Source organism: Micromonospora sp. DT15 (assembly GCF_049841475.1).
Classification (GTDB): domain Bacteria; phylum Actinomycetota; class Actinomycetes; order Mycobacteriales; family Micromonosporaceae; genus Micromonospora.
In genome coordinates this window covers 170,512-226,453 of sequence record NZ_JBNCKJ010000011.1, presented here as the reverse complement: position 1 = coordinate 226,453, position 55,942 = coordinate 170,512, and the positions used below count along the sequence as shown (strand labels likewise).

Annotated in this window: 53 protein-coding genes and 1 tRNA gene (2 of these 54 running past the window's edge); 20 read left to right on the top strand and 34 right to left on the bottom strand. The window is 70.7% G+C overall.

What is annotated here, in order from left to right; all coding sequences use genetic code 11:
• On the bottom strand, window positions 1–1,643 hold the 5' portion of the coding sequence (locus ACLQ3F_RS24240; RefSeq protein WP_425851568.1) for a potassium channel family protein. 328 nt of this gene lie to the left of the window's left edge; only the first 1,643 of its 1,971 coding nucleotides appear in the window; it begins with the start codon at window positions 1,641–1,643; its stop codon lies off the left edge, out of view.
• Between the two features lie 95 nt (window positions 1,644–1,738).
• Here ACLQ3F_RS24240 and ACLQ3F_RS24235 point away from each other — a divergent pair, with 95 nt between their 5' ends.
• The 4 genes from ACLQ3F_RS24235 (at window position 1,739) to ACLQ3F_RS24220 (ending at window position 5,737) form a co-directional block, all read left to right on the top strand.
• Window positions 1,739–2,227, top strand: a complete 489-nt coding sequence (locus ACLQ3F_RS24235; RefSeq protein ID WP_357257257.1) for an MSMEG_6728 family protein — start codon at window positions 1,739–1,741, stop codon at window positions 2,225–2,227.
• 24 nt (window positions 2,228–2,251) lie between these two features.
• Window positions 2,252–3,805, top strand: a complete 1,554-nt coding sequence (locus tag ACLQ3F_RS24230) for an FAD-dependent oxidoreductase (RefSeq protein WP_425851565.1) — start codon at window positions 2,252–2,254, stop codon at window positions 3,803–3,805.
• Between the two features lie 67 nt (window positions 3,806–3,872).
• Window positions 3,873–5,081 (top strand): hypothetical protein, encoded by a 1,209-nt coding sequence (locus ACLQ3F_RS24225; RefSeq protein ID WP_425851563.1) that lies wholly within the window; start codon window positions 3,873–3,875, stop codon window positions 5,079–5,081.
• A gap of 212 nt (window positions 5,082–5,293) precedes the next feature.
• A complete protein-coding gene (locus ACLQ3F_RS24220; RefSeq protein ID WP_238676588.1) occupies window positions 5,294–5,737 on the top strand; it encodes an HNH endonuclease in 444 nt (147 codons plus the stop codon).
• Between the two features lie 70 nt (window positions 5,738–5,807).
• Here the strand turns inward: ACLQ3F_RS24220 and ACLQ3F_RS24215 are convergent, their stop codons facing one another.
• The 4 genes from ACLQ3F_RS24215 to ACLQ3F_RS24200 form a co-directional block, all read right to left on the bottom strand.
• Window positions 5,808–7,433, bottom strand: a complete 1,626-nt coding sequence (locus ACLQ3F_RS24215) for a protein kinase domain-containing protein (protein WP_425851562.1) — start codon at window positions 7,431–7,433, stop codon at window positions 5,808–5,810.
• 78 nt (window positions 7,434–7,511) lie between these two features.
• Window positions 7,512–8,090, bottom strand: coding sequence for a hypothetical protein (locus ACLQ3F_RS24210; RefSeq protein WP_425851561.1), 579 nt, complete (start codon window positions 8,088–8,090; stop codon window positions 7,512–7,514).
• Between the two features lie 68 nt (window positions 8,091–8,158).
• Window positions 8,159–8,926, bottom strand: a complete 768-nt coding sequence (locus tag ACLQ3F_RS24205; protein ID WP_425851559.1) for an enoyl-CoA hydratase/isomerase family protein — start codon at window positions 8,924–8,926, stop codon at window positions 8,159–8,161.
• A gap of 140 nt (window positions 8,927–9,066) precedes the next feature.
• Window positions 9,067–11,454 carry a M4 family metallopeptidase gene (locus ACLQ3F_RS24200; RefSeq protein WP_425851558.1) on the bottom strand — a complete coding sequence of 796 codons (2,388 nt, stop codon included), beginning with the start codon at window positions 11,452–11,454 and terminating at the stop codon, window positions 9,067–9,069.
• Between the two features lie 179 nt (window positions 11,455–11,633).
• Here ACLQ3F_RS24200 and ACLQ3F_RS24195 point away from each other — a divergent pair, with 179 nt between their 5' ends.
• Window positions 11,634–12,161, top strand: coding sequence for a hypothetical protein (locus tag ACLQ3F_RS24195; protein ID WP_425851556.1), 528 nt, complete (start codon window positions 11,634–11,636; stop codon window positions 12,159–12,161).
• Here the strand turns inward: ACLQ3F_RS24195 and ACLQ3F_RS24190 are convergent.
• The 5 genes from ACLQ3F_RS24190 to ACLQ3F_RS24170 all read right to left on the bottom strand — a co-directional run bounded on the left by ACLQ3F_RS24190 (window position 12,158) and on the right by ACLQ3F_RS24170 (window position 15,143).
• Window positions 12,158–12,802: a histidine phosphatase family protein gene (locus tag ACLQ3F_RS24190; RefSeq protein ID WP_425851554.1), complete on the bottom strand. Its 645-nt coding sequence runs from the start codon at window positions 12,800–12,802 to the stop codon at window positions 12,158–12,160. The genes ACLQ3F_RS24195 and ACLQ3F_RS24190 overlap by 4 nt on opposite strands.
• A gap of 86 nt (window positions 12,803–12,888) precedes the next feature.
• On the bottom strand, window positions 12,889–13,308 hold the full coding sequence (locus ACLQ3F_RS24185) for a VOC family protein (protein ID WP_088952055.1): 420 nt from the start codon (window positions 13,306–13,308) through the stop codon (window positions 12,889–12,891).
• 35 nt (window positions 13,309–13,343) lie between these two features.
• Window positions 13,344–13,745, bottom strand: coding sequence for an AraC family transcriptional regulator (locus ACLQ3F_RS24180; protein ID WP_357194067.1), 402 nt, complete (start codon window positions 13,743–13,745; stop codon window positions 13,344–13,346).
• Window positions 13,746–13,858: 113 nt separating this feature from the next.
• Window positions 13,859–14,341, bottom strand: coding sequence for a hypothetical protein (locus tag ACLQ3F_RS24175; protein ID WP_425851552.1), 483 nt, complete (start codon window positions 14,339–14,341; stop codon window positions 13,859–13,861).
• A gap of 16 nt (window positions 14,342–14,357) precedes the next feature.
• Window positions 14,358–15,143: a hypothetical protein gene (locus tag ACLQ3F_RS24170; protein ID WP_425851550.1), complete on the bottom strand. Its 786-nt coding sequence runs from the start codon at window positions 15,141–15,143 to the stop codon at window positions 14,358–14,360.
• Window positions 15,144–15,671: 528 nt separating this feature from the next.
• On the opposite strand from ACLQ3F_RS24170, the gene ACLQ3F_RS24165 reads away from it, so the two are divergent.
• The 3 genes from ACLQ3F_RS24165 to ACLQ3F_RS24155 all read left to right on the top strand — a co-directional run bounded on the left by ACLQ3F_RS24165 (window position 15,672) and on the right by ACLQ3F_RS24155 (window position 18,469).
• Complete coding sequence (locus tag ACLQ3F_RS24165; protein WP_425851548.1) at window positions 15,672–15,899, top strand: type II toxin-antitoxin system Phd/YefM family antitoxin; 228 nt, start codon at window positions 15,672–15,674, stop codon at window positions 15,897–15,899.
• A gap of 238 nt (window positions 15,900–16,137) precedes the next feature.
• Window positions 16,138–17,649, top strand: a complete 1,512-nt coding sequence (locus ACLQ3F_RS24160) for a tetratricopeptide repeat protein (protein WP_425851546.1) — start codon at window positions 16,138–16,140, stop codon at window positions 17,647–17,649.
• A gap of 679 nt (window positions 17,650–18,328) precedes the next feature.
• Window positions 18,329–18,469 (top strand): hypothetical protein, encoded by a 141-nt coding sequence (locus ACLQ3F_RS24155; protein WP_425851544.1) that lies wholly within the window; start codon window positions 18,329–18,331, stop codon window positions 18,467–18,469.
• A 73-nt stretch (window positions 18,470–18,542) separates the two neighbouring features.
• Here ACLQ3F_RS24155 and ACLQ3F_RS24150 read toward each other — a convergent pair.
• A tRNA-Thr gene (locus ACLQ3F_RS24150) sits at window positions 18,543–18,619 on the bottom strand.
• A gap of 337 nt (window positions 18,620–18,956) precedes the next feature.
• On the opposite strand from ACLQ3F_RS24150, the gene ACLQ3F_RS24145 reads away from it, so the two are divergent.
• Entirely contained in the window at window positions 18,957–20,048 is a 1,092-nt protein-coding gene (locus tag ACLQ3F_RS24145; RefSeq protein ID WP_091403085.1) for an ABC transporter ATP-binding protein, read from the top strand.
• 143 nt (window positions 20,049–20,191) lie between these two features.
• Here the strand turns inward: ACLQ3F_RS24145 and rlmB are convergent, their stop codons facing one another.
• A complete protein-coding gene (gene rlmB, locus ACLQ3F_RS24140; RefSeq protein WP_357193874.1) occupies window positions 20,192–21,325 on the bottom strand; it encodes a 23S rRNA (guanosine(2251)-2'-O)-methyltransferase RlmB in 1,134 nt (377 codons plus the stop codon).
• Window positions 21,325–22,740 carry a cysteine--tRNA ligase gene (cysS, locus tag ACLQ3F_RS24135; RefSeq protein ID WP_357193871.1) on the bottom strand — a complete coding sequence of 472 codons (1,416 nt, stop codon included), beginning with the start codon at window positions 22,738–22,740 and terminating at the stop codon, window positions 21,325–21,327. Before cysS ends, rlmB begins: the two co-directional genes overlap by 1 nt.
• A gap of 306 nt (window positions 22,741–23,046) precedes the next feature.
• On the opposite strand from cysS, the gene ACLQ3F_RS24130 reads away from it, so the two are divergent.
• On the top strand, window positions 23,047–23,748 hold the full coding sequence (locus ACLQ3F_RS24130) for an IclR family transcriptional regulator (protein WP_425851670.1): 702 nt from the start codon (window positions 23,047–23,049) through the stop codon (window positions 23,746–23,748).
• Window positions 23,749–24,435: 687 nt separating this feature from the next.
• Here the strand turns inward: ACLQ3F_RS24130 and ACLQ3F_RS24125 are convergent.
• Window positions 24,436–24,648: a hypothetical protein gene (locus tag ACLQ3F_RS24125; protein ID WP_425851542.1), complete on the bottom strand. Its 213-nt coding sequence runs from the start codon at window positions 24,646–24,648 to the stop codon at window positions 24,436–24,438.
• 356 nt (window positions 24,649–25,004) lie between these two features.
• Between ACLQ3F_RS24125 and ACLQ3F_RS24120 the strand changes: the two genes are divergently transcribed.
• Complete coding sequence (locus ACLQ3F_RS24120; RefSeq protein WP_425851540.1) at window positions 25,005–25,367, top strand: endonuclease domain-containing protein; 363 nt, start codon at window positions 25,005–25,007, stop codon at window positions 25,365–25,367.
• 199 nt (window positions 25,368–25,566) lie between these two features.
• Here the strand turns inward: ACLQ3F_RS24120 and ACLQ3F_RS24115 are convergent, their stop codons facing one another.
• Window positions 25,567–27,261 (bottom strand): S8 family serine peptidase, encoded by a 1,695-nt coding sequence (locus ACLQ3F_RS24115; RefSeq protein WP_425851538.1) that lies wholly within the window; start codon window positions 27,259–27,261, stop codon window positions 25,567–25,569.
• Between the two features lie 428 nt (window positions 27,262–27,689).
• Window positions 27,690–28,646, bottom strand: coding sequence for an EamA family transporter (locus tag ACLQ3F_RS24110; RefSeq protein ID WP_425851536.1), 957 nt, complete (start codon window positions 28,644–28,646; stop codon window positions 27,690–27,692).
• Window positions 28,647–28,732: 86 nt separating this feature from the next.
• On the opposite strand from ACLQ3F_RS24110, the gene ACLQ3F_RS24105 reads away from it, so the two are divergent.
• On the top strand, window positions 28,733–29,278 hold the full coding sequence (locus tag ACLQ3F_RS24105) for a CGNR zinc finger domain-containing protein (protein ID WP_357193857.1): 546 nt from the start codon (window positions 28,733–28,735) through the stop codon (window positions 29,276–29,278).
• Here ACLQ3F_RS24105 and ACLQ3F_RS24100 read toward each other — a convergent pair.
• The 3 genes from ACLQ3F_RS24100 to ACLQ3F_RS24090 form a co-directional block, all read right to left on the bottom strand.
• A complete protein-coding gene (locus tag ACLQ3F_RS24100) occupies window positions 29,245–29,844 on the bottom strand; it encodes a GNAT family N-acetyltransferase (protein ID WP_425851534.1) in 600 nt (199 codons plus the stop codon). The two genes, ACLQ3F_RS24105 and ACLQ3F_RS24100, sit on opposite strands and share 34 nt — an antisense overlap.
• Before the next feature lie 97 nt (window positions 29,845–29,941).
• A complete protein-coding gene (locus ACLQ3F_RS24095; protein ID WP_425851532.1) occupies window positions 29,942–30,124 on the bottom strand; it encodes a DUF397 domain-containing protein in 183 nt (60 codons plus the stop codon).
• On the bottom strand, window positions 30,115–30,927 hold the full coding sequence (locus ACLQ3F_RS24090) for a helix-turn-helix domain-containing protein (protein ID WP_425851530.1): 813 nt from the start codon (window positions 30,925–30,927) through the stop codon (window positions 30,115–30,117). Before ACLQ3F_RS24090 ends, ACLQ3F_RS24095 begins: the two co-directional genes overlap by 10 nt.
• A 578-nt stretch (window positions 30,928–31,505) precedes the next feature.
• Here ACLQ3F_RS24090 and ACLQ3F_RS24085 point away from each other — a divergent pair.
• Window positions 31,506–31,796, top strand: a complete 291-nt coding sequence (locus ACLQ3F_RS24085; protein WP_355005909.1) for a hypothetical protein — start codon at window positions 31,506–31,508, stop codon at window positions 31,794–31,796.
• A gap of 15 nt (window positions 31,797–31,811) precedes the next feature.
• Here ACLQ3F_RS24085 and ACLQ3F_RS24080 read toward each other — a convergent pair whose 3' ends face one another.
• The 5 genes from ACLQ3F_RS24080 to ACLQ3F_RS24060 form a co-directional block, all read right to left on the bottom strand.
• Entirely contained in the window at window positions 31,812–33,221 is a 1,410-nt protein-coding gene (locus tag ACLQ3F_RS24080) for a class II fumarate hydratase (protein ID WP_357193844.1), read from the bottom strand.
• A 35-nt stretch (window positions 33,222–33,256) separates the two neighbouring features.
• A complete protein-coding gene (locus ACLQ3F_RS24075) occupies window positions 33,257–36,238 on the bottom strand; it encodes a BTAD domain-containing putative transcriptional regulator (RefSeq protein WP_425851528.1) in 2,982 nt (993 codons plus the stop codon).
• A gap of 259 nt (window positions 36,239–36,497) precedes the next feature.
• Complete coding sequence (locus ACLQ3F_RS24070) at window positions 36,498–38,165, bottom strand: fumarate hydratase (protein WP_387352035.1); 1,668 nt, start codon at window positions 38,163–38,165, stop codon at window positions 36,498–36,500.
• 125 nt (window positions 38,166–38,290) lie between these two features.
• Window positions 38,291–39,736, bottom strand: coding sequence for a PQQ-binding-like beta-propeller repeat protein (locus ACLQ3F_RS24065; protein WP_425851527.1), 1,446 nt, complete (start codon window positions 39,734–39,736; stop codon window positions 38,291–38,293).
• Between the two features lie 72 nt (window positions 39,737–39,808).
• Window positions 39,809–40,312 carry an Lrp/AsnC family transcriptional regulator gene (locus ACLQ3F_RS24060; protein WP_425851525.1) on the bottom strand — a complete coding sequence of 168 codons (504 nt, stop codon included), beginning with the start codon at window positions 40,310–40,312 and terminating at the stop codon, window positions 39,809–39,811.
• A gap of 139 nt (window positions 40,313–40,451) precedes the next feature.
• Between ACLQ3F_RS24060 and hppD the strand changes: the two genes are divergently transcribed.
• From hppD to ACLQ3F_RS24035, 5 genes are all read left to right on the top strand, one after another.
• Window positions 40,452–41,657 (top strand): 4-hydroxyphenylpyruvate dioxygenase, encoded by a 1,206-nt coding sequence (gene hppD / locus ACLQ3F_RS24055; RefSeq protein ID WP_425851523.1) that lies wholly within the window; start codon window positions 40,452–40,454, stop codon window positions 41,655–41,657.
• A 195-nt stretch (window positions 41,658–41,852) separates the two neighbouring features.
• On the top strand, window positions 41,853–42,845 hold the full coding sequence (locus ACLQ3F_RS24050; protein ID WP_425851521.1) for an RDD family protein: 993 nt from the start codon (window positions 41,853–41,855) through the stop codon (window positions 42,843–42,845).
• On the top strand, window positions 42,842–43,945 hold the full coding sequence (gene hisC / locus ACLQ3F_RS24045) for a histidinol-phosphate transaminase (protein WP_355005917.1): 1,104 nt from the start codon (window positions 42,842–42,844) through the stop codon (window positions 43,943–43,945). The genes ACLQ3F_RS24050 and hisC overlap by 4 nt, the downstream gene beginning before the upstream one ends.
• A gap of 302 nt (window positions 43,946–44,247) precedes the next feature.
• On the top strand, window positions 44,248–44,802 hold the full coding sequence (locus ACLQ3F_RS24040) for a hypothetical protein (RefSeq protein WP_425851519.1): 555 nt from the start codon (window positions 44,248–44,250) through the stop codon (window positions 44,800–44,802).
• 127 nt (window positions 44,803–44,929) lie between these two features.
• The gene (locus ACLQ3F_RS24035; RefSeq protein ID WP_425851518.1) at window positions 44,930–45,859 is read left to right on the top strand and encodes a hypothetical protein; all 930 of its coding nucleotides are present in this window, start codon (window positions 44,930–44,932) and stop codon (window positions 45,857–45,859) included.
• 41 nt (window positions 45,860–45,900) lie between these two features.
• On the opposite strand, the gene ACLQ3F_RS24030 is transcribed toward ACLQ3F_RS24035, so the two are convergent.
• The 6 genes from ACLQ3F_RS24030 to ACLQ3F_RS24005 form a co-directional block, all read right to left on the bottom strand.
• Window positions 45,901–46,263: an LPXTG cell wall anchor domain-containing protein gene (locus ACLQ3F_RS24030; protein ID WP_425851516.1), complete on the bottom strand. Its 363-nt coding sequence runs from the start codon at window positions 46,261–46,263 to the stop codon at window positions 45,901–45,903.
• 101 nt (window positions 46,264–46,364) lie between these two features.
• The gene (locus tag ACLQ3F_RS24025; RefSeq protein ID WP_425851515.1) at window positions 46,365–47,621 is read right to left on the bottom strand and encodes a PQQ-binding-like beta-propeller repeat protein; all 1,257 of its coding nucleotides are present in this window, start codon (window positions 47,619–47,621) and stop codon (window positions 46,365–46,367) included.
• 81 nt (window positions 47,622–47,702) lie between these two features.
• Entirely contained in the window at window positions 47,703–48,185 is a 483-nt protein-coding gene (locus ACLQ3F_RS24020; protein ID WP_355005922.1) for an SRPBCC family protein, read from the bottom strand.
• 144 nt (window positions 48,186–48,329) lie between these two features.
• Window positions 48,330–48,539 (bottom strand): DUF397 domain-containing protein, encoded by a 210-nt coding sequence (locus tag ACLQ3F_RS24015; RefSeq protein ID WP_130405275.1) that lies wholly within the window; start codon window positions 48,537–48,539, stop codon window positions 48,330–48,332.
• Between the two features lie 248 nt (window positions 48,540–48,787).
• Window positions 48,788–49,984, bottom strand: coding sequence for a fumarylacetoacetase (fahA, locus tag ACLQ3F_RS24010; protein ID WP_357257210.1), 1,197 nt, complete (start codon window positions 49,982–49,984; stop codon window positions 48,788–48,790).
• Entirely contained in the window at window positions 49,981–50,850 is an 870-nt protein-coding gene (locus ACLQ3F_RS24005) for a hypothetical protein (RefSeq protein ID WP_355005924.1), read from the bottom strand. The genes fahA and ACLQ3F_RS24005 overlap by 4 nt, the downstream gene beginning before the upstream one ends.
• Before the next feature lie 94 nt (window positions 50,851–50,944).
• Between ACLQ3F_RS24005 and ACLQ3F_RS24000 the strand changes: the two genes are divergently transcribed.
• Entirely contained in the window at window positions 50,945–52,111 is a 1,167-nt protein-coding gene (locus ACLQ3F_RS24000) for a homogentisate 1,2-dioxygenase (protein ID WP_425851514.1), read from the top strand.
• 151 nt (window positions 52,112–52,262) lie between these two features.
• Here the strand turns inward: ACLQ3F_RS24000 and ACLQ3F_RS23995 are convergent, their stop codons facing one another.
• From ACLQ3F_RS23995 to ACLQ3F_RS23980, 4 genes are read right to left on the bottom strand one after another with little or no spacing between them, the layout of a single operon-like run.
• Window positions 52,263–53,291, bottom strand: a complete 1,029-nt coding sequence (locus ACLQ3F_RS23995) for a tetratricopeptide repeat protein (RefSeq protein WP_425851512.1) — start codon at window positions 53,289–53,291, stop codon at window positions 52,263–52,265.
• A 10-nt stretch (window positions 53,292–53,301) separates the two neighbouring features.
• Window positions 53,302–53,787 (bottom strand): 2-C-methyl-D-erythritol 2,4-cyclodiphosphate synthase, encoded by a 486-nt coding sequence (gene ispF / locus ACLQ3F_RS23990; protein ID WP_425851668.1) that lies wholly within the window; start codon window positions 53,785–53,787, stop codon window positions 53,302–53,304.
• Window positions 53,788–53,800: 13 nt separating this feature from the next.
• A complete protein-coding gene (gene ispD / locus ACLQ3F_RS23985; RefSeq protein ID WP_357206317.1) occupies window positions 53,801–54,496 on the bottom strand; it encodes a 2-C-methyl-D-erythritol 4-phosphate cytidylyltransferase in 696 nt (231 codons plus the stop codon).
• A gap of 56 nt (window positions 54,497–54,552) precedes the next feature.
• On the bottom strand, window positions 54,553–55,038 hold the full coding sequence (locus ACLQ3F_RS23980; protein ID WP_203148040.1) for a CarD family transcriptional regulator: 486 nt from the start codon (window positions 55,036–55,038) through the stop codon (window positions 54,553–54,555).
• 328 nt (window positions 55,039–55,366) lie between these two features.
• Between ACLQ3F_RS23980 and ACLQ3F_RS23975 the strand changes: the two genes are divergently transcribed.
• Window positions 55,367–55,942, top strand: partial view of a hypothetical protein gene (locus tag ACLQ3F_RS23975; protein ID WP_425851510.1) — the 5' portion only. It continues 117 nt past the right edge of the window; 576 of the gene's 693 nt are visible here — the first part of the coding sequence; the start codon lies at window positions 55,367–55,369; its stop codon lies beyond the right edge, outside the window.

Below are 55,942 nucleotides of genomic sequence, written 5' to 3'. Positions count from 1 at the left end.
ATGGTCCTGGCGCCGCCGCCCGGGGTGCGGGCGATCAACCGGACCTGCCCGTCCCGGTTGACCGCGTCCAGCGGTCGACCGTCCAGCTCGGAGCCGGCGGCGACCGGCACCTCGGCGACCGGGAGCGCGTGCCGGTCGACCGGGATGGTGCTGATCACGGCGCGTTCGGTGAGCGCCCCGATGAAGGCCGGGGCGGCCAGGTAGGAGACCGAGCGGGACACCCCGAGCGCGAAGGTCTCCTCCACCCGTTCGGCGAAGTCACCGTCGAAGAGCCGCAGCACCACGCGCAGGTCGGCGCGGAGGTCGCGGGCGGCGAGGGCCGCCTCCAGGTTGGCCACGTCGTCGGTGGACGCCACCACCAGCGCCTGACAGTCGGCCACCGAGGCGGAGGCGAGTGTCTCCGGCAACGCGGCGTCGCCGACGATCAGCGGCACCTCCAGTTGGCGGGCCAGGGCGGCGCCGCGCGGCTCCGGATCCTTGTCGATCGCCACCACCTCGACGTCGTACTCGCGTAGCTGCGCCATCACCCGGGTGCCGACGTTGCCCAGACCGATCACCACCACGTGCCCGACCCGCGCGGGTTGCAGGCGGCCGGTGTGCAGCGCCAGTCGGGCGTTGACGATGCCGTCCACCACGACCGCGGTGATCAGTGGGATCAGCGCCAACCCGGCCAGGTTGAGCACCACCTGCATGATCTGGGCATCCGCCGCCTTGGTGGTGTCCGGGTCGGCGCCACTGAGCGTGGTGACCAGCGTCAGGTACAGCGCCTCCAGCGGAGAGACGTCCTCGGCCCGGGAGATCAGTGCTCCCAGCACCGCGATCAGCGCGAGCACCACCATCACCGCAATGCCGATCTTGCGGGTGGCGAAGCCGCGTACCGCCCCCACCACCACCGAGATCGGACGACGCCGCCGACGCGCCCGGACCAACCGGCGGGCGGCGACCTCGGTGCCCGGCGGCTGACCGGTCGCCTCGGCCAGCACCAGGTCGGCGCCAGCCTGCTGGGCCGGCAGCAGCTCCACCCCCCGCGCCTCGCTGAGGTGCGCCAACGCGCAGACCACGTCCTGCGGTCGGACGTCGGCCCGACGCGCCACCCGCAGCGTCTTGTCCCGGTGTTGGAAGGAACTCGGGTCGACCTCGTTGAGCGCGGCGGCCACGAAGGCCGGCGCGGCCATCTCGGCGTCGGAGAGCACCTCGACCGGGGCCTTGAGCAGCTTGCGCACGCCGTCGGCGAGGGTGCCGTTGAACATCCGCAGCACCTGGCGGACCCGCTGGTCGACGGCCTGCGCGCAGAGCGCGGCGTGCAGGTTGCCCACGTCGTCCTGGTGCAACAGGGCCAGCCCGGTCGCGCCGGCCAGGCCGGCGGCCTCGAAGGTGGCCACGTCAAGCCGGTCCGAGCGGACCACCCGGACCCCGCGCAGCCCGGCCACGTCCGGCCCGTTGCTGCGGTAACGCTCCGGCACCACAACTGTCACCCGGGCCCCACCGACCGGCAGCTCGGATTCGAGCATCGCCCGGGCCACGTAGTAGGCGAGCGCGTCCTTGCCACAGATCACGTAGTGCGGGCGCGGATCACCGACGGACCTCAGTCGCCAGTTCCACTCGACCGCCCGTCGCGCCCGGTCCCGCCACGGCTCCGCCATGCCCGGATCGTAATCAGCACTGCCACCCTGGGCGACCCCGTCCGGATCATCCCGGGCCCAGGTATGTCCGCCCCGGCGACGGGTAGAGCAGCGGCATGCAGACGTTCCTCCCGTACCCGGGCTTCCTGGCCAGCGCCCGCACGCTGGACCAGAAGCGGCTCGGCAAGCAGCGGGTGGAGGCCATCCAGGTGCTGCGCGGGCTCACCCGACCCGGGTACGGCTGGCGCAACCACCCGGCCGTGAAGATGTGGGCCGGGTACGAGGAGGCGCTCGTCCGCTACGGGCTGGACATGTGCGCGGTCTGGACCGAACCGGGGCGGGCCGACACCTGCGCCACCACGATGACCGTCGACCTCGCCGACGCCTGCGGGGCCGGCGTCGTACGCACCCAGGACGAGCTGGCCCGAGCGGGTGAGCTGCCACCGTGGCTGGGCCGCGACGACCTGCACCTCAGTCACCGCTCGTCGCTGCTGCGCAAGGACCCGGCGCACTACCGCCCGCTGTTCGGCGACGGCGTGCCGGAGGACCTGGAGTACGTCTGGCCGGCCTCCGACCGTCCCCGCCGTTGCTTGCCAGCCGACTGAGCCGAGGTGGGGCAGACTGGGCCCATGGCGCTGTCGCAAGTGGTAGGTCGGCTGATCGGCGTACGGCAGCACCAGGTGGACCCGGGCGGTGGTGGCGCCGACCGGGTGCCGCGACCGACCACGGCGCTGGTGGTGGGTGGCGGCATCGCCGGGATGTCGGCGGCGGTGGTGTTGGCCGAGCGGGGTGTGGCGGTCACGGTCCTGGAGGCGGCACCCACCCTCGGTGGTCGGCTGGGCGCCTGGCCGGAGGCGCTCGCCGACGGCAGCCAGCAGAACGAGCACGGCTTCCACGCGTTCTTCCGGCAGTACTACAACTGGCGGTCCATCCTCCGCCGGATCGACAGTGACCTGGGTTTCCTCAAGCCGATTCCGGGCTACCCGATTCTCAGCGAGCAGTGGCCGACCGAGGAGTTCGGCAGGTTGCCGCCCGCGCCACCGGCGAACCTGCTGGCGCTGCTGCTGCGCAGCCCCAGCCTGCGCCTGGCCGACCTGCGACTGATGGACCGGGACGCGGCGCTGCCGCTGCTCAGCTATGACCCGGTGCGCACCTACGCGGACCTGGACGACACCACGGCCGACGAGTTGCTGGCGTCGCTGCGACTGCCGGACCGGGCTCGGGCGATGCTGTTCGAGGTCTTCTCGCACTCGTTCTTCAACCATGAGGCGGAGATGTCGGCCGCCGAGATGGTCGCCCAGTTCCACTTCTATCTGCTCGGCAACCCGGAGGGGTTGGCCTTCGACTGCCCCGACGAGGACTACGCCACGGCGATCTGGGAGCCGCTGACCCGGCACGTGGAGAAACATGGTGGCCGGGTCCTCACCGGCTGCGCCGCCACCGGGGTGCACCGCGACGCCGAGGGGTGGCGGGTGACGACCACCGACGGCGGCAGCCATCCGGCGGGTCACGTCGTGCTCGCCGTCGACCCGCCGGCGCTCGCCGCGCTGGTGGCGGCCTCCCCGGACCTGGCCGAGCAGGCACCCGAGCTGGCGGCACGGATGCCGGCCTTCGGCACCCCGGGCCCGCCGTACGCGGTGGCGCGGTACTGGTGTGACGGGGACGTGGCCGCCGGGCGGGCGGTGTTCAGCGGCGTGTCCCGTCAGCCCACTCTGGACTCGGTGACGCTCTACCACCGGCTGGAGAACGAGTCGCGGCGCTGGGCGCAGCAGACCGGCGGCTCCGTCGTCGAGCTGCACGCGTACGCCTGCGAGCCCGGCGTGCCGGCCGAGGAGCTGGCCGAGCGGATGCGCCGCGAGCTGGTCGCGCTCTGGCCGGAGGCCGGCGACCTGCGGGTCCGCGAGCTGCGGGCCCGGGTGGAGGCGCAGGCGCCGGCCTTCACGCCGGGCAGCCACGCCTGGCGACCGGGGGTACGCACCGACGCGACCGGCCTCTATCTGGCCGGCGACGGTATCGCCACGGACTTCCCGAGCGCGTTGATGGAACGCTCGGCCGCGACCGGGATCATCGCCGCGAACCACATTCTGCGCGCCGAGGGTGGCGCGGCCGAGCCGGTGCTCTCGATCCGACCGCGTGGCCTGCTGGCCGGCCGCACGAGGCCAAATCGACAAAACATGACATAAGCCACGGTACGCTGCCGTACGCTCGAATGATCAACCGTCGATCGGCCGGGCGGGAGGGCAGCGGGAGATGTCACCACTGCACCGCGCCGGCGCGGAGAACGGCTCGTCGACGGACGAGATCGGCCGCGACGACGCGTACCCGCTGATCCGCGACGAGCGCGCCTGCATCGTCACCGCGCTCCGGCTGGGCTGGTGGATGGCGGACGCCTACCACCACGGGCAGCACGCGGAGCCCAACGCCTTCGTCGAGGCCCGCCCGGCCGTACCGCCGGCCAAACTCTCCAACCTCACCGAGATGTCCGCCCACCGTCGGATGCGGATGTACCTCGACGGGGTGGACGTCGCCCTGGCCCAGATCGCCGACCTCACCCGGCACACCGGGCCGGTACCCGACACGTCGGCCGCCCGCGCCCTGCTCCCCGACCTGGGCCAGCCCGACCCCGCCGACCCGGTGCCGCTGCTGCTCGCCCTCGACGACCTCAACGTTGAGGTGCTGCGCTGGGCGATGGCCGCCAACCACCGGGTCGGGCTGGCCTACCGCCTGGGCCGGTCAGTGGCCGACACCGTCCGAGCCGGCGACGTCACTCAGTTGCTGCGGCAGTTCGGCGGCCGGCAGGTCCAGATCAGCCGGTGGCTGGACGAGTTGGCCAGCGTGCTGCCGCCGTACTCGGCCGCTGTGGTGCGCCGCTCGCTGGCCGCCTGGGCGAGCGCTGTCGACCGCGCCGGTCACGGGGATCCGACCGAGCCGACGCCCGCCACCCTCAGCCGGGCGCTGCGCGGCCAGGGTGACCTCTGGCGCGACGTGCTCACCGGCGGCCTGCACCCGCGCGACCTGCTCGACGAGGAGGACTACGCGGTGATCGCCCGGAACCTGATCATTCGAGACCGGCGACTGGTGGCGCAGGCGGCCCGAGGCATCTTCTGGCCGGTGCTCGTACCCCTGCTGCTCGTGCTCTTCGCGGTCGTCGGGGTGAGTGCCGCCGCGGCCGCCGGCTCACCGACCACCCGGGCCACAGTGGCCCTGGTGGGCCTCGGCGCCGGGCTGGCCGCGATCTGGCGGTCGGTCTCCGGGCCCGCGCTGTCCGTCGCCGGTGAGGTCAACCGGCCGCTGCTGGACAGCGAACTCACCGCACGGATGGCACTGCGGCTGAACCGACCGCTGACCACCGCCCAGGTCTCGGCCAAAGCAGTTCCCCGCACCCGCCGCCAGCGACGTCCCGACGGGGTCGGCCGATCGAAATACGTTGCCCGTGTCTCCCGGGTCGACCTACCGTGAGCGCGCAAGGTCAACCACCACCGCGGGAGCAGCTCATGACGATGTGGCACATCAGCATCGTGCTGTCGACGCTGCCCGGTGACGGTTGCCGAGCGGAAGGTCCCCGGGCGGGCCGGCCCGACTGACGCGTGTCCGTACGCGCTGAGCCGCCCCGTCCGACAGCCGGACCGGGCGGCTTCTTGCTGTCCGTCACCATCTGGAAAGGAGTCCCGGTGGATGCCGTCCTCGTCATCAACGCCGACCTCGGCCCGCTGCACCGGGTCACCGTCCAACACGCAGTCCGCATGCTCTGCCGCCGGGTGGCCGAGATCCACGAGGCCGAGCCGGACCGGGTGATCGGGGTCTTCCCGATGCCCCGGGTGGTGCGGCTGGTCCGCTTCGTCGTCACCCGCTGGAGGTTCAACTCCGGGCCGGCCTGGTCGCGGGCCGGTGTGCTGCGCCGCGACGACAGGTGCTGCGCCTACTGCGGCGGCCCGGCCTCCACCATCGACCACATCCTGCCCCGCTCGCGCGGCGGCCGGAACACCTGGCGGAACACCACCGCCGCCTGCTACGCCTGCAACCAGCGCAAGGGGGACCGGACGCCGGCGGAGGCGGGCATGCCGCTGCGCCGGGAGCCGGTGAACCCGGGCTGGGCGGCGCTGACCGGGCGGTGACGGACCGGCCGGCGGGAACGGGGGGCCGCGTCCCGGGTACGACCCGGGCGCGGCACCCGCCGGCCCCCGATCAGGCGGCGCGTTCCTTGACCTTCGACCTCAACTGGCCATTGGGGCACTGAACCCGGATCTCGCTGCGGTGTTCCGGGGAGGTCAGCTCGACCACGATCTGCTTTGCCGGCCCCGGGTCGTACCCCTCGGCCCGGAAACCGGGTGCGAGCACCACGCTGAGCACCTCGACCGACTTTCCCACGCAGCGAGCGGTGACCGTCCCGCCGAGCGCGTCGACCGGTTCGCCTACGCCAGGTGTCGGGGTCGGCGCGGCCGAGGTCGGGGGCGGTCCGGCGGTGGTGGTCGTCGGGCCCGGGACCGCTGTCACGCCCGGACCGGCCGGAGAGCTGGTCCGGGTGGCGGGCGAGCTTCTCCTGGTCGTCGGTACGACGGCCGGTCCGGCATCGGCCGCGTCGGTCGGGTCCTCGGTGCGGGGCATCCCCACCGTGGTGGTGCCGGGGCCGCTGCTGGTCGGCGCGGCGCTCTGTCCCTGTCGATTGCTGAAGTCACCGAGCGGCCCGGCGAGCGCCACGGCGGCGATCACAGCCCCGCCGACCGTCAGAATGGCTCGCCCCCGACGCCACGGCCCGCGTCTCGTCCGCACCGCCGAATCACCAGTCGTTCGGGCACCCTCCGGCCTGGCTCTGGTCGGCCCGGTGCCGGCCTGCCCGGTGCCGGCCCGCTCGGGGCTGGTCTGCTCGGGGCTGGTCTGCTCGGGGCTGGTCTGCTCGGGGCTGGTCTGTTCGGTGCTGGTCTGCTCGGTGCTGGTAGGGCCGGTCTGCTTGGTTACGTCGGCCGCCGGTTGGGCGGCGACGGCAGCCGCCTCGGGGGCGGCCCCGCTGGCGGCGGCGAGCAGTATGCGGGCCGCGTCGGTGGCCGGTGGCCGATCGGCGGGGTCGGCGGCCAGGCACCAGCGGTAGAGCCGGTGCACCTCGGGCGGCACGCCGTCGATCGCGGGCAGCGGGTCCGGTTCGACGGGCGTGTGCGCACGGACCATCCGGGTCTGCGCCTCGGCGGGCCACGGCAACCGGCCGGTGAGCACCCGGTACAGCAGCAGGCCGAGGGCGTACACGTCGCTGGCCGGCCGCACCTCGCCAGCCTGCAACCGCTCCGGCGCCAGGTACGCCGGCGTGCCCATCAGCCGCCCCTCGAAGTCGATCTCCGGCGCGCCGACGGCTGCCGCGATGCCGAAGTCGAGCACCTTCGCACCGGTCGGCGTGAGCATCACGTTGGCCGGCTTGATGTCGCGGTGCACCAACCCCTGGTCGTGCGCTGCGGCGAGCGCCGAAGCCACCTCGGCACACACCCGCAGACCGGCGCGCGGGGGCAACGGCCCGACCACCAACCGGCGCTCCACTGTGTGACCGCCGAGCAACTCCATCACCACGAACGGGACCTCGGCACCGTCCACCACCGACTCGCCGTAGTCGTAGACGCTGGTGACGTGCGGGTGCGACAGCCGAGCCGCGGCCTTGGCCTCGCCCCGGATCCGCTGCCGGGCGTCGGTGTCCGAGGCGACCAGCACCTTCACCGCCACGTCCCGTTCGAGCACTTCGTCGTACGCCCGATGCACCGCCGACATGCCGCCACTGCCGAGGCGCTCGAGGAGCCGGTAGCGGCCCGCAAGCAACTGATCACGCTGCACGACGGACAGCCTGCCGTACCGACCTGGGTCGCGGATACCCGGGATCGAGATGTTGCGATGGGTGGGAGCGGTTTGCGGCTACCGTCCGCGCAGATCCGGGTGGGCGCGCAGGAACGCCTCGCCCCGACGGGCGTTGCGGACGACCGACACGATCAGCACCACCCAGAGCACCAGCAGCAACCCACCGATCACCGCGTGGAACGGCGCGAACCCCACGAAGACCTGACCGACGGTCGTCATCAGCAAACCGGCGCACAGCACCGCAAAGTACCGTTGATTGACGAACTGTTTAGCGGTTTCCACGAGCAGACCCGGGTCTTCATCGGCCTCCGGTGCGTCGCGTCGAACCTGCCGATCCAGCCGACGACGGCGCGACCAACTGAGCCCGATCAGGGGCGAGTGTCGTGCCGATCGGTAGCGGCCGGTGCGTACGACCCAGACGACTGCGGCCACCTCGACGATGACTCCGAGGATCACCAGGACGAGTCCCAGGTTGCTGGCCCAACCCGGCGGGTCACCGTCGAAGATGCCGGTGTTCTGGCCACCCATCGCGACACCGACCGCGAGCGCGCCGACCACTGCGGGCAGCAGCACGAAACCAAGAATCAGACGAAGTCGCCGGTCGTTCCGGTCCGGATTCGTCGCCGTCTCGTCCATAGTGGTCCCCCGATCACAGTGTGGAGCGGGATCTACCCATCGACGACGGCGGCCGAAACTCTGCCGGATCAGGCGTCGGTCGGCGGCTGCCAGGCGAAGCGGGGCGTACGCCGCTCGGTCACCGCCGCCACCCCTTCCCGGGCCTCGCCGGTCGTCGTCACCTTCCGGTGCCACCAGGCGATCCGCGCGGGCTCGGCGCGGTCGTCGATGATCTCCTTGGCGGCGGCGATGCTCAGCGGGGACCGCATGGCGATCGTCGCGGTCAGCTCGTCCACCCGTGCGGCGAGCCGGTCGACCGGTAGCAGTTCGTCGACCAGGCCGATCCGCAGGGCGCGCTCTGCGTCGATCAGCTCGGCGGTGAACAGCAGGTGCTTGGCGGCGGACGGGCCAACGAGCCGGGCCAGCCGGCGTGTCGTCGGCGCCGGATAGACAAGCCCGAGCCGGGCCGGCGGTACGCCGAAACGGGCGTCGTCGGCGGCGATCCGCAGATCGCAGGCGACTGCGAGTTGTGCCCCACCGCCGACGCAGGCACCCCGGATGGCAGCGATCGTCGGCTTGGCGAACCGGGCCAGCCGTTCCTCGGCGGCGACCGCGATGCTGGCGTCACCGGCGTCCAGCAACTCGGCCAGGTCACCGAGGTCCGCGCCCGCGCAGAAGGCGTCGCCGGCACCGGTGAGCACCAACGACCGTACGGCCGGTTCGGGCTCCAGCCGGTCGAGCAGTTCGGGGAGCTGACGCCACATGGCCGCGGTCATGGCGTTGCGCCGGGCCGGGTTGTGCATCACCACGGTGGCAACCGGCCCGGTCACCTCGACTGTCAACTCCGCGTCCGACACATCGGCCCCTTCCCGGCGTCACCTGTGCGGCGCCACCGATCTGCCCGCCAGCGTCGTCGCCCCGCTGCCGCGACCATAACGACGCGAGCCCGACGACCACCGTGAGGGGTGGCCGTCGGGCCCGCGCGTGAGCCGTCAGGTCAGGAGACGTTGATCGCGGTGTCGTCGACCACGAACGACGTCTGGAGCGAGGAGTCCTCCACGCCCGTGAACTTCAGGCTGACAGTCTGACCGGCGTACGACGCCAGCGAGAAGGACTTCTGGCTGTAGCCGGTGGCCTTGTTCAGGTTCGAGTAGGTCGCCAGGGTGGCCAGAACGGTTCCGCTCGAGTTGAGCACCTGCACGGTGAGCTTGTCGTAGGCGACGCTGCTGGTGGTCTCGGCGGAGTCGATGTGCAACCAGAAGCTGAGGGCGTACGACGCGCAGCCGGCCGGCAGGCTCACCGACTGGGCGAGCGTCTCGGTGCGGGTGCTGCCGTACCCGTTCAGCCACGCCTTCCACGACCCGGTGCGGGCTGCCTGGCTGCTGGAGCTGGTGATCACCCCGGAGCTGGCCGACCAGCCGGTGGCCCCGGATTCGAAGCCCGGGTTGGCCAGCTTCTGACCCGGCGCGGTGCAACCGCCACCGGTGCCGTTCACGGTCAACGTGTAGGTGGCGCTGCGGGTGACCGCGCCCGCTCCGTTCACGGTGATCGAGTAGGTGCCGGCCGGGGTGCTCGCCGAGGTGCTGATGGTGAGGGTGGACGAGCCGCCCGAGGTCACCGAGGCGGGGCTGAACGCGGCGCTCGCCCCGCTGGGCAGGCCGGACGCGGAGAACGTCACCGTCTGCGCCGAGCCACTCGTGGTGGCGGTCGACACGGTGGTGGCGGCGGAGCTGCCCGGGTTGACCGAACCGGCGGTCGGCGAGAGCGACACCGAGAAGTCGTTGCCGGTCGAGCAGGCGGAGTCGCTGCCGGCCACGTTCACCGCGGTCCAGGCTGCCTGCACGGCCTTGTACTCGGTGGAGCAGCTGCCGTACAGGTCGGTGGCCGCCCGCAGGCTGTAGGCGCGGGCGGTGTTCGCCGGGTTGCTGGTGCTGACGTACGACGTGTTGGAGGTGAAGTAGACGTCAAGCGCCCGGTACCAGATCTTCTCGGCCTTGGCCCGGCCGATACCGGTCACCGCGGGGGCGGAACCGCAGACCGGGGAGGTGCCGTACGAGGTAGCGCCGGTGCCCTCGGCCAGGTTGAAGAAGAAGTGGTTGGCCACGCCGGAGGAGTAGTGCACGTCCTTGTTCTTGGTGCTGGTGGACCAGCAACTGTCGGACGAGCCGTCCAGCGACGGGTTGTACATGTAGCGCAGCGGCGTGCCGTTGTTGTTGATGTTGATCTTCTCACCGACCTGGTAGTCGCCCGGGTCGCTCGGCGCGGCGGCGTAGAACTCCACCATGTTGCCGAAGATGTCGCTGGTGGCCTCGTTGAGGCCGCCGGATTCGCCGGAGTAGACCAGGCCGGCCAGCGCCTCGGTGACACCGTGGCTCATCTCGTGCCCAGCCACGTCCAGCGAGACCAGGGGGCGGGAGTTGCCCGAGCCGTCACCGTAGGTCATCTGGGCGCCGTCCCAGAAGGCGTTGACGTAGTTGTTGCCGTAGTGCACCCGGCTCGGCACGCCGCTGCCGTTGCCGAAGATGCCGTTACGGCCGTGCGTGTTCTTGAAGTAGTCGAACGTCTTGGCTGCGCCGAAGTGCGCGTCCACAGCGGCGGACTGCCGACTGGAGGTGGCTCCGGTGCCCCAGGCGTTGTCGGCGTCGGTGAAGGTGGTGCAGCTCGACGTGCCGTTGTTCATGTCACAGGTGCGGCCGTTGCCGCGCACCGGGTCGATCATCTGGTACGTGCTGCCGGAGAGCGTCGTGTCGATGCTGACCGCGCCGGTGTAGATGCCCTGGCCGCTGCCGGTGACCGACTCGATCTCGTCGTACGACCCGACTGTCGCGCCGGTGGTGGCGTCGGTGATCACGTGCAGCCGGGACGGGGTCTGCCCGTCGGGCTGCCAACCGCTGACCACGGTCTCCCAGGCCAGTCGACCCTGCCCGGAACTGGCGTCCACGAACAGTTCCGGCGTGCCCACCGCGTCGGCCTTACCGGCGAACCGGGCGCTGGCGGCCTTCTTCGCGGCCGCCGCGGTGGTCCTGGCCGAGGTGGCGAGGGTCAGCGGCGCGGCCAACCCGACCGAACTGCCGGCGTACGTGCCGTTCGGCGCGGTGTGGATGACGAAGTCACCGCCGTACACCCGCAGGCCCTGGTAGGTCCTGGTGTAGCGGGTGTGGGCCGCGCCGCTGGGGTCCACCTTGGTGCTGCGCACCTGGTAGGACTCGGCGCTCGAACCCTGGACGGCGCCGGGGTTCGCTCGTAGGACGGTTGCCGCTCGGGCCGCGGCGGAGGCGTCCGGCGCGGGAGAGGTGGGCGGGGCCGCGTGCGCCGGGGTGACGACGCAGGTCAGCAGGCCGCTGGTGAGCAGCACTGCGCTGACGGCGGCAAGAGCTCTTTTCACGTGCGCTCCTGAGAGGAGAAGGATGTGACGGAGGTAGTCACGCATGTACATATAGCTATGTGTTGAAGAAAAGAGAAGGCCTGAACCGATGTCAGACATCTACATTGACCGTTCGGATGAGTGGCTTGACGAGGGAACCAGCACCTGCCCCAGCACGTCCGACGGACATGAGACCCGCCTTGACAGCCGGCGTCACGTTCGCCCTACTGGTCGCGCTCCTGGCCGGCTGCACCAGCGCTGACCGGGCCGGGAGCATCCCTGACCAGCCGCCGAACAGCCCCGGTACGAACCTGTCCGCTCCGACCACCGGCGCTCCGCCCCCGACCGCCGCCCCCACGGCAAGCGCCGGGGCCAGCGCTGCGGCCCCCCGAGTGACGTTGCGAATCTCCGGTGGCTTCGCCGGGCGCGGTGACTCCATCGCCGTCGAGCCGGACGGTAGGTGGACCGTGACGGACCGGGCCGGCAGTCGGCGCAACGGCCGGCTCTCACCTGCCGATCAGGCCACCCTCGCGGGCCTGACCGCCGACCCCCGGCTCGCCGGCGAGGCGCAGCGACCCACCACCGCGACCAACTGCGCGGACGTGATGAACTACCGCCTCACCGTGGCCAGCAGCGACACCGCGTACGTCGACTGCCCGACCGACGAGCCGCCACCGCCTGCCACCCAGGCGGTGGTCGAGCTGCTCCTGCGGACCACCGCGGCCTAAATCAGATAGTCCGGGGGCAGGCCGGTGCCCCGCAGCTCCGGCGGTAGGTGGGCCACGTCGTTGACGGCGATCAGATTCGGCGGGCCGGCCGCGCTGTACCGGATGACGGTCAGCCCCGCGTTGTGCGCGTTCAAGCCCAGCCAGCGCCACTCCGGCGCGTCGAGGGCGTGCCGCACCAGCCAGGCGATCAGGAAACTGTGCGTCACGACCAGCTCGCGCACCGGTTCGCCGCCGGCGGGACCCTCGGCGACCGGGCCGGCGAACCGTCGCACCGCGTCCGCCGTCACTCGGGGCCCGTCGGCCCGCTCGGCCGCTGAGAACTGCGTCAGAAACTCGGCGTACGCGGGCGGCAGCACAGCCGGTTCCGTGTCGTGTGGGAGGTGGTCGCCGGCCAGCTCCGTCTCGTACACCGGAACGTCGGGCAGCGACTTGGCGACCAGCTCGGCGGTCTGCGCGGCCCGGCGCAGCGGCCCGTGGTGGACGGCGGCGAACCGCCGGGCCCTCAGGCGTTCGCCCAGCAGGATGGCCTGCCGTCGGCCGCGCTCCGACAGGCCGGTATCCGGTTCGCCGGCGTCCGGCCCACTCGGCTCGGAGAGATCCTGCTCGGCGTGTCGGGTCAGGTACAGCAGTCGGGTCACCATGATCCCCACCTCAACACACCGGGAGGTACGAGTTCGACCCCGTACCTCCCGGTCCTAACGCCGCAGCCCGGCTGATCGCACGCCCTCTACGCCCGGGGGAACATCTGGCCGATGCGGATCCGGTTGCCGAACGGGTCCCGGATGCCGAAGTCGATCCCGTACGGGCGCTCGGTCGGCTCGTCCGTGATCTCGACGCCCTTCGCCACAAGGTCCTCGTGCGTCTTGCGGGCGTCGTCAGTGGTCATGAAGAGGTACCCGCCGAGGGCACCTTTGGTGAGCAGCTCCCGGACCTGCTCGGCGGTGGCCGGGTCCAGCGCGGGCGGGCCGGGCTTCTCCAACAGGATCTCGCGCTCCGGGTCGCCGGGCAGGTTGACAGTGAGCCACCGCATGAAGCCGAGGTCCTGGTCGGTGTTGACCTCCATGCCGAGCTTGTTGACGTAGAAGTCAAGCGCGGCGTCCTGGTCGAGGACGTAGATCTGGGAGCGGCTGATCGCGTTCATCGTCATGCCCATGACGCTAGACGCAGCCTCTGACCTGCTGCTTATCCAAAACTGCTTGGTCGGGTCCAGGCTTTGGTGAAGCACGACGGCACGTTGGCCGGCGCGACGCGCTGACGCCGGAAATCCGAGGGCGACTCCCCGACGATCTGCCGGAACGTCCGGCTGAACGTGCCCAGGCTGCCAAAGCCGACGGCGTAACAGATGTCCGTGACGTCCCGGTCGGTCTCCCTCAGCAACGACATCGCCCGCTCCACCCGGCGGCGTTGCAGGTAGCGGTGCGGGGTCTCACCGAAGGTGGCCCGGAAGGTACGGATGAAGTGCGCCTGCGAGACGTGCGCGATCCGGGCCAACGCGGGGATGTCCAGAGGCTCGGCGTACGCCCGGTCCATCGCGTCCCGGGCGCGCAGCATCGCCCGGTTCGACTCCTCCACCGCCCGACTCATCTGCCCCCCGACCCGCTCCGCGCTGCTCCGGCCCCAGGTTACCGTCGGGCACCGTGTCGTCCGGTCGGGCAGCGGCCCCGCGTCGTCCCCACCGGTTCACCGGCGGCGTCGACCTACCGGTTGGCCTCGCGCTCCGGACAGTCCGCGTACTGCCAGGTCGCGGTGAGGTCCTGACTCGTCACGACCATCCTGCCGGCGAGACAGGCGATCTCGTGCCGGCACCCCTGCTCGTGCGGCAGCACCTCGTCCAACATCACGTCCTGGAGTTGGACCACGTCCAGCTCTCCGTCTGCGGGGTCGATCGTCAGACTCCGCACGCCACGGTAGCGGATGGTCAGGTCTTCCTCGTGCTTCCAACAGTTGTGCCGGAAGTACAGCTCAAGCCATCGACTGCCGCCGGACTCACCGGACGTCAGTCGCGCCGGCTTCAGGCTCTTGACGCAGCGCTGCCCAAAGAAGTCGTAGTGGCCTGGTTCCGTGGCGAACTCGCGAGCTCCGTCAGGCAGCGAGTCGGCGAGCGACGGCAACTGCTCGAGGTACGCCTCGGGGTCCAGAAAGATGCCGTCTCTGGTTCGTTCGAGGCTGACGTATCTCATTGCCGCCCCTCCGCTGTCACTTGCGGTAGTAGAAGTCGGCGGCCTCACCAGCGCGTGCCGGCGCGTTGATCTTCAAGGACTTTCCGTGATCTTTCATGGTGGTGGTCAGCGTCAGTTTCGGGCCTTTGCTGGGGCTCAGCTCCACCTTGATCGAGGTGACCCAACCCTGGTCGTTGGTGGTGATCGTGAACGGCGACAGACGTATGCCGATCGAGACGATGCTCGGTGCACCCACGGGGAGGAACGATGCGGCGTCCTTGCCGGTGGGGTCGAAACGGCCCGTGTAGGTATGCGGGTCGACGCGGTCCACCGAGGCGATCGACGAGGTGAACGCCTTCAGGCCGGTCGGGTCGACCCAGTCGAAGCGGAGGAAGGGGTCGTCGCGCTTCACTCGCTTCAGATCGACGTGCACCCAGTCCTTGTCGTCGGACGGCCGCACGTAACTGTCGTTGCCAATCACGATCCGGCTCCCCGCCGACGGGTACTTCCCGCCGGTGACCGAGATCGTGGTCTGGAAACGGCGCTTCTTCGGGTCGAAGGCACCCGTGCCGTTGACGTTCTGCCCTTCGGGCAGGTTGCCGCGCACTGCGTACCGGTGGGCAGCCCCATGCGACCGCTGCAATGCCGCGACCAGCTCAGCGCGAACGTCGGGCGTCCGGGACGGCGCGGCCGCGGCGGTGGCGGTGGCGGTGGCCTGAACCGGTTCGTCGGTGGACGTGGGCTCAGTCGCCGGAGTGCAGCCGGCAGCAAAGAACAGACCGCTGGTCAGAGCCAGCACGAGCAGAGTGGTGCTCTGTCTCATTGTGATTCCCCCGTTGACCGCCGCCTGGTGGCGGGACGGAGGCACGATAGCGAACTTGGTCGAGGTCCGGTTGCCCCTCGGGGCAACCGGACAGAGGCACAGCAGCGCCGATCGGAAAGGTCTGATGTAATTGGAGCCCCCGGCCGGGATCGAACCGGCGACATCTCGCGTACAAGCTCTGTGCACCGCGTCCGCAAGCGTCCGGCAACAGCTGCACGCTCGGAGCCTCGCCCCTGTCAGCGCGCGCCAGTGTGCCGCCGTCCGGCGGCGTTGCTGTCAGCAGCCAACGTCCGTTCGGCTAGCGAGCCTGCGGGTAGGACACCAAACCCGCCACACGTCTTGGATCGCCTGGCTGGCATAACTACCGCTTCAAACGGGTTATCCACCCAGCAGGCCCCGACCAGCAGGCCGCTGGCTGGGATAACCTGTACGGGCTTCCGTACGTTAAACCCTTGCGGTTCTGTACGGAAGGACGTACAGTAGTGACTTGGAGGGAGCCCACCCCGCCCTCCCAATAAAGGAGCACCCATGAACACTGCACCGTTGACTGAAGTTCGAGACAACCTACGCGAAGTTGTTGACACGGTCGTTGAGACGGGCACGGAGTTCATCATTACTCGTCACGGCAAGCCCGTTGCTGTGGTATTGGGCTACGACGAGTACGAGTCGCTAGTTGAGACTCTCAACATCCTGTCCGACGACGACACAATGGCCAGTATCCGTGAGGGCGAGGCCGAACTAGCCGAGGGCGAGTGACAGCGGTGCGTTTGACCAGATCGGCAGAAAAAGCACTTGGGGAGCTACCGGAAGCTCTCCAGGCAAAGGCCCGGAACATCATGGGCCGACTGGATGCAGAGCCGACGCTCGGCAAAAAGCTACTCGGTCCACTTGCCGGGAAGCGTTCTGCCAGACTGGGGCGGACGCACCGAATCATCTACGTGACAGATCCTGAGATCGTCGTTATCGCTGTTAGTCAGAGGAAGGATGCCTACCGGTGAGTGGAGAAGGTTTGTTCGCCTTCTCGGGCGCCGATAGGGATATCTTCATCATCGCGCTGAGAAATTTCAGCGACGCTTGTCAGCTCCCTCGACTAACACCAGAATGCCCTTTCTATGAGCCGACCTCCAACGGGCCATCCTGCGGCGAACAGTGCCATGACCTGCTGGCGGAATGGAGCCGGTTAGCTCCTCCTCCTACTGTGATCAGCCTCGGCGATGGCTTGGAGCTCATCGAACGACGCAGGCGTCATCGAAGAGGCCCTGAGCCCACTGCGCGACCATTCGACGCCGGCGAAATTCGTCTACACGACCAGGAACGTCCTACCAACCTCCGGCACACCGTGTCACTCATCGTCGAGTTCGACAACCAGCTGCGGATCCCTCCAAGCATGGCTGATGATGTCGACGAGCGGCGGTATCTTATCCGCGCCAGCCTGCAGGAACTTGTTCGACGTGGTTTCGATCGCGACGATCTGATGGAAGTAGCCGTAAGCATCACAACGACGGGCATGATCGCCTATATTGCGGCCGAATACCTGATGAAGACCGTTGGTTCAGGGGCCAGTCAGAATCTGGAACTCAATTCCGCGTGGCTAGCCTTCCAGGGCGGACTCTTGGCTGAGATCGATCCCGCAGAGCCAGAACATGCCTTTAGGGTCTTCATCGACCCGGCACTTGTGCGTCGAGTCCGTGCGTGGAACAAGACGCAGAGCCTAGAAGATCTATCCATGTGGGTGCCGCCGCCGGCGACAATTTTGTCCGGGCACTTCGAACGCACTCCCGCTAGCGTCCTAAATAGGGGGAAATGGATTATTGACCGTTTCACCAAAACTTATCTCGCAGAGTGGAGTACGGCTTCTCTGCACCTCGAATGGAATTATATCCACAGCTCAGAACCGGGGTGCGCGGCGCGGCCAGAGATGGACCTCCGCCGCCTCGACGTAAATGATGTTGCGCGAGAAATCTCGAAGCGAACGGTCAATGACCAGCCCGGCCGTGACACCGAACCGTCTGCTGTTCAGCTTCAGGACTTCACTGCGATCGCTGTCGACTTCCTGGAGTCGGGTCGATTCGAGTCAGCAGTTGCCATTTATGAGGGACTCGAGAGACTCCGCCCCTCAGATAACCTGATCGTAAATAACCTCGGCTTCTGTTTAATGCCGATCGATGCAAGCCGCGCGCTCGCCACGCTGAAGCGTTCGGCCGAAATCGCGCCCGCCCCCACCCTGGAAACTTGCGCCAACCTCACCCTTGCCCACTTCTTGGTCAACGATTATGCCTCGGCCATAATGACGGCGAAGGCGGCGTCGGACATTTCCGGCAATGGTGTGGGCTGGTTCTGGATCCCCGACGACAAAAAACAGCTTACGCTCCAGCGCGTAACCGACGTAAAAGGCTACGTGCAGAGCCTTGTCGATCGAGTGCGTGCCGCTCAGGCTTCAATCCCTACCCCTCGGTCGATGCCGTCGGACGGGGGCATGAAGCGACGAGGGCAATCGCTTAGTTAGGGACGCGCCATCCCGTCTGCCATCCGCTCGCCCTTCTGCGGAGCCGGCCGCCGTCCGGTCCGCCACGTCAAGCAAACCTTGACGGCTCATACGGACGCCCACGCCGGAAGCGCGTAAACGGAACCCGCAACCGCCGCCAGTTCGCCGACGGGCCGGCGTGGACTCCCCTACACCGCGCGGGCTCGTGGCCGCGCGGCCCGGCCGGCTGCCGGCCCACCACCACTCAGCCAACCACCCTGTCGTTCTGCGGCGGCCCATGGGCTTCCGTCTTCCGCGCCAACCGCCGGGCGTGTTGCGTGGCCGGAGTCGGAGCGCCAGCGGAGCGACGGACGCGCGCCCAGGCGGCGGCGCGTGCGGCCCGTTCAGGGCCGCCTTGAAGACGTACAGAAAATTTGAACCACTTCGCCGGCAGTCCGGCCGCTGGCCCCACTCCGGTGGTTGCGTGGCTGCGTCACGCGAGTGCTCACGCCAAGGACTTCCGTCAGCCTGGACGAGATGCCGCACCATCCGACGGGCCTCGTCCTCTGCGTCGAACTCCCAGCGGAGCACCCTGCCCGTCTCGGAGTCGCCAGCCCTGGCTATAACGTGCCACCGCACCTCCCGAGCAAGACACACGTCACGTCGGGTCAGTCGTCCCCCACGCCGTTCCGCCAACGCGTGACCAGATCCTTCGCTGCTGATGGAGCTGGGTGTACCGCCGCACGTCGTTCAGGCCATCGCTCGGCACGCCGACGTGAAGATCACGCTCAAGGTCTACGCTCACGCCAACCTCGACGCGATGCGTCAGGCGCTCGGCAAGCTCGACGGGAAGCTGTCGTGAGTGCCGTTGCTGTCGACGTTGCTGTGAGCCGGTTGACTCACGGCGGGGCCGGTCGGGAAAAGTCTGATGTAATTGGAGCCCCCGGCCGGGATCGAACCGGCGACATCTCGCTTACAAGGCGAGTGCTCTGGCCAGCTGAGCTACAGGGGCGCGCGCGTCGAGGTCAGCATAGCGACTGATCTCCGGTAATCCCGATCGCGAGGCCTCCCGAGCACGGGAATCGTCAACAACCCGACGCAGACTCGTTTGCCACGGCGTCGATTGATGTCTGACCGTGCCCGAGTGACCGGAATGCGTAGCCCGACTGGTGGGCTGGGCGTCCCCCCGCCTTGGCAGCAGGGGGAAACGCGTTTACGGTTCACACACGGACGACGACCGGGCGCCCCCGCGACCGAGCGCCGTCCGATGACCGGCACGGACACGTGCCGGTTGCTCCTTCACTCGGATCGTCCGGCACGTTCCTGCCGGTGAAAGGAAGCGCTTCACCATGGCTACGGTCACCTATTCCAAGGCATCCCGGGTCTACCCGGGCCAAGAGCGTCCCGCCGTCAACGAGCTGGACCTTGAGATCGGCGACGGGGAGTTCCTCGTCCTGGTCGGCCCCTCCGGTTGCGGTAAGTCCACCAGCCTGCGGATGCTCGCCGGCCTGGAGGACGTGGACGCCGGTTCGATCTACATCGACCAGCGTGACGTCACTCACCTTCCCCCGAAGGCCCGCGACATCGCGATGGTCTTCCAGAACTACGCCCTCTACCCGCACATGACGGTGTACGAGAACATGGCGTTCGCCCTCAAGCTCCGCAAGACCTCCAAGTCGGAGATCGACCGGCGGGTCAAGGAGGCGGCCGGGCTGCTCCAGCTGGAGGAGTACCTCAGCCGTAAGCCGAAGGCGCTCTCCGGTGGTCAGCGTCAGCGTGTCGCGATGGGCCGGGCGATCGTCCGCGAGCCGCAGGTCTTCCTCATGGACGAGCCGCTGTCGAACCTCGACGCCAAGCTCCGCGTGCAGACCCGTACCCAGATCGCGTCCCTGCAGGCCAAGCTGGGCGTCACCACTGTCTACGTCACGCACGACCAGGTCGAGGCCATGACCATGGGTCACCGGGTCGCGGTGCTGCTCGATGGTGTTCTCCAGCAGGTGGACACCCCGCGGGCGCTCTACGACACCCCGGCCAACGTGTTCGTCGCCGGCTTCATGGGCTCGCCCGCCATGAACATCAAGACCGTTCCGCTGAACGAGCGGGGCGCCGAGTTCGCCGAGCTGCAGATCCCGCTCACCCGCGAGCAGGTCGAGGCGGCCCGCGCCGAGGGTGGCGACGGCAAGGTCACCGTGGGCTTCCGTCCGGAGGACTGCGAGCTGGTCAGCCCGACCGAGGGCGGCATGCCGGTGGTTGTCGAGCTGGTCGAGGACCTCGGCTCGGACGCCAACGTCTACGGCCACGCCGCTCTGGGTGGCAACTCGGAGCGCTTCGTCGTCCGCACCGACCGGCGCAACATGCCGAACATGGGTGACACCGTGTTCGTCAAGCCGGTTGCCGGTCGCAGCCACGTCTTCCACGCCGCCACCGGTGGCCGGATCTGACGTAACGCCGTACCGACAGGGGCGGTCCGCTTCGGCGGGCCGCCCCTTCGTCGTACCGAAAACGGTTCTTCAGCCCGCCTCGGCGCCCGACGACGAAGGCCCCCTCCCGCGATCGGCGGGAGGGGGCCTTCGGTCGACGTGCGCTACAGCTCGACGGAGCGCCGGCGGGCGACCTCGGCCAGGGCGACCGCCGCCGCCACACTGGCGTTGAGCGACTCGACCTCGGAGATCATCGGGATGCTGACAGTCAGGTCGCAGGTCTCCCCGACCAGGCGGGAAAGACCGCGCCCCTCGGAACCGACCACCACCACCAGCGGACCGACGGCGGCCTCCAGGTTGTAGAGGTCGGTGTCGCCGTCGGCGTCCAGGCCGACGACCATGAAGCCGGCGTCCCGGCACGCCTTCAGCGACCGGGTCAGGTTGGTCACCTGCGCGACCGGCACCCGCGCGGCCGCGCCGGCGCTGGTCCGCCAGGCGGTCGCGGTGATCCCGGCGGCACGACGCTCGGGTACGAAGACACCCTGCGCGCCGAACGCGGCAGCCGAACGGATCACGGCGCCCAGGTTGCGCGGGTCGGTGACACCGTCCAGCGCGACCAGCAGCGGGGCCTGCTGCTCCAGGGCAGCGGCGACCATGTCCTCGAACGGCTGGTACGCGAAGGGCGGCACCTGCAGGCCGACGCCCTGGTGCAGCACCCCGCCGGTCATCCGGTCCAACTCGGCGCGGCTGATCTCCAGGTTGGCGATGCCCCGGTCGGCGGCGGTCCGGATGATCTCGTTGACCCGGTCGTCCATGTCGATGCCCTGGGCCGTGTAGAGCGCCGTCGCCGGCACGTTGGCGCGCAGCGCCTCCAGCACCGGGTTACGCCCGACCAACAGCTCCGGGGTGTCCTTGGACGGGTTGGACTTGCGCCCCGGCGCGACCCGGGGGCCGGACCGGCCGGTGGGCTTGCCGCCCCGTCCGCCGGTGGCAGCACCCCGGCCCACCGGTACGCCCCGACCGCCGCCCCTGCCCCAGGTGGTGTCCTTGGAGCCGGGCTGACCGATCTTGGGGGCGCGCCCCTCCTCGGCCGCCGCGCGGCGCTCCTTGTCCTGCTTCCAGGCGGTGCGCTGGGGCAGCTTCTCGGTGCCCGAGTAGCCCTTGTGCCACGGCCGCTCGTCCGCGGGCAGGGTGCGACCCCGCCCGGCCAACGAGTCCTTGTTCTTGCCGCCGGTGCCCTTGGGGGCGCCTGCCTTCGACGTCAGTCGCCGGCCACGGCGCTGCGAGTTGCCGGCCATCAGTCCTGCTCTCCAATAGTCCAACGGGGGCCCTGGGGGGTGTCCTCGACCACCACGCCGGCCAGCTTGAGCTGGTCACGCACGGCGTCCGCGGCAGCCCAGTCCTTGCGGCCCCGCGCCTGCGCACGCTGCTCCAGGGCCAGCGCGATCAGGGAGTCCACCACGGCACGAAGATCGTCCGATCGGCCGCCGCCGGTCCAGGCCGGGTCGAGGGGGTCGATCCCGAGAATATCCAGCATTGCCCGCACCACGGCCAGCGTGGTGCGGACGGTCACATCGTCGCCGACGCTCAGCGCGGTGTTGCCGTCCCGAATGTGCTGTTGCAGCACGGCCAGCGCGGCGGACGTGTTGAGGTCGTCGTCCATCGCCGCGACGAAGCCGGCGGGCAGCTCACCGACCTGCCCGGCACCGACCCGCTCGGCGGCCCGCTGCACGAAACCCTCGATCCGCCGGTACGCGGTGGCCGCGTCGCGCAGCGAATCCTCCGAGTAGTCGATCACCGAGCGGTAGTGCGCGGCGGCGTAGTAGTAGCGCAGCTCCACCGGCCGCACCCCGAGCGAGTCCACGTATGCCAGGCCCAGCGCGTTGCCGGCGGACTTGCCCATCTTGGCCCCGCCGATGCTCAACAGCCCGTGGTGCACCCAGTAGCGGGCGAACGGCAACCCGGCCGCCTGGGACTGGGCGATCTCGTTCTCGTGGTGCGGGAACGTCAGATCCAGACCACCGCCGTGAATGTCGAACTCCGGGCCGAGGTAGCGCCAGCACATCGCCGAGCACTCGATGTGCCAACCCGGACGGCCCAGACCCCACGGTGAAGGCCAGTACGCGTCCGCCGGCTCGTCCGGTTTGGCACCCTTCCACAGCGCGAAGTCGCGCGGATCCCGCTTGCCCCGATCCGGGGCGTCCCCAGCGGACTGCATGGCGTCCGGAGACTGACCCGACAGCGACCCGTACGCCGGCCAGGACGCCACGTCGAAGTAGACGTCGCCGGAACCGTCACTCGCCGGGTACGCGTGCCCGTCGGCGATCAACTTCGTGATCAGCTCGTGCATCTCGGGGATGTGCCCGGTGGCGCGCGGCTCGTAGGTGGGCGCCAGCACGTTCAACGACCGGTACGACTCGGCCAGCAGCAGCTCGTTGGCGTACGCGATCGACCAGAACGGACGACCCTGCTCGCCGGCCTTGACCAGGATCTTGTCGTCGATGTCGGTCAGGTTGCGAATGAAGGTGACCTCGTAGCCGGCGGCCAACAGCCAACGCCGCAGGACGTCATAGTTGACGCCGGAGCGAAGGTGACCGATGTGCGGCGGAGCCTGAAGGGTGAGACCACACAGGTAGACCCCCACCTTGCCGGCTTCCCGCGGGACGAAGTCCCGCACCGATCGGGTGGCGGTGTCATACAGGCGTAGCGTCACCGTACAAGGGTAGCTGTCCGTGCCTGTCCGGGTCCGCCGGTGCCGGGTCGTACGCTGCCAGGCGTGGATGCGACCGCACGCTCCGGTGGCTCCGGTGACCCGCCAGCCAACCCCACCACCCCCGCCGACCCGGCCTTCCACCGGGCTTCCGTGCCGACCGACGCGACCTTCGGATCGGCCGGCGCAGGTGACGGGCGGTCCGGCGCCGCCCGCGGACGGGCCTCCAGCTCGGCCGACGCGGCCCACGGGCGGCGCGAGGCTGGCGTGCGGCCGGCCGACCCGGCCCTTGCGCGGACCGAGGCTGGCGTGGGGCCGGCCGACGCGGCCCACGGGCGGCGCGAGGCTGGCGTGGGGTCGGCCGATCTGGTTGCGGGGCGGGGCGGGGAGACGTCGCAGACGCTGGACCGGGGGTTGCGGCTGCTGCACCTGGTCGCCGAGGTCCCCGGCGGTCTGACCGTCACCGAGGCCGCGAATCGGCTCGGCATCGGCCGGGCCGCCGTCTACCGACTGGTCACTGCGCTGACCGGGCACGGCATGCTGCGTCGCGACGGAGACGGTCGGCTGCGTCTCGGTGCCGGGTTGCTGCATCTGGCCCGCAGGGCCCAGCCGCTGCTCGCCGAGGGTGCGCTGCCCGCGTTACGCCGCCTCGCCGAGCAGGCCGGCGCGACCGCACACCTGACCGTCGTCGAAGGTGGCGAGGGCGTCGCCCTGGCCGTGGTCGAGCCGAGCTGGACGTCGTTCCACGTCGCGTACCGGGCCGGAGCACGACACCCGCTGGAGCGAGGGGCGGCCGGACGGGCGATCCTTGCCGGTCGCGCCGGGTTGGCCGAACCGCTCAGTAGCAGCGGAGAGTTGCAGGCCGGGGCGTACGGGGTCGCCGCACCGGTGCTCGGCGTACCCGGCCTGGAGGCCAGCGTCGGCGTGGTCGCGCTCGCCCCGCTGGACGTCGACTCCATCGGCCCTGAGGTGCTGGCCGCCGCCCGCGCGATCGCCACCGCCCTCAGCTGACCCCCGACCGCCGCGCGCCCTCACCGCCCCGCCACGCGCCCGCACCGCCCCACCGCGCGCCCGGCGCACCGCCGCCTGCCCCCGTCCCCGCGGCTTGATCAACTCGGGTTCACGGAAGTCGCGGTGTCCCAGAGCCAGCGACCGCCCGACTTCAAGGAACGCGAGTGGATCACTGCCCCTCGGCGGCCCGGATGCCGATTGGTCGGCCGCCCTGGCCGGTGCCATAGCACGATTGGCTGGCGGATTCGTCGTTGTCCACAGGGCCGGCGGCACCCGCGGGCCCGGTTGTCCACAGGGGTTTCGGTGGTTAGTCGGTGGTCGGCAGGCTGCGTGGCATGCCCCCACGTCCGCATCGCCCCGATGCCCTGACCTGGCAGGTCTTCCGCGGCTCCGACGCTGTCCGAGGCGGCCTGCTCACCGAACATCAGTTGCGCAACTCTGCCTGGGTGCGGTTGCGCCACGACATCTACGCCGATGCGCGGTTGGATCGGGACCACGCCCTCGCGTGTCGCGCCGCCCTCCTCCGGCTACCGCCCGGCGTGGTGGTCGGCGGTCCGTCGGCCGCCTACCTGCACGGCGTCCAACACGCCGCGAGCTTCACCGACGACGTGCACGTCCTCGTACCCCGATCGTTACGGGTCGGCTCACAGCGCGGCCTCCGCGTGCACGTCAACACCATCACCCCGCTCACGGCGAGCGAGACCGCTGAGCCGACGGCGTCAACCACGCGACGACCGGCAGGCGCAAGACGACCACCAGACGCAGGTCGACCACCAGAGGCAGGTCGACAGCCAGAGGCGAGCTGTCCGTCGACCCCAGGAAACCGGCCAGACGCAGGACGACCGCCAGACGCAGGACGAATGCCGGTCGCAGGACGACCGCCGAGCGCGGGAAGTCCACGTGATGCAGCGCGACCTACGGGAGTGGGCCGCCCACCTGCCGGCGGAAGGTCACCACGCCCAGCACGACAGCTGTCCCGCCCGGCCGCCGTGTCCGTCGGAGCAGAGGGCTTGGTGGTGGCCGGCCGGGGCGATGAATGGGCGGCGGCCAGTCCGCCCAGGACCAGGGAGCGAGACCTCCCGATCCCCCGATCAGATCCCGCACGGGCCGCCTGGGAGACGGCTGTCTGGCTCGACCCGGTCCGGGCGGTCGCCATCGTCGACTCGCTACTTGGTCAAGGGCTTGCCGACCGCGACGCGCTCAGCACCATGGCTGCCCGCAACGCTGACCGCCCCGGTGGCCGACGAGCGCGCTGGGTGTTTGACCTGGCCGACGGTGGAGCCGAGTCTCCGCCAGAATCCCAGCTGCGCGTCCGGTTGGTGTTGGGCGGGCTGCCGCGCCCGGCGGTTCAACATCCGGTGCGCCTGCCCACCGGACTTGTTCTGCATCCCGATCTGGCCTGGCCGCAATATCGGGTGGCGGTGGAGTACGACGGAAAGTGGCACTCCGGCGTGGAGCAACCGCACCGCGATCGCCGTCGGCTGAATCAACTGGTCGGCGCGGGTTGGCTGGTTCTGCACGTGACCAGCCGACGGCTGCACGGTGAGTTCCCAGCGGTGCTTCGAGAGGTACGCGACGCGCTGGTCAGCCGCGGCTGGCGACAGGGATCGTCCAGATGATCGGGATCAACTCAGGTTCCTGGAAACCGCGCCATCCTCCAGGCACCAACACCGCACCTTCCAGCAAACCGAGTCGATCATGAACGGCATCGGGCGAAGGTCTGTGACAACAGGCATGGACGACCCGAGGCCCGGTCGACGACGTGTCGACCGGGCCCCGGGGCACGGTGGCGGTTGGGCCACCGCAGTGCGATGTGCGCTACGGGCGGGCGTTCGGCTTGAGCGGGGTCTTCACCGCCGCGTAGGCGTCGACGATCCCGTAGCCGTAGAAGCCGTTGAAGTTGAGCCCACCGGCGCAGTACGCGTCGTAGGTCTCGTCCCGGCCCTCGTTGCGGTACTGCTGGAGGCGCGGCTCCGGGCACGCGTGCTCGGCGGCCGTGCGGTAGAGGTGCTGCTCGACCTGGTCCGGCGACATCCCGAAACCATTCCGACCCTGCGCCTTGCCGTACCGGCTGACGATCAGCGCGGCGACACCGGCGGCGTGCGGGGACGCCATCGAGGTGCCCTGGAGGTACGTGTAGTAGCCGCACTCACCGTTGGCCTTGCACTGCTTGAAGACCGAGTTCTCGAAGCCGGGGACGATGTTGCCGTCGGCGTCGACCGATCCTTCCTCCTGAAGCACGTGCTTCGGGTACGAGGAGAGGATCATGTTGGCGTCGGTACGGAAGGTGTCGGTGCCGAAGCCGTCCCGGAACCAGCCTCCCGGCGCGGCGACCGAGATCTGCTCGGTGCCGTAGTTGGAGAAGTCCGACTTCTTGCCGGACGGGCCGACCGACGACACGCCGATCACGTGCGGGCCCTCGGTGGGGAGGTCCCAGCAGCTCTCGTTGTCGATCGGTCGGGGGTACGGGTCGGCGCCGTAGTCAGGGCTCGAGACATCGGTGCGCGGTGCACCCAGGTCCTCGTTGTTGTTGCCGAGCGCACCGACGAGGGTCACGCCCTTGTTGTGCGCGAAGACCAGCGCTCGCTTCATCGCCTTGATGATGGCCCGCTGCTCGGCCTGGTCCTCGGGGGAGTCGGCCGGGTTGGCGGTGCAGTTGTAGAGCCACGGGTCGACATAGAACGACATGTTGACCACGTCGATCCCGGAGCGGCCGGCGTAGACCAGAGCGTTGACGACCGGGTCGAGGAAGAAGTAGCCGGAGTCCTGGCCGCCCTTGAGCTCGACCAGCGAGACGTTCGGGGCGACGCCGGAGAGTCCGAAGCCGTTGGCCGCGGCGCCGATGGTGCCGGCCACGTGGGTGCCGTGCCCGCCGTCGTCGGTGCCGACCGGGTCGAGGCAGCTCGGCACCTCGCAGGGGCCGTCCACGTCGGTCAGGTCAGGCGCGAAGTTGCGCGACAGCGACCAGTTGAAGTTCGGCGCGATGTCCGGGTTGCTGGCGTCGACGCCGGTGTCCAGCACGCCGACGGTCACCCGACGGTCGCCCGGCTCGATCTTGCGGGCCTTGTCGGCCCGGATCATCTCCAGGCCCCAGAGCTTGTCGTCGAGCGGATCGAGCTTGGCGCCCTTCTTGGCAGCACCGGCAGCACCGGCACGAGCACCGGCAGCGGCCAGCAGGTGCTCCTGCTCGACCCGGTCCAGCTTCGGCTTGCGGCCGATGGCCTTCTGCTCGGCGGCACCGATCAACGTCGGCGCGGCGGTCGCCCTGGCCGCGAAGTCGGCCCGGTCGCTGCTGACCTGGAACATGCCGACCTCATCGGACCGGGCCACCACAGTGCCGCCAGCCGCCCGGATCGCGGCAACGGCCGTGTCGATGGCGACGCCATCCTCGGCGACGACGGTGAAGGTCCGGGAATCGCTCGGCGCGGCGTTGGCCGGCACACCCAACCCCGTAGCCGTAAGTGCCAGCACAGCCGCGGTCGCGACCGTACGGGCGGTGAAGCGCTTGCTCACCACATCGGATCCTCTCGTTGAGGGACGTGCCAGCCATCACACAACACCGATCCGCATCGCGCCAGATGAACGCCCGTTATGGCCGTGAATCACGCCAGTTCGGGCCGCACCCCGGCCACACAGACAGGCTGCACAGACGCAGGTCGCACAGACACAGGCCGCACAGACACTTACGCCCGCCGGCTCGACCTACACGCCTACCGCGTCGACACCCAGTTTCGCGAGCGCGGCCGGCAGCTCGGCCATGCCGGATACTTCGGCGTCGGGTGGGCAGCCGGGCGGGCGAGGCAGGCCGAGTCGGTTCAGCCACACCGACCGCGGGCCGGCCCGGCGAGGCGCCACCGCCGACCGTCGGGAGCACTCGGCCCGCAGCACTCAATGCCTGCCGGCAAGGGGCCGGCCATCGGGAGCACATCGACCGCGGACCCTCACCGACCGTCAAGCGCCAGCTCGGGCTCGGGCGTGACCGGCGCGGGCGACCCCCGCAGTTCGTCGAGGCGTACCAGGGCAACGCCGGCGACGATCAGCGCACCGCCGAACAACTGCCAGCCGGTGGGCAGCTCGTTCAGGAACAACCACGCGATCAGCACTGCGAAGAGCACCTCGGTCAGCCCGACGAACGACGACAGGCGGGGCCCGAGGATCCGGGTGCCGGCGATGCCGGCGAGGTACGCGATGACGGCGGCCACCAGCGACAGCCCGGCGATGGGCACCAACCAGCTGGTGGGCTGCCCGGCGAAGGTGACCTCACCGAAGGTGGCGTGCAGTGGCAGGAGGCCGGTCAGCCCGATGAGCAACAGCACGGCGGCACCGACTGCCATCCCACCGCTGGCCAGGGCGACCGAGGGCAGCCGGGGGTCGACGCGGCCGGCGAGCACGAAGTATCCGGCCAGGCCGAATGCCGCGCCGAGCCCCCAGAGCACGCCCACCGGGTGGAAGTCGGCGGTGCCGGCGATGTCGAGCACGAACGCCAGCCCGGCCAGCGCGGCCACCGACCCGGCGATGGTGAGTCGGCGGGGCGGCTGCCCGTGCCGCAGCCACATCCAGGCCACGACGAGGATGATGCCCAGGTATTCCAGCAGCAGCGCGACACCGACCGGCAGGTAGCGCACGGCGTTGAAGTAGCACACCTGGGCCACTGCCACCCCGAGGAGCCCGAACAGCCCGATGGTCGCGGCGTTGCTTCGCAGCACGTCCCATTTGCCCCGCAGCGACAGCAGGGCGGGGATCGCCAGCACCAGGGCGGCCACGCCGACGCGGGCGATCACAGCGGACTCGGCTGACCAGCCGGCCTCGATGAGCGACCGGGCGAAGGTTCCGGAGGTGGCGAAGGTGACTGCGGCGAGCAGCGCCAACCCGACGCCGGCAGCAGGTCGAGAGTGCATGTCGCGCTCCTCGCAATGGGCACCGTGTCATGAGCAAACTATCCTTGCGCTGATGACGCTAGGCGGGAGCCGTGACAGGAGTCAAGTTGCTATTCGCTCATGACACCGAATGTTCGCTGATCGCCGCAGCGGCGCTGGTCAACACCGCAGGTCGGGACGGTGAGTTGCTGCCCGACATCGCGGCGCTGGACGCGTTCTTCATCCGCCACTCCTACAGTGGCCGGCACGAGCACACCGAGGCCGAGCTGCGCGCCGTACGGGAGCTGCGGCCCCAACTGCGCCGCATCTGGCACGCCGAACCACCCGAGATCGTCGCTGTGGTCAACGGCCTGCTTCTGGAACACAAGGCGCTGCCTCAGCTCATCGAGCACGACGACGAGCCGTACCACCTGCACGCCGTTCCCCGCGACGCGCCGCTGGCGACCCGGATCGCGGTCGAGGCAGCCATGGCGATGGCCGACCTGGTCCGTAGCGGCGAGTTGAGCCGATTGCGGATCTGCGAATACCCGGACTGCGACAACGTCGTCGTCGACCTGTCCCGCAACCGCTCCCGGCGGTTCTGCGAGGCCGGCTGCGGCAACCGCGCCGCGGTGACCGCCTACCGCGCCCGCCGGGCCGCCGGCCGCTCCTGACCGATGGTCGCCCACTCCTCGGCCCGCACCTCGTACTCCACCTCGCCCTGCTCGGTGCCCGGAATCGGGTGATCCCACTGGAGGTGGAAGGTCCGCACGTAGTGCAACCCGGCCTTCACCATCACCCGCCGGGAGCGTTCGTTGACAGTCATCGTCTCGGCCCAGACCCGGCGCACCCCGACGGCGTCGAAGGCGTACCGGACCAGCGCCCGCGCCCCCTCGGTGGCCAGCCCTCGCCCCCACGTCGGGCGGCGCAGCCGATAGCCCAACTCGGCCTCGGTGCCGTCCGCCGACGGGTCCAACGCGAACCAACCCAGGAACTCGCCGGACGCCCGATCATGCGCTGCCCACCGGCCCAGCCCGGGATGCCTGTCGTACTGGGCCAGCAGCCTCGGCAACTGCTCGTCCCGCACGGTTGCCGGCGGGGTCGCGACGCCACCGGTGAGAAAACGCATCACCTCGGGGTCGCTGTCCAACTCGACCAGCGCGTCCACGTCGGCAATCGTCAGCCGCCGCAACCGCAGCCGCTCGGTCCCCGCCGGCACACCCACGCCATCGTCACCCATAGCCCGGATCATCCGTCCCGCTCAAGTCCCCGTCGACCCGTTTACCAGGGCCAGTTGTGCGGAGAACCCGACCGCCGTCGCGGGCCAGGCGGTCGTGTCAGCGCGGGGGCGCGACCACGAAGAGCCGCCAGGAGTACGCGTCGACAACGAGCACGGGCCCGTCCGAGTCCTTGCTGTCTCGCACCCCGACCACCTCCCCAAGATTCGTAGCCACCTCGACACAGTTGGCGTCCTGGTTGCTGCGGCTGCTCTTGCCCCATCGAGCACCGGTCAACTCCACGACTCGGCCACCTCGTTCATCAACTCGATCGACGCCTGCGGAGGCAGGGCTTCGCCCAAGGTAGCCTCCCAGACCCGCTGCAACCGCAACAGATCCTTCGGCTGGTCCAGCTCCTGGCCGCGGACCTGACAGTCCAGGTAGGCCACCTCTGTCCCGTCGGGCAATGCGGCGAGCGCGAACTGCCCACCGAGCCCCGGATACTCCTCGGCGGATCGCGGCACCACGTGCAACCGAACCCGGGGGTGCGCGGTGGCGATGCCCGCAAGATGCAGCGTCTGGTCGCGCATCACTTTCCGCCCACCCACCCGTCGTCGCAGGACGGCCTCGTCCAGCACCGCCACTATCTGCGGCGCACGCTCGCTGTGCAGCACGTCCTGACGCTCCATTCGGGCGGTCAGTCGCCTGTCGACCTCCTCGGGAGCGAGCAGGCCACCTGCCTCGAAGACAGCCCGCGCGTAGTCCTCCGTCTGGAACAGCCCGGGCACATAGCGGGGTTCGTACCACCGGAGTGTGCGAGCCTGCTCGAAGATTGCCTGCCAGCCGCGCAGCCAGGGTTGCGCGCGGTCCAGGCTGACCAGTTCGGTGGACATCCGGCCGAAGAAGCCGCCGGTGTCGAGGGCCCGGTCGACGAGTTCCAGGTACTTGGTGGTGGGCACCTGCTGGCCCAGCTCGACGGCGCTGACCATCGACGCCGAGTAGTTGACCGCCTTGGCCAGCTCATCCTGACTCCAGCCGCGCCGAGTCCGTGCCCGGCGCAGCTCCGCGATCAGGAACGCCGCCGCCGTCATCTGTCCATCGGCCATGCCGTGCCCACCCTCCACCCCGCCGACGACCATTTCCAGCCGGCCGCCAGCGGCGGTGCCACCCAGAACAGGGCGACTATGACGACGCGGCCAAACCCTTCCGACCGTAGTCGCCTGATCACCAGACTGTGAAGTGCGGCACCGCTCCCCGTCCCCCGGGATCTGCCGGCGCCGCACGGGACCGCCCGCTCCCCCGTGCCGGGCGGTCCCAACCCCACCGAAGCCGACCGATCCACCAAGATCGCGCTCGATCCTGGAAACAGTGGTCTCCTGGCGCGCGAAGGCCACTACATCCAGGATCGAGCGCGATCTTGACACGAGCAACGCAGCGCAGAGCGGTCAGCGCAGTCGGCGCAGCGCGGCACCGTCGGCGCGGCCAGCGCGACGCCGGCCGGCGCGGGTCAGCGCGACGCCGGCCGGCGCGGTCAGCGCGACGCCGGCCGGCGCGGTCAGCGCGACGCCGGCCGGCGCGACACGGCCGGCGCGACACGGCCGGCGCGACGCAGTCAGCGCGACGCGGCCGGCGCGAGCGGGGGGGTGATGTCACGAACGATTCAGCTCCAAAGGAGGACCCCACCATGCCCCGGAGCACCCTGGGCGGGCTCACCACACGCTCCTGCCGGCCGCACCTGCCGCTGCGCCCACTCTGGCTCTGCCGGGTCTGCGCCGCGCCCTGGCCGTGCCCCATCGCCCGACTTGCTCTGCGGCAGGAGTACGCGCACGACCGGATCGGGCTGAGCATCTACCTGTGCACGGTGCTGCACGAGGCGGCTCACGACCTGTACCTACTCAACCCGCACGACGGCCCCGACCCTGCGGCGCTCTTCACCCGCTTCCTCGGCTGGGCGAGACCGCGACACCTGTACTGAGCAGGCCAGAACAGGTCAGGGGTGGGTCATCCGGAGCAGGTCCAACGTCTCGTCCAGTTGGGTCTCGGTGAGCTTGCCGGAGTCGACGTGGCCCCGGGAGATGACCACCTCGCGGATCGATGCCTGCTTGGCCAACGCCTCCTTGGCGATCGACGCGGCTTCGTCGTACCCCAGGTAGCGGTTGAGTGGGGTGACGATCGACGGTGAGCCCTCGGCGTACGCCAGGCAGACCTCGGCGTCCGCGACCAGGCCGACCACCAGCCGGTCGGCGAAGAGCCGGCTCACCGCGGAGAGCAGCCGGATCGACTCCAGCAGGTTGCGGCCCATCACCGGGAGCATCACGTTCAGCTCGAAGTCGCCCTGTGAGCCGGCGAAGCCGACTGTCGCGTCGTTGCCGACGACTTGGGCGCAGACCTGCCGCATCGCCTCGGCGACGACCGGGTTGACCTTGCCCGGCATGATCGACGAGCCGGGCTGGAGGTCCGGGATGCGTAGCTCGCGCAGACCGGCGCGGGGACCGGAGCCCATCCAGCGGATGTCGTTGGCGATCTTGTAGAGGCCGATCGCCACGGTCCGCAGCTGCCCCGAGGTTTCCACAAGCGCGTCTCGCGCGCCCTGCGCCTCGAAGTGGTTACGCGCCTCGCTCAGCGGCAGCCCGGTCGACTCGCGCAGCTTGTCGATCACGGCAGCGGCGAAGCCGAGCGGGGTGTTGATCCCGGTTCCGACGGCGGTGCCACCCAGGGGCAGCTCGGCCAGTCGGGGCAAGGAGCCCTCCAACCGTTCGATGCCGTAGCGGACCTGAGCTGCGTACCCGCCGAACTCCTGGCCGAGTGTGACCGGGGTGGCGTCCATCAGGTGGGTACGCCCGGCCTTGACCACCGTCTCGAACTCGGCGGCCTTCGCCTCCAACGCCGACGCGAGGTGGGCCAGCGACGGCAGCAGATCCTCGACGATGAACTGGGTGGCCGCCAGGTGGATCGAGGACGGGAAGACGTCGTTGCTCGACTGGGAGGCGTTGACGTGGTCGTTCGGGTGCACCGGTGAGCCCAGCTCCCGGGTGGCCAGTGTCGCGATCACCTCGTTGGTGTTCATGTTCGACGAGGTCCCCGAGCCGGTCTGGAACACGTCCACCGGGAACTGGTCGTCGTAACCACCGTCGGCCACGTGCGCGGCGGCGGCGGCGATCGCGGCGGCCACGTTGGCGTCGATCACGCCCAACTCGCCGTTGACCTGGGCCGCCGCGCCCTTGATCTGCGCGAGCGCCTTGATCTGGGCCGGTTCGATGCCCCGGCCGGAGATCGGGAAATTCTGCACCGCGCGTTGGGTCTGTGCCCGCCACAGCGCCTCGGCGGGCACCTCCACCTCGCCCATCGAGTCGCGTTCGATGCGGTAACCGGTCGCCTCTGGAGTCGTCACGCGTACCATCCTGCCGCGCCCGTGGCCGACTCGCAGATGATCGGTCAGCCCAACTCGGCCAGCAGCCGTTCCACCTCGTGCTGCTCCGGCGACTCGATCTGGCGGAACAGGGACAGCGCCCGGAGCCAGTGCGACCGGGCCGCCGCCGGGTCGGTCTCCCGCAAGCAGCGGGCGATACCGTCCAGCGCCCCGGCCTGTTCGTGCCGGGCGTCCATCCGGATGGCATCGGCGAGCACCCGCCGGTGCAGGTCCAGCGCGCTGGCCACGTCCCCCTGGTCGAGGAGAGCGCGGGCCAGCAGGTTGCGCGACATGCTGGCGGCAATGCGGTCCCCGGACTTCGTCACCGCAGCGAGCGCCTCGCGGTGCAGCGTCGCGGCGGCCTCCGGCCGGCCCATGATCCGCTCGATGGTGCCCAGCTCGTTGAGGACCTCGCCCTCGCCGAAGCGGTTGCCCTGCCGGCGCTTGAACGTCAACGCGAGCCGCAGGAACCGGCGCGCTCCCGAATAGTCGCCGAGCCGGGCCCGCACCGCCCCAAGGTGACCGAGGGCGTTGCACAGGCTGTTCATGTCGCCGATCTCGCGGGCCAGGCGCAACTGCCGCCGCGAGGCCAGCCGGGCCTCCGCGTAGCGACCCGATGCCAGCAGCAGAAACGCCTGATTGTTGAGCATCGCGATGACCTCCGCCGGCTGGTCACCGCCGGAGACGAGCGACAGTGCCACGGCGGAGTGGGTCATGGCGGGAGCTAGCTGCCAGTTCGCGCCGTACGCGACGGCCAGATTCCGGCGGACCGTCGCCTCACCACGCCGGTCGCCGAGCCGTTGACGCAGTCGCAGCGCGACCTCCATCAGCTCAATGGCCTCCGGGTACCGCCCGAGCCGGAAGTAGCCCGAGGAGAGGTAGTTGCGCACTGTGGCGATGGCTCCCGCGTCGCCGAGCTGCTCGGCGGCGCGCAGCGCGACGGTGTGGGTGTCCACCAGCTCGTCCAGGTGACCGTGCCTGAACAGATAGAACCAGGATGTGCGGGCCAGCTGCCAGCAGCGTTCCAGGTGCCCCTCGTCGGCGGCCAGCCGCACCAGCGCCGGAAGCGCCGCGCGGTTGGCGTCGAACCAGGCGGCACCATCCGAGACGGACGCCCGCACCAGATCGGCTCGGGGAGGTTCCGGCAGCACCAGGGCGGATCGGCTGGCCACCGGCTCCATTCGACTGGAGATGGCGTGGGCCACGTGCAGGTAGTGATCAAGGAGTCGGACGGTGGCGGCCGTCCGGCTCGCTGCGGTCTCGCTGGTCCCCAGCAACTGCCGGGCGTACTCGCGCATCAGGTCGTGGAAGCGGAAACGGCCGGCCTCGGGCTCGTCGACGAGGTGCGCGTCGACGAGACTGTCCAGTAGGTCCTGGGCGTCCGGCAGCGGCAGGTCGGCGACCGCCGCCGCCGCCCGATCGTCGAAGAAGCCCTCGGGATGCAGCGCCAACAGCCGGAACATCCGCTGTTGGTCGACGTCGAGCTGTGCGTACGACAGAGCGAAGGCCTGCCCGACGGAGCGTTCGCCGGCCGACAACTCGGTCAGGGTGTCCCGTCCGGTGGCGAGCCGGTCCGCCAGGTCGCGGACCCGCCACCGAGGCCGGTGCGCGAGTCGGGCACCCGCCAGCCGGATGGCCAGCGGCAGGTGCCCGCAGCGGGTGATCACCTCGATGGCCGCCTCCGGCTCGGCGTCGACCCGGTCGGTGCCAACCACCCGTCCGAGCAGTTCCACCGCCTCCTCGGGGTCGAGCACGGCCAGCGACGACGGCTTGCCACCGTCCAGACCGGTGAGCCGGCGGCGGCTCGTGACCAGGGTGAGGCTGTCCCGACCGCTGGGCAGCAGCGGTGCGACCTGAGCGGCGCTCGCGGCGTTGTCGAGCACCACGATCGCCCGGCGTCCGGACATTCTGCTCCGCCACAGGGCGGCACGTTCGTCGGTGTCGGCGGGGATCCGGTCACCCGGAACACCGAGCTGACGAAGCAGCGTGGCAAGGGCGACGGCGGGTGGGATCGGCTCCCGATCGCTGTGTCCGTGCAGGTCGATGAAGAGATGCGCGTCGGGGTAACGGTCCGCGAGCGCGGTGGCGACGTGCACGGCCAGCGTCGTCTTCCCGCTGCCCGCCATGCCGTCGACGAGCTGGATCCGGGCGTCGTCTTCCTCGATCTCCTTCACCAGCCGGGCGAGCGTCTCCTGCCGTCCGATGAAATCGTCGATCGCCCGGGGCAGTGCTCGGACCGGGGTGAAGGTCCGCTCCTCCGAGCCGCCGAGTGCCAGGTCACCGGCGAGTACGCGTTGGTGCAGTTCCTGAAGCTCGGCACCGGGTTCGATACCCAGCTCGTCGGCGTACAACCGCCGGCCCTCACGGTAGACGGCGAGCGCGTCGGCCTGCCGACCGACTGAGGACAGGGCGAGCATCAGTTGGCCACGCAGACGCTCCCGCAGGGGATGCTGGTCGACGGTCTCGGCAAGCTCCTCGATCAGTTCGGCGGCCCGCCCGAGGCGCATCTCGACGTCGACGCACTCCTCCAGGGCGGTGAGGCGCTGCTCGTCGAGCGCCTGTGCGCGGCGGCGGACGCTGCGGCTGGGGATGCCGCCGAGCGCCGGCCCTCGCCAGAGCGCCAGGGCCGCCCGGAACAGCTCACTCGCCTTGTCCTCCCGGCCGGCCGCGACGGCGGTGCGGGCCGCCTCGACCGTACGCCCGAAAACCTCGGCGTCCAGGACACCCGGGGCGGTCCGGACGCCGTACCCGACGGGATCGGTGATGATGGTTTCCGGTGCCAGCCCCAGCTCGGTGAACCGGCGGCGCAACCGCGACACGCAGGTCTGCAACTGGGCCCGGGCGGTGGCTGGGGGATTGTCCTCCCACACGGCGTCCACCAACTCGTCGACCGGCACGAGGCGGCCGGCCCGCAACAGCAGCGTGGCGAGCACGATCCGGTCGCGTCCCGCGGTGACAGTGGACTCGCCACCGCCCACCCGCAGGGGCCCCAGGATCCCGAAACGCATCTACTCCCCCGCTTCACTGTGCAACTTCCAGCAGCGTAGTCCCGGTGTGACAGTTCGCTTCGGTCAGGCGATAGCGATCTGATAGCGGATCAACAGCGGTGCTCAGCACACTCACTGTGGGTTGTCGGTGACGGCATCCGACGGGGGCGGTGCGCCCGTCCCACCCCCAGCGGGGCGGGCGTACCGATGTCGGCAGAGCACGGGCGACAGGACGGGCGCCGGGCGAGTTCGCCCGGCGCCCGTTCGCGTACCTGTCGGGTCAGCGGCGGCCGACGGTGAGCACCGGCTTGGTGACCTCGGCGAAGAAGTCGTTGCCCTTGTCGTCGACCACGATGAAGGCGGGGAAGTCCTCCACCTCGATCTTCCAGACCGCCTCCATGCCCAGCTCCGCGTATTCGAGGACCTCGACGTGCTTGATGCAGTCCTGGGCGAGGCGGGCTGCGGGGCCGCCGATCGAGCCGAGGTAGAAGCCACCGTGCTGCTGGCAGGAGCGGGTCACCTGACCCGACCGGTTGCCCTTGGCCAGCATCACCTGGGAGCCGCCGGCGGCCTGGAACTTCTCCACGTAGGCGTCCATCCGGCCGGCGGTGGTCGGGCCGAACGATCCGGACGCGTACCCCTCGGGGGTCTTCGCCGGGCCGGCGTAGTAGACCGCGTGGTCACGCAGGTACTGCGGCATCGGCTCCCCGGCGTCCAACCGCTCGGCGATCTTGGCGTGGGCGATGTCCCGGGCGACCACGAGCGGCCCGGAGAGCGAGAGGCGCGTCTTCACCGGGTACTTCGACAGCTCCGCGCGGATCTCGTCCATCGGCCGGTTCAGGTCGACCCGGACGACCAGCTCGGCGTCCAGCGCATCGTCGGTGACGTCGGGCAGGAACCGCGCCGGGTCGGTTTCGAGCCGCTCCAGCCACACGCCCGACGGGGTGATCTTGGCGACGGCTTGGCGGTCCGCCGAGCAGGAGACGGCGATCGCCACCGGGCAGGACGCGCCGTGCCGGGGCAACCGGACCACCCGTACGTCGTGGCAGAAGTACCGCCCACCGAACTGCGCGCCGATGCCGAAGTTGCGGGTCAGCTCCAGCACCTCCGCCTCCAGCTCCAGGTCGCGGAAGCCGTGCGCGCTCATCGAACCGGCGGTCGGCAGCGCGTCGAGATACTTGGCGCTGGCGTACTTCGCGGTCTTCAGCGCGTACTCGGCGGAGGTGCCGCCGATGACGACGGCCAGGTGGTACGGCGGGCAGGCCGCAGTGCCGATCAGCCGCAGCTTCTCCTCCAGGAACTGCATCATCCGCGTCGGATTGAGCAGTGCCTTCGTCTCCTGGTAGAGGTACGACTTGTTGGCCGAGCCACCGCCCTTGGCCATGAACAGGAACTTGTACGCGTCGGGGTGCCCGTCCGGGTCCTCGGCGTACAGGTCCACCTGGGCGGGCAGGTTGCTGCCGGTGTTCCGCTCGTCCCACATGGTCAGCGGGGCGAGCTGGGAGTAGCGCAGATTGAGCTTGGTGTACGCCTGGTAGACGCCCCGGGAAATGGCCTCCGCGTCGGCACCGTCGGTCAGCACGTGCCGACCACGCTTGCCCATCACGATGGCGGTGCCGGTGTCCTGACACATGGGCAGGACACCACCGGCGGCGATGTTGGCGTTGCGCAGCAGGTCCAGCGCGACGAACCTGTCGTTCGGCGAGGCGGCCGGGTCGTCGATGATCGCCCGGAGCTGCGCCAGGTGCGCGGGGCGCAGGAAGTGCGCGATGTCGTGCATCGCCTCGGCGGTCAGCGCGGTGAGCGCTGCCGGTTCCACAGTGAGGAACCGACGGCCTCCCGGGCCGTGTACGACGTCCACGCCCTCGTCGGTGACCAGGCGATAGTCCGTCTGGTCGGGACCGGTCGGCAGCAGAGGGGCGTACGAGAATGCGGCGGCACTGCTCATGAGCGGCAAGCCTAGGGCAGACCGGTCGATCACTCCCACCCGCCGGGCGGGTCCTGGGACGCCGCTCTCATCCACCGGGCGCGCCGGGCCCGACCGCCATCCGGATCATGAGGCGGACGGCCCGCTCAGCCGTCCTTGCCGCCACCCGGGTCGGGGCAGAGTTCCCGCTTCGGCCCGCAGTCGTCGTCGTTGTCCGGCCCGCCGGGGCCGGGGCCGCCCGGCCCGGGATTCCCACCGTCGTTGGGAGGTCGGGCGGGCGAGTTTCCGGACGCGCCGAAGCGGACGTACCCGATCTCCCGCCCCTCACCGATGATCATGCCCTGTGACCCGACGGCGAGGGCGTTCGCCGAGGTACGCAGAACGGCCAACTCCCGGCCGGTGCGCGGGTCCAGTGCCGCCAGCCGGGACGGCTTCTCGTCGGCCACCACCGCCGCGTACGGGGTGAGCGCGGCCCCGGCCTTGCCGCTGGCCTGCCGCGTCCAGAGCACCTTCTCGGTGCCCAGCTCACGGGCGATGACCGAGCGTTTGTCGGCGGCCCGGAACACCGCCGAACGGTCGTCCACCGCGATCAGCTTGGTGCCCGGCTCACCGACCCAGAGCAGCCGGCCGTCGTACCCGTCGATGACGGTCTCGCGGCCGTCCGGGGCGACGCCGATCAGCACGTTGCGCGCACCCTGCGGGTCCTCGCGTTGCACGCAGCCGGCGGAGTCGGCGGTGCGCAGGTTGATGCCGGCCCGCAGCCAGGCCTCCTGCCCGGTCGCGGAGTCCCGGGCGGAGATGGCGAAGTAGCAGGTGCCGTCCTGGGATCGGGCGGAGATGCGCAACAGCCGGCCGCCCACCACGGAGAGCCGTTCCTCCCGGCCGGGCTCGACGTTCTGCAGCACCCGGCCGGTGGCGGTGTCGACCACGTGGACCCGACCGTCGACCGGGAAGCCCAGCAGCGGAGGTGCGGCTTCCGCCCCGGCCACGCCGTCGTCGATCCGGGTGGCGGTGAGCCGGCGGGTGCCGCGCAGACCCGGATTGTCGGCGAGCAGGCCGCTGTGCACCCCGGGCAGGAAGGCCGTCCAGAGCGGCGTCGTGCCACGCGGGTCCCAGGCGCTCAGGGTGCAGTCGGTGGCGTCCGTGCAGCTGGCGTCGAGGAGCAGGTTGCGGTACGTCCAGACGGCCACCGCGTCATCGTCACGCCGCCGGGTCACCCCGGTCGTAGGGTCGAGCAGCTCGTACCCCTTGACCAGGAGCTTGCCCACGGCCACGACCGGATCCCGGTCACCGCCCGCGACGGCCGCCCAGTCCGCCTTGCGCTCCCAGAGCTGGGCGCCGGTGGCCAGGCTGCGGGCCTCGACCCGGGTGCGCTGCTCGACCACCACGGCGTCGCCGGCGATGGTCACGCTGCGCGGAGTGCCGCCGACCCGCTGCTGCCAGACCACGTCGGGCTCGGAGATGGGTTCGCTGCGGTCCACCCAGTCCCACAGGCCGGGGAACGGGTTCCACACGCCGGTCGCGGCGAGCGCGACGACCACGGCGAGGCCAAGCAGCAGCCCACCGCGCACGCTCCCCTTCGCCACCCGCACACCGTAGCCACGATCACGGATCTTCCGTACGCCCGCGCCGCCGTGTCGCCGCGCTTTCTGCGCTCGGAGGTGTTACAGCGCCCTTCCGTCCAGCCGAACAGCGCTGCGCACCAGCGGAAGCGTGCGGTAGGGGATCTGCTCGGCCAGCGCGATGATCGTCGAGGCCCGGGTGATGCCGGCGGACGAGACGATCTGGTCGATGACCCGTTGCAGGTCGGTGTTGGACCGGGCCACGATCCGGCAGAGCAGGTCGCTGGAGCCGGTGATGGTGTGCGCCTCCAGCACCTCGGGGATGGCGGCGAGGTGAGCGGTGACCGGGTCGTGACCGTGCCGCTGAGTGATCTCCAGGGTGACGAAGCTGGTCACCCCGAACCCGATCGCGGCCGGCGCGATCTCGGGGCCGAAGCCCCTGATGACCTGCCGCTCGACGAGCTTGTCCAGCCTCGCCTGCACGGTGCCCCGGGCGACCCCGAGCCGCCGGGAGCACTCCAGCACCCCGATCCGCGGCTCCTCGGCGAGCAGTTCGATCAAGCGCACGTCGAGAGCGTCCAGCTGTACATTCTGCTCACCATTCATGAGTGACAACCATACCGAATGCGCAACCTGACCAGCATTTCTGCCAACAGTTGCCCACTCGATGCCGGGGCAGCGATCCTCGCCTCAAGAACCGACCACGGCGGCCCACAAGGCCGGCCGGTACGCGAGGGAGCCCACCATGACCCAGGCGATCGACCGACCCAAGTCGACCGAGGACGTCGACGTCGACCGGCTCGTCGGCGCTGTCGACCACGACATCAGCCACGACCCGTTCCCGGTCCGGGGCCTCGACCACGTGCACTTCCTGGTCGGCAACGCCAAGCAGGCCGCCCACTACTACTCCACCGCCTTCGGCATGACCTGCGTGGCGTACCGCGGCCCCGAGCAGGGCTACCGGGACCACGCCCAGTACGTGCTGACCAGCGGCTCGGCCCGGTTCGTGCTGACCGGCGCGGTGCGCCCGGACGCCGAGGGCGCCGAGCACGTGGCCCGGCACAGCGACGGGATCAGCGACATCGCGCTGGAGGTCCCGAACGTGGACGCCGCGTACGCGCACGCCATCGCGCAGGGCGCCGCCAGCGTCGCCGAGCCGCACGACGTGACCGACGAGCACGGCACCGTCCGGATGGCCGCCATCGCCGCGTACGGCGACACCCGCCACACGCTGGTCGACCGGTCCCGTTACACCGGCCCGTTCCTGCCCGGCTTCGTGGCCCGGGGCCCGATCGTTGACCGGCAGCCGATGATCGACGCCGGCATCCAGCCGAAGCGCTTCTTCCAGGCCGTCGACCACGTCGTCGGCAACGTGGAGCTGGGCCGGATGGACGAGTGGGTCGAGTTCTACAAGCGGGTGATGGGCTTCTCCAACATGGCGGAGTTCGTGGGCGACGACATCGCCACCGACTACTCGGCGCTGATGAGCAAGGTCGTGGCGAACGGCACCCGCAAGGTGAAGTTCCCGCTGAACGAGCCGGCGATCGCCCGCAAGAAGTCCCAGATCGACGAGTACCTGGAGTTCTACCAGGGCCCGGGCGCGCAGCACATCGCCGTCGCCACCAACGACATCCTTGCCAGCGTCGACGCGATGCGCGCTGCCGGCCTGGAGTTCCTGGACACCCCGGACTCGTACTACGACGACCCCGAGCTGCGTGAGCGGATCGGCAAGGTGCGGGTGCCGATCGAGGAGCTGAAGGCCCGCAAGATCCTGGTCGACCGGGACGAGGACGGCTACCTGCTCCAGATCTTCACCAAGCCGGTGCAGGACCGTCCCACTGTCTTCTTCGAGCTGATCGAGCGGCACGGCTCGCTGGGCTTCGGCAAGGGCAACTTCAAGGCGCTCTTCCAGGCGATCGAGCGGGAGCAGGAAGCCCGCGGCAACCTGTAACACTTGCGAGCGTGACGCAACCTCCGTCGTACCCGACGCCGCCGGCCGGTGGGCCCCGACCCACCGCCGGCGGCTTCGCGCCGCCGCCCGGACCAGACCCCCAGGGGTACGCCCCGCAGTACCGCCATGCCGAGTTCCAGGGAACAGCCGTCGTTAAGGTGTCCCAGTGAGCGAGCGAAGCGGAGCGGTGACGGCGTGAGTGTGCAACCCGGCTGGTACGTCGACCCCGCCGACACCGAGACCCGGCGTTACTGGGACGGCGAGGGTTGGCTCGGTGCGCCCATTCCCGTCGACGCGACTCCGCCGGACGGTCCGCCGCCGGCCGAGCCGCCGCCCGCGCCGGTCACCCCGGCCGCGCCAGCGGCGTCGACGACCCCCGAGTCGGCGACCGGCGCTCCGGGCTGGTCGCCCCAGCAGGGCCCACCCCCTGGGTACGGCCCGCAACCGGGGCACGGCCCGGGCTGGGGACCACAGGCCGGCCCTCCCGGCTGGGCCCCGCAGGGCGGTCCGTCGGGCTGGGCACCACCGGGTGCCCCTCCCGGCTGGGCGCCCCCGGCCGGTCACCCCGGCTGGCCCGGACGTCCGCCGGAGCCGCGACCGCACGGCTTCAGGTTGGCCGGCTACGGCCGTAGGTTGGTCGCCCGGCTGATCGACTTCGGTCTCGTCCTCGCACTGAACGTGGTCGTCAACGGCTGGTTCGTCTGGCGCTGGGCGCAGGAGTGGGCGCCATACTGGCAGGAGGTCTTCCGGCGCGCGTCGCGCGGCGACACCTCCGCCGACGGCCTGCCGCTCCCCAGTGAGCAGGCGAATTCTCTGCTGGTGGCGATCCTGCTGATCGCCACCGCGCTCTGGCTGGCATACGAGGTGCCGACGATGGCCTCCGGCGGGCAGACAGTCGGCAAGCGGGTGATGCGAATCCGGGCGGTGCCGATGGCCGCCGACCAGCCGCTGGGCGTCCGCCGGGCGCTGAGCCGCTGGAGCACGATGGGCCTGCCGACACTGCTCTGGTACTGCGCCGGGCTCGGCCTGGTGCTGCAACTGGTCGACGCGCTCTCCCCCCTCTTCGACCACCCCCTGCGCCAGGCGCTGCACGACAAGCGCGCACAGACGGTGGTCGTCGAAGTCCCCCAACACACCGACACCGCCCCCTCGAACGACCGTAACCAGCCCCCGGGAGACACCCCATGACCGACTCCGGACGTCACCAGCCGGCGCTGCGGCTGACCCGCGTCGACCTGGACGCGCTGCCCAGCTACGTGCCGGGGCGCAGCCCCGCCGACCTGGCCCGCGAGTTGGGCCTGCCGGAGGCCATCAAGCTGGCCAGCAACGAGGTGCCGTACGGCCCGCTGCCCGGCGTCGTGGAGGCGGTCACCGAGGCCATCACCACCTCGCACCGCTACCCGGACATGGGCGTGGTCGCGCTGCGCGACGCGCTGGCCCAGCGGTACGGGGTGGACGCCGACCGGATCGCCACCGGCTGCGGTTCGGTGGCGCTGGCCGAGCACCTGGTGCGTGCCACCTGCCTGCCCGGCGACGAGGTGCTCTACTCGTGGCGGTCCTTCGAGGCGTACCCGATCATCGTGGCGACCAGCGGCGCGACCAGCGTGCGGGTGCCCAACGACGCCGGGCACGGGCACGACCTGGCGGCGATGGCGGCGGCGGTGACCGACCGGACCCGGGTGATCTTCGTCTGCAACCCGAACAACCCCACCGGTACGGCGGTACGCCGCGCCGAACTGGACCGGTTCCTCGACGCGGTGCCGGACGACGTGCTGGTGGTCATCGACGAGGCGTACCGGGAGTTCGTCACCGACGCGGAGGTGCCGGACGGTCTCGACTACCTGGACCGGCCGAACGTGGCGGTGCTGCGCACGCTGTCGAAGGCGTGGGGGCTCGCCGGGCTGCGGATGGGGTGGCTCGTCGCCCAGCCGGTGGTGGCCGCCGCCATCCGCAAGGTGGCGACCCCGTTCTCCAGCAGCACGGCAGCCCAGGCCGGGGCGCTCGCCGCGCTGACCCAGGTGGCGGAGATGGAGCGCCGCTGCGCCCTGGTCGTCGCCGATCGGGACCGGGTCACCGAGGCGCTGCGCAAGTTCGTGCCCGAGGTGCCGACGAGCCAGGCCAACTTCGTCTGGCTGCCGCTGGGCGAGCGGGCCGTGGCGTTCGGCAAGGCGTGCGAGGCGCGCGGGGTGATCGTGCGGCCGTTCGCCGGGGACGGGGTCCGGGTCACCATCGGCACCCCGGCCGAGAACGACGCGTTCCTGGCTGCGGCCGAGGCCGCGCTGGCCTGACCGTCGCCGGCGGTAGCGCACCGACTCACAGGCAGGGAACGAGCGGCGGGCGGGCGGGCGGAGCACAGCTGCTCCGCCCGCCGGCGCCCCTAGGGCGCTCCGTCGACCACCGCCAGTCGCCACTGCGCCTCACCCTCGACTCCGACGGCCGGACGAGCTTGCTGAACCTCACCTCGGTCGTCAAGCTGCGAGAAGTAAGCGCCGTTTGTCCAACTTTGCGTGGTTTCTGCCCTATCTTCCGAAGTAGCCGGCCGCGCCGAGGAGTCACGCCGGCTCACTTCGAGAAAACGGGGTAACGAACAGTGCGTACTGCCAAGATCTGTCTGGCCGGGGCGGCCGCAGCGGCGATGGTGGGCTTCCTCGCCGCGCCGGCCGCCGCCGCGCCCACCGACACCACCGACACCACCTTCGAGGTGCTCGCCGGCACCCTCGACATCGTCGCGCCGGCCACCGCCGACCTCGGCGACGGTGCCCCCGGTGGTGTCATCACCGGCCAGCTCGGCGTCGTGACGGTCACCGACTCGCGAGGTGCCGCCGACGCCTCCTGGGTCGCCTCGGTGACCGCGAGCGTCTTCCAGACCGGCGGCGGCTCACCGCCCGAGACGGTCCTCCCCGAGGAGATCGACTACTGGTCCGGCCCGGCAACGGCCACCACCGGCACGGGCACCTTCACGCCGGGGCAGGCCGCCGCCGGCGACGCCCAGCCGCTGTCCAGCGTCACCCCGCTCACGGCGTTCACCCACAGTGGCGGCACCGGGGGCAACACCGCCAGCTGGAACCCCACCCTGGACGTCAACGTCCCGCTGGACAGCATCGCGGGCGTCTACACCGGCACGGTGACACATTCGGTGGCATAGCCGCCGGGGGCGGTCGACCATCGCTGTCGCCCTCGCCCTGTTCTGCCTCGCCGGTCCGGGTCTGTCGACCCGGGCCGGCGCGGTCGAACCGGAAGCGGGATCCGACGACGGCACCATCGGGATCCGATTGTGGGAAGCCCCGACCGAACGGCGCGGCGACCCCCGGGCGCTGCGCTACATCGTCGACCACCTACCGCCGGGCACCACAGTCAAGCGGCAACTGCTGATCGTCAATCGCACCGACCAGACCCGTCGGGTCGACGTGTATCCGGCGGCCGCGACCCTGGGGGATGCGGCGTTCCGCTTCGGCGAGGGTCGCGCCGAGAACGAGCTGACCTCCTGGGTCACCCTCGACGAGCGCTCAGTCGAGCTGGAACCGTGGGGAGAGACCCGGGTCCGAGCGACAATCACCGTGCCGCCGACCGCCTCCCAGGGCGAGCGGTACGGGGTGGTCTGGGCATCCACCGCCTCAGCCCCGCGGGCCGGTGGCGAGATCACGCAGGTCCACCGGGTCGGAGTCCGGATGTACCTCGACATCGGACCCGGTGGCGAACCCGCCTCCGACTTCTCGATCGGCGAGGTACGCCCGGCCCGCAGCCCCGAGGGCGAACCGTCGCTGACCGTCCAGGTCAGCAACACCGGAGGCCGTGCCATCGACCTGACCGGCGCGGTCATCCTGAGCGACGGTCCGGCCGGCAGTCGGGCCGGCCCATTTCCGGTCGGGCAGGGCGTCACGCTGGCGCCGGGTGCCTCCGGGCAGGTCATCGCCCGACTCCCGAACACGTTGCCGAACGGTCCCTGGAAGGCGGAGGTGAACCTGGAGAGCGGCCTGGTGAAGCGGAGCATCGCCGCGCAGGTCACATTCCCCGACGCTGGTCAGGTCGGGAAACGGGGCAATGTCGTCTCCCGGATGTTTTCCGGGTGGACCGTGGTGGCGACAACAGTGGGGCTGCTGCTGGTCGTCGGCCTCGCCATGCTGGCCCGCCGTTACCGCCGGTCCGGTCGGCCTCGGCCTCCCACCAGCCGCCCGAGGTCGCGCACCCCGGCCGGCCGTTGATCGCGAACGGGCCAGCCCGACCACCGTCTCCGGCCGGCCGGTCAGCTCAGCCTGTTGCGGCGGGCGGCGAACCAACCGGCGACGATCAGGGCCGCGCCCAGGACGGCGAGAAGCAGCGCAGACCCGCCCGACCCGGTGACCGGCAACTCACCGCCGTGACTCGGTGTGGGCTGGGGCGGTGCCGTCGGTGTGGACGTGGGCGGCGGCTGAGTCGGCGGCGGTGTCGGCGACGCCGGCAGGATCTCGAAGGTGACGCCCGTGTCCGCCGACGGCTCGGCCCGGACGACGCGGAACCCCTGCGCCGAGGCGGGGCCGGCGGCCAGCACCGGCGACACCGCCAACGCCAGGCTCGCGGTGGCGGCGAGCGCCCCGCCCACGAGGTAGTTGGCTGCTGTCCTGGCCATGCGCCGACCCCTTCCACCGGGAACCTGAACCGTGAAAAACGTACCCTTTCACGACAAAGGGAATGGAATGGTTCGGTGTTCCGAGCCGGAAGACGCCACGATCAGGTGGCGGCCAGGATCACCGTCTCGCCGGTGTAGAAGTAGCGCCGGTCATCGCCGGTGGGGTCGACCGGCCTTCGGAGCCGCTCGATCGCGACGAAGCCGTCCTCGGCAGTCACCGCCCCCGGCGCCCAGCCGGTCCCGTCCGACCCAACATTGAGCGCGAATCGGGACAACTGCCTACCGGTCACCGGATCCAGCGTCACCAGATCGTTCGCCTCGGTCAGCAGGTGCACCCGGCCAGGCTGCCCCGCCAGCACCCGAGCCCCGTCCAGGCCCGCGGAGCGCCACAGCTCGGTGCCCGTACGCGCCGATCGACCCACAACGACCCCGTCGAGCACGGCGACGGACTGCTCACCGACCAGCGCGACGCCGGCCGGATCCAGCGCGGGAGCGGCGACCGGCGAACCCGCAGTCAACAACCAGCCCTGGCCGCCCTCGTCACCCGGCCCGGCGGTCCGCAACCCCAGACAGTCCGAGCCGCCGGTACGACAGCCGAGTGGCGTCACCACAAACCCGTCCGGGCCGCCCGGCGGTCGCCAACGCTCCCGTACCTCGCCCGTGGCAGCGTCCCGGAACTCGACAGTGGCCGCCCCGGCGCAGGTGTCAAGACCGATCAGCAGCCCGGTGGCGCTGGTGCCGACATCGCTGCGGCACCTGCCGGGCAACTCGACCCGCCACAGCTCCCTACCGCCGCTCAGCTCGACCCCACGCGCCTGGGCATCCCCGGTCACCACCAGCACGATCCGCCCGTCGGGAAGGTCGGTGAGCTGGAGCCCGGGCGCATCCCAGACGGTCGCCGCCCAGGTACGACGTACCGGCGCCGTGCTCTCGACAGGCTCCGGGCCGTCGGCTCGCCAGAGCACCCCGCCGGTCCGGGCGTCGAGTGCGACGAGCTGCCCGTCGGACCAACGGCTGACCACGGTACGACCGCTGGCGACCACCCCGGTCAGCTCCGCCGGCCACCGCCGGTACGACCAGAACGGACTGGTCCGGTACCGGCCGTCGACCGGCCGGTCGGCGTAGACCTGACGGTGCGCGGCGTACACCCGCAGTCTCCCGTCGACGATCAACGGGGCGACCGGCAACCGACCGATCACTCCGGCGGCCGGTTGGGCCGGGGCCGGATAGTCGGCCCGCGCCACGGTGCTCACCTCTGCCGGTGCGAGGACCCGGTGGACGATGACCGCGACGGCTGCCGTCGCGAGCAGCGCCGCGACCGCGATCGCGAGCCGTCGCCGGCCTCTCGGGAACCTCATGCCGCACCTCCGCCCGGCACCCTACCCAGCGGAGAGGGCCGGACCCCGTTCAGGTCACGGCGAGGGCTGACCGCCCGGCGCTCAGGCGGCTTCGACGGAGCCGGCGGCACCGGCCGCGACGGCGAGGTCGGCGAGATCACGCCAGAGCGCCGCCTCGACCGCCCGCGCGGCCAGCCCGCCGAGCAGCAGCGCCACCACCCGACCGTACGGAGCGGTCGGCACCGCCTCGTGGGTCACTGTGACCGCTGTGCAACCCCGACGGCGGCGGCGGACCGGCCGCAGGCTCCAGGTGATGCGGTAGTCGGCGCCGGTGCCGGAGGAGCAGAGCACCAGTCGCTGCGGTGCGAGCGCCTCGACCACCAGGAACTCCTCGGTCAGCGTGGCGCCGCCCGGCTGGACCCGTTCCTCGCGCCAGGAGGTGCCCGGCCCGAACGAACCCGGGGTGAGCACCTCGATCGGGCCGGCTGCGGTCAGCCGGGCCGCGCGGCCGGGCAGGTCGGTCAGCAGACGCCAGACGTCGACAGCGTGCGCCTCGATGATCCCGGTAATCGCCACCGTCGACATGCCACCCTCCCGTGTCCCCGACGGTACGCGGAGTGAGGGCCGGACGGGGCCCCCGGAGCGGAATTTCCACCCCCCGGGGGCCACGCTGTCCGATTGGGCGGTCGCTTCGGCACCGGTCGTCGTCGACCGGCGCCGAAGCGCCGGTCAGCGCTCGAAGCGACCGGCCCGAATCGCGCCGATGAACGCTGTCCACCCCGGCGGGCTGACCGCGAGTGTGGGACCGGTCTGGTCCTTGGAGTCGCGGACCCCGACCAGACCATGGACATCGACCAGGTTGTCCGCCACTTCCACGCAGAGCCCCTGGTCGTTTGAACGGCTACTGGTACGCCAGACCGCGCCCGCAAGATCGTGCATCGTCGTTACCTCCGTGTGCGTCGGGATTGCCCCACCGCTGTGGACGGGCATTGGGCCCGGCCCGTGTGGGACCACTTGATCCGCGTGACCAACGGCGCAACGAGGGCTCTTGATCGCACCCGCTGTGCGATCAAGAGTCCCGTGAACGAGACGACTTGAAGACCAGATGGTCAGAGCGCTCCGGAGGGGTCGCAGTAATCCGACTCAGCAGAGGAAAGCCGCTGCTGGGCCGTACCGCGGCGGCGGCTTCAACGGGCCGGACGAACCGTGCCGGACACCTCGCCGAGGGCGATTGTGGTGCCGTCCGGGCCGGGCGCCGTGGCGGTGATGGTCACCGTGTCGCCGTCTTCGAGGAACGTACGGCTCTCGCCGCCCACGGTGACCGGTTCGGCCCCGCCCCAGGTCAGTTCCAGGAAGGACCCGACCTGTCCCCGTTCCGGGCCGGAGACGGTCCCGGAGGCGTACAGGTCACCGGTGCGCAGCGAAGCCCCGTTGACGGTGAGGTGCGCCAACTGCTGGGCGGGGGTCCAGTACATGGTGGCGAACGGAGGCTCGCTGACCTGGTCGCCGTTCCACTCGACCGACAGGCGCAGGTCCAGGCCCAGGTGCGGCACGTCCCGCAGATAGTCCACCACCGGCGGGTCCTGGTCGGGGGCCGCCACGTTGGCGTTGCCGAGGGCGTCCAGCGGCGTCACCCAGGCCGAGATCGAGGTGGCGAACGACTTGCCGAGGAACGGGCCGAGCGGCTGGTACTCCCAGGCCTGGATGTCCCGGGCCGACCAGTCGTTGACCAGCACCACACCGAAGACGTGCTCGGCGAAGTCGTCGACGGAAACCCGATCGCCCAACGCGCTCGGTACGCCCACCACGAATCCCACCTCGGCCTCGATGTCGAGGCGTACCGATGGGCCGGTGACCGGGCCCTCGGCGGAGGCCCGCTGCCCGGTCGGCCGAGTCACCGGCGTGCCGGAGACGACCACCGTGCCGGCCCGCCCGTGGTAGCCGATCGGCAGGTGCTTCCAGTTGGGCAGCAGCGGCGGCTGGCCGGGGCGGAAGATCTGCCCGACGTTCGACGCGTGGTGCTCCGAGGAGTAGAAGTCGACGTAGTCGGCCACCTCGATGGGGAGCAGCAGCTCCACGTCGTCGAGGGGCACCAGCAGCGGCTCCACCGCGCCCCGGTGCGCCGGGTCGGTCAACAGCTCGGTGATCCGCTGCCGTACCGCCGTCCACTGCGGACGACCCAGGGCCATGAAGTCATTGAGCACGGGCCGGCACAGCGTGCCGGCGGCCAGCACCAGCTCGGCGGCCTCCGCCGCCGCGAGGTCGAAGACCCAGGACCCGATCCGTACGCCGATCCGCGAAGGACCCCCGTCCTGCCGGAACACCCCGTACGGCAGGTTCGTCACCCCGTACGGCGAACCGTCGGCGCCGGTCACCCAGGTCATGCGTCGTAGCCCCCGTTCACCAGCCCAAGCCGGATCAGATCGGTCAGTGGTTCCAGGATGCTGCACGAGCCGAAGCCCACCCACAGGGGGCGAGGCCCGTCCAGCCGTGCCGTCGTGCGCTCCACCAGGGGGCGCGGGTCGACAACGGTGAGTAGCTCGGCGACCGTGCGCACACCGTCACCCTCGGCGGCGGCCAGGGTCGCGGCCAGCACGTTGGCGTAGCCGTGGTGGGTGAACCCGGTCTCCGGGTCGAGGTGTCGGATCGCCTGGTGCAGCCCGGCGGTGAGCTTGAACGGCAGGCCCCGGTCCCGGCAGGCGCAGATCACGGTGGCCAGTTCGGTCGGGGTGGGGAAGAGTTCGGCGGCCAGGCCGCCGGTGCGGAACTTGGCCGCGATCGGCACCCCGTCGGCCCGCGCGGCGACGAGCGCGTCCAGCGCGCCCATCAGCCCGAAGGTCAGCGGCAGCTCGGCGTAGACGGTTTCCACGCCTGGCAGCGCGTCGGTCAGTCGCAGCAACTCGGCGATGCCGGGCAGCGGGTCCTCGCCGCGCTTGGCAACCGCCACCTCTACCTGGCGCGCTGTGACGCCGTCGGGGGCGAGGAACGACAGCGCGAACGGCAGGTTCCCGATCCCGGTGTCGCCGATCACGCCGACCACCAGGCCCTCGCCCGGGTCGACGAGACCGGTCAGCTCACCGGCGGCCACGTCCGAGGCGGGGATCAGCAGTGGGCCGACCAGGTCGGCGTACCAGGCGGCGCGGTGTTGGCGGTGGGCGACCAGGGCGTCGTGCAGCGCGGCGCTGCCCGGCGGGAAGACGGCGGCGTCGTCCACCAGGCCGTGGAGGAGTGCTGGCACCTGCGTTGACACGGAACAAGAATGTACGGGACGCTACGAGGAACGGACAACAGCGTCCGATTATCGGACGCCTTCGGCCGGTGAACGGGAAATATCGGGAGGCGAGATGCCGTACTACCGCAGCGTCGGCGAGGTGCCGCGCAAGCGCCACACCCAGTTCCGGCAGCCCGACGGCAGCCTCTACGCCGAGGAGCTGATGGGCCAGGAGGGCTTCTCCTCCGACTCGTCCCTGCTCTACCACCGGCACGCGCCCACCGCGATCCTGGCCGCCGACGAGTTCACCCCGCCCACCTTCACCCGGGCGCCGAACCTGCCGCTCAAGCCCCGCCACCTGCGCACCCACAAACTGGACACCGGCGGTTCCGACCCCATCCTCGGCCGGCAGTACCTGCTCGCCAACGACGACGTACGGATCGGTTACGTCCTCGCCGACCGACCCTCACCGCTGTTCCGCGACGCCACCGGCGACCACTGCCTCTACGTCGAGTCGGGCACCCTGCGGGTCGAGTCCCCGTTCGGCGTGCTGGACGCGGTCGCCGGCGACTACGTCGTCATCCCCACCTCGACCATCCACCGGCTGGTGCCCACCGGCGACCAACCCGTCCGGCTGCTCGCCGTCGAGGCGTCCGGGCACATCGGCCCGCCCAAGCGCTACCTCTCCGTACGCGGCCAGTTCCTTGAGCACTCGCCGTACTGCGAGCGGGACGTCCGCGGCCCCGACGCCCCGCTGCTCGTCGACGGCGAGGAGGACGAGGTGCTGGTCCGGCACCGGCGCGGCTGGACCCGTTACGTCTACGCCAACCACCCGTTCGACGTGGTCGGCTGGGACGGGCATCTCTACCCGTGGGCGTTCTCCATCCACGACTTCGAGCCGATCACCGGCCGCATCCACCAGCCACCGCCGGTGCACCAGACCTTCCAGGGGCCCAACTTCGTCATCTGCTCGTTCGTGCCCCGCAAGGTCGACTATCACCCGCAGTCGATCCCGGTGCCGTACAACCACCACAATGTCGACTCCGACGAGATGCTCTTCTACACCGGGGGCAACTACGAGGCACGGCGCGGCTCCGGCATCGAGCAGGGCTCGATCTCGTTGCACCCGTCCGGCTTCACCCACGGCCCCCAGCCGGGTGCCGCCGAGCGATCCATCGGCGCGGACTACTTCGACGAGTTGGCCGTCATGGTCGACACCTTCCGCCCGCTGGATCTCTGCGACGCCGCCAGCTCCTGCGAAGACGAGGGGTACGCCTGGACGTGGGCGCGTTCTGTGTAGTCGCGCTTCTGGGGTTTCGCCGGAGCCCGACCCGCTCTGGGCGGTCAGGCTTGATCCCGACGCGGGTCGGGCTCCGGCGAAACCCCTGACCTGGTCGAGCTGCGCGACGCTGGTGATCTATGCGGGTCACGCCGAGCGCGGGTTGGCCGGGTCAGCGGATGGCGGTTCGGGTGAAGACGGCGAACTCGGCTACCGCTGTGGTGGCGATGGCCAGCACCAGGGGCCACGGGGAGCCGACCATGGCGTACACCAGCAGCAGCAGCGGCGCGGCGGCCACGGCGTAGACGGCCAGGGCCATCGCCCGGTCCGAGTGCAGCAGGGCGGGCAGGACGCTCCGGGTCAGCCCGGGCAGCCGGGCCGCGAGCTGCCACACGATGATCCCGCCGGTGAGCGCGGCGAGCACCGCCAGGACGCGGGAGAACCCGTCGTTCGCCGACGCCGCGAACGCGACCAGCACCGCCGCCACCAGCGACCAGCCCGCGCCGTAGAGGACCAGGCGGTGCAGCCCGTACGCGAGGGTTCGTGGCGAGTCGATCCGCCTGGGGCTGACCGTCACCGCCTCGGCGACGTGCTCCAACGCCTCCGACCAGCGGCGCTGCTCCAGCCGCATGACACCCACGTCGTGGCCGGCCTCGCCGATCCGCGGGTCGAGCCGCAGCGCCTCCCGGTAGGCCCGCTCGGCCAGGTCGAACAGGTCCAGGCGGGCGGCGACCAGGCTGAGCACCAGGTGCGCCTGCGGCTCCTGCGGAGCCAACTCGACACCTCGCCAGGCCGCGTTCAGCGCCGGCTGACCGTTGCGGGCGCCGGCCAGGATCGCCGCCGCGCTCCGCTGGGCGTACGCGTCGGCCGGGCCGAGGGCGAGGACCCGGTCGGCGGTGGCCGCCGACTCGCTGTAGCGCTCCAGGTCGGCGAGGGCCATGCCCCTGGCAACCAGCGGGGGCAGGGCCTCGGGTGCGGCTGCCACGGCCGTGTCGGCGGCGGTGAGCGCCTCGGTCGGGCGGCCGGCGGCCAGGTGCACCCGGGCCAGCATGGTGAGCGCGTCGACATCATCCGGCTGGAGGGCCAACCCGTAGGCCAGTTCCCCGGCCGCCTCGTCGTAGCGGCCGAGTTCGGCGAGGAGTTGGGCCCGCTGGACGTAGCCGTCGGCGGCGGACTGGTCGGGGGTGGGGTCGCTGGACATCGCGGCGAGCTTAGGCGGCCGACGCGTCGTACACCAGGGCCACCGCGACCCCGGTCAACCCTTCCTCACGGCCGGCGAAGCCGAGCCCGTCGGTGGTCGCCGCCGAGACGGTGACCGGGGCGCCGACCGCGGCGGAGAGCACCTCCTGCGCCTCCTCGCGACGCCGGCCGATCTTGGGACGGTTGCCGATGACCTGCACGGACACGTTGCCGACCTCCAGGCCGGCGGCGCGCACCCGACGGGCCGTCTCGGTCAGCAGAGCCACCCCGGCCGCGCCGGCCCACTCCGGCTGGCCCACCCCGAAGGCGGAACCGAGATCACCGAGACCGGCGGCGGAGAGCAGGGCGTTGCAGGCGGCGTGCGCCGCCACGTCGGCGTCGGAGTGCCCGGCGAGGCCGTCCTGATCGGGCCAGAACAGCCCGGCCACCCAGCACGGCCGGCCCGGCTCGAACGCGTGCACGTCGGTGCCGATGGCCACCCGGGGAACGATCATGATCAGAGGGTACGCGTCAACCGGCCGCGGCAAGCAGATGCTCGGCCAGAGCCAGGTCGAACGGCCGGGTGATTTTCAGTGCGTACTCCGAGCCGGGCACGCAGCTCACCGCGACGCCCTGCTTCTCAACCAGTCCGGCGTCGTCGGTGAGGGAGTCACCGGCGGCGGCGTGGGCGGCGCTGAGCACGACCCGACGGAAACCCTGCGGGGTCTGCACCGCGCGCAGTGCGGAACGGTCGACGGTGCCGAGCACCACCTCGTCGGCACCGACTTCCTTGATCGTGTCGACGACCGGCAGGACCGGGATCACCGCGTCGCACCCGCCTCGTACCGCCGCCGCGACGGATTCGACCAGCTCAGGCGGGGTGAGCGCCCGGGCGGCATCGTGCACCAGGACGATCGTCGGACCGGGGGGCACCGCGGCCAGCGCGGCGGCCACCGACGCCTGCCGTTCGGCACCACCGGGCACCACGGTCACCGGGGCGACCGGGGCCAACAGCTCGCGGACGGCCTGCACCTCGGCGGCCGGCGCGGCCACCACGATGGTGTGCACCGACGGCGCGGCGGCCAGTCGACGCACGGCGTGCACCAGCAGCGGTTCACCGGCGAGCAGGCGCAGCGCCTTGGGTCGGCCGGGGCCGAGCCGTACGCCGGCACCCGCCGCAGGCACGAGGACCGCGACGTCACCGCGCGGATTGAGCTGCGCGGTCACGTCGCGGTCCTCGGTGGTTTCTTCACTACGAAGTGGGTACGACGATGCTGTGCGGACTAGGCCTCGGTGAGGACCTTGTCGAGCAGCGTCTCCGCCTCGTCCTTGGTGCTCTTCTCGGCCAGCGCGACCTCGCCGACGAGAATGTCACGGGCCTTGGCGAGCATCCGCTTCTCGCCCGCAGAGAGGCCCCGCTCCCGCTCCCGGCGCCACAGGTCACGCACGACCTCGGCGACCTTCAGCGGGTTGCCGGAAGCCAGCTTTTCCAGATTGGCCTTGTAACGCCGCGACCAGTTGGTCGGCTCCTCGGTGTGCGGAGCCCGCAGAACGTCGAAGACCTTACCGAGGCCTTCTTCGCCGACCACCTCGCGCACACCCACGATCTCGGCGTTCTCGGCCGGCACCCGGACCGTCAGGTCACCCTGCGCGACCCTCAGGACGAGGTATTTCTTAGGCTCGCCCTTGATGACCCGAGTCTCGATTGCCTCGATGAGTGCGGCCCCGTGGTGGGGGTAAACAACGGTCTCGCCGACACTGAAAACCATAGGTTCGAAACCCCTTTCGCTGTGTCTAGGGTAACACGGTCAGGCACTGATGTCTCTCCGATGTCCTGACCATTGGCGCAGCTCAGGGGCCCTGTGAGAGGTCTTGCTTCAGCTTGACAGGCGGTCAAACCGATGGTTCGAACACGCTCCGTAACGGGCAAATGACTGCCCGGTACGGGTGAACAGAACGTCGAGATCAAGGGCTATGCGCTCCTCCCATGGTAGCCCGGCCAGCAGGACCGCGCCCAGATGTAGCGCGAGGAGCCCCTGGTGCGGGACCCTGGAGACCGAGCCGCACTCAGCTCTCGAGACGCTTCCAGGGGGTCCGATGGGCAAGCCGGACGCAGAGGGTCACGGGCCAGCCGACGGCCTGCCCGGCCTACCGCCCGAATGGGGCCGCGTGGTGGTTCCCGACGACGCCTCCGCACTGGCCGCCGAGGCCGCTCAGATCCGCCGTGAGCTGCGCCGGGCCGACGGCCTCTCGGGCGGTCACCGGGCCCTGGGCCTACCGCTGGCGGTGCTGTTGGTGGCGGTCCTCACCACGCTGGCCGGCCTACTGGCGGTCACCTGGCCACGCGCCAACCGCGAAGCCGACCGGCCGACCCCGGCCCCCTACTCGCCACCCGAGACCCTCGTCGGGCGGGCGCTGCCCGCACTGGACCTGGTCGGCGCGGACGACGAGCCCGTGCCACTGCGCGGCCTGCTACCCGCCATGATCATCCTGCTGGACGGCTGCCTCTGCCCGGACCGGGTCACCGACGCCCTGGCGGCCGCCCCCGCCGGCGTCTCCGTAATCACCGTGACCGGAGGGCGGACGGTGCCAGCCGGGCCCACCATCGAGCGGCAGGCTCGCGCCCTGGCCGACCCCGCCGGGGGCCTGCGCTCGTTCCTGGGCCAGCCGGCT

Excerpts from the sequence above, each read along its gene's own strand:
- ACLQ3F_RS24185 (WP_088952055.1), bottom strand. The coding sequence starts at position 13,308 with ATGACGATGAACGCGATCAGCCGCTCCCAGATCTACGTCCTCGACCAG.
- ACLQ3F_RS24110 (WP_425851536.1), bottom strand. The coding sequence starts at position 28,646 with ATGCACTCTCGACCTGCTGCCGGCGTCGGGTTGGCGCTGCTCGCCGCA.
- ACLQ3F_RS23995 (WP_425851512.1), bottom strand. The coding sequence starts at position 53,291 with ATGTCCAGCGACCCCACCCCCGACCAGTCCGCCGCCGACGGCTACGTC.
- ACLQ3F_RS24060 (WP_425851525.1), bottom strand. The coding sequence starts at position 40,312 with ATGAATGGTGAGCAGAATGTACAGCTGGACGCTCTCGACGTGCGCTTG.
- ACLQ3F_RS23980 (WP_203148040.1), bottom strand. The coding sequence starts at position 55,038 with ATGGTTTTCAGTGTCGGCGAGACCGTTGTTTACCCCCACCACGGGGCC.
- ACLQ3F_RS24165 (WP_425851548.1), top strand. The coding sequence starts at position 15,672 with ATGAACACTGCACCGTTGACTGAAGTTCGAGACAACCTACGCGAAGTT.
- ACLQ3F_RS24070 (WP_387352035.1), bottom strand. The coding sequence starts at position 38,165 with ATGAGCAGTGCCGCCGCATTCTCGTACGCCCCTCTGCTGCCGACCGGT.
- ACLQ3F_RS24180 (WP_357194067.1), bottom strand. The coding sequence starts at position 13,745 with ATGAGTCGGGCGGTGGAGGAGTCGAACCGGGCGATGCTGCGCGCCCGG.
- ACLQ3F_RS24025 (WP_425851515.1), bottom strand. The coding sequence starts at position 47,621 with ATGAGGTTCCCGAGAGGCCGGCGACGGCTCGCGATCGCGGTCGCGGCG.
- ACLQ3F_RS24090 (WP_425851530.1), bottom strand. The coding sequence starts at position 30,927 with ATGGCCGATGGACAGATGACGGCGGCGGCGTTCCTGATCGCGGAGCTG.
- hppD (WP_425851523.1), top strand. The coding sequence starts at position 40,452 with ATGACCCAGGCGATCGACCGACCCAAGTCGACCGAGGACGTCGACGTC.
- ACLQ3F_RS24145 (WP_091403085.1), top strand. The coding sequence starts at position 18,957 with ATGGCTACGGTCACCTATTCCAAGGCATCCCGGGTCTACCCGGGCCAA.
- ACLQ3F_RS24085 (WP_355005909.1), top strand. The coding sequence starts at position 31,506 with ATGCCCCGGAGCACCCTGGGCGGGCTCACCACACGCTCCTGCCGGCCG.
- ACLQ3F_RS24170 (WP_425851550.1), bottom strand. The coding sequence starts at position 15,143 with ATGAGACAGAGCACCACTCTGCTCGTGCTGGCTCTGACCAGCGGTCTG.
- ACLQ3F_RS24155 (WP_425851544.1), top strand. The coding sequence starts at position 18,329 with ATGGAGCTGGGTGTACCGCCGCACGTCGTTCAGGCCATCGCTCGGCAC.
- ACLQ3F_RS24000 (WP_425851514.1), top strand. The coding sequence starts at position 50,945 with ATGCCGTACTACCGCAGCGTCGGCGAGGTGCCGCGCAAGCGCCACACC.
- ACLQ3F_RS24015 (WP_130405275.1), bottom strand. The coding sequence starts at position 48,539 with ATGCACGATCTTGCGGGCGCGGTCTGGCGTACCAGTAGCCGTTCAAAC.
- ACLQ3F_RS24075 (WP_425851528.1), bottom strand. The coding sequence starts at position 36,238 with ATGCGTTTCGGGATCCTGGGGCCCCTGCGGGTGGGCGGTGGCGAGTCC.
- ACLQ3F_RS24020 (WP_355005922.1), bottom strand. The coding sequence starts at position 48,185 with ATGTCGACGGTGGCGATTACCGGGATCATCGAGGCGCACGCTGTCGAC.
- ACLQ3F_RS24225 (WP_425851563.1), top strand. The coding sequence starts at position 3,873 with ATGTCACCACTGCACCGCGCCGGCGCGGAGAACGGCTCGTCGACGGAC.
- ACLQ3F_RS24080 (WP_357193844.1), bottom strand. The coding sequence starts at position 33,221 with ATGGTACGCGTGACGACTCCAGAGGCGACCGGTTACCGCATCGAACGC.
- rlmB (WP_357193874.1), bottom strand. The coding sequence starts at position 21,325 with ATGGCCGGCAACTCGCAGCGCCGTGGCCGGCGACTGACGTCGAAGGCA.
- hisC (WP_355005917.1), top strand. The coding sequence starts at position 42,842 with ATGACCGACTCCGGACGTCACCAGCCGGCGCTGCGGCTGACCCGCGTC.
- ACLQ3F_RS24100 (WP_425851534.1), bottom strand. The coding sequence starts at position 29,844 with ATGGGTGACGATGGCGTGGGTGTGCCGGCGGGGACCGAGCGGCTGCGG.
- ACLQ3F_RS24230 (WP_425851565.1), top strand. The coding sequence starts at position 2,252 with ATGGCGCTGTCGCAAGTGGTAGGTCGGCTGATCGGCGTACGGCAGCAC.
- ACLQ3F_RS24175 (WP_425851552.1), bottom strand. The coding sequence starts at position 14,341 with ATGAGATACGTCAGCCTCGAACGAACCAGAGACGGCATCTTTCTGGAC.
- ACLQ3F_RS24190 (WP_425851554.1), bottom strand. The coding sequence starts at position 12,802 with ATGGTGACCCGACTGCTGTACCTGACCCGACACGCCGAGCAGGATCTC.
- ACLQ3F_RS24210 (WP_425851561.1), bottom strand. The coding sequence starts at position 8,090 with ATGGACGAGACGGCGACGAATCCGGACCGGAACGACCGGCGACTTCGT.
- fahA (WP_357257210.1), bottom strand. The coding sequence starts at position 49,984 with ATGACCTGGGTGACCGGCGCCGACGGTTCGCCGTACGGGGTGACGAAC.
- ACLQ3F_RS24030 (WP_425851516.1), bottom strand. The coding sequence starts at position 46,263 with ATGGCCAGGACAGCAGCCAACTACCTCGTGGGCGGGGCGCTCGCCGCC.
- ACLQ3F_RS24235 (WP_357257257.1), top strand. The coding sequence starts at position 1,739 with ATGCAGACGTTCCTCCCGTACCCGGGCTTCCTGGCCAGCGCCCGCACG.